Here is a 57,671-nt window from a genome sequence, read left to right on the forward strand (position 1 = left end):
TGCTAACTCGTTACCACTGTTTCTCAAATACTCAGTTAAATGTTTATTCTTCAAACGGTTATATTAAACCGTTGAAAATCTAAAATAGTTTCATCATATTTATTTTTTAATTTTCCAATAGAAACTTTTGATTGAACAGAAAGAATAGCATAAGAGGAAGTATTCGCTTTCGGTTATGGGATACTGAACAACACGTCTGTTGTACTGAGGAATCATCAATTTCAAGATATCATTTTGATGTCTTGAAAGCAAAAGTATATAATTATATTAAGTCGGAGTATAGTTTCTATAGGAAAATTTCACATTTTCATCTATAACGCAAACAATCAACAAGTTACAAACGACTAGTCAGGAACAAAGAATTAAACTCTCACATTATTATATTAAGAGCCTGCTAATTTCAGAAAGAATATCCCACTTCTATTCCGGCAATGTGTCTGCCTTGCGAAGATGCATATTGATAACAATAGAATGCATCCAACGACCAACGTTTGGCCAAAGCTATTTCTACTCCGGGACGATAACGCATACGATCGGCTCTCCAAAAAGAAACGTCATCCAAACTCTGATAGATTTCAACAGAGAAATAGGGAGAAACAATTCCTTTTGTAGGAGCATAAGATAATTTCAAGCGGGAACGCAAACGAGTTTCAGAGTTGCCACGATCAAAAGTCTGCTGAAATCTTTCCCTTACAGCTACTTTCAACCATTGATAACGAAAACTGACAGTAGCAGTTATATGATAGCGATGCCTGAACTTCCAGTCCGAGTCACCCAAATTCCGAAGATGGGTTTCATAGCCAACCCCCAGATTCAAAAATGAATAGGGTCGGTAACTTCCGCCAACAGTCAGCCCCCAACGATCCAATTTACTCACATCATCTTTCATGCGCAATTCCAAATCACCTGAAACTGAAAACCGGGAATCTATCTTATGGTTTACCTTGAATTTAGTCCATGTATTAAAATCGTCACTTTGTGCCCATGCAGAAAATGATATTCCAAACAACAGCACAAATAATAGCCAAGTCTTAGTATTTAATATTATTCTACTCATTGATTTTCGGGTTAAAGTTACAAAGATAACAAATTATCTCCGGCAAAGAAAAAGCATGATACTGAAATAATACTGAAAAACTGTTTGCGTTTCATTAAAAGGAACATGTTGTTTCTCGGTGTGAAACAGGTCGTTCCTTTAAAAGAAACGACCCGTTGGTTTAAAAGGGAAAAGTCCCTTTTTATAAAGCATTGTTATTCAAATCATTACTTCGGCTTCACATTCCACACCAATAAAGCGAAAAATACAGACAATAAAGCCGCTCCTATCCAAAACCAATTGATATAAGTGAAATCATAAACATCGACTCCATTCTGAACCGTCTTTTGCCCCTCTATCAGAACACCACTCATTACATCCTGTAATCCGGCCCCAATATAACTGGCAATGCCGACTACCCCCAATGCTGCTCCCGACGCATTGCGAGGAGCAATATCGACTGCCATCAGGCCACCTAAAAAACAAATGAGAACTCCGATACCCAAACCGAAAAGAACCATGGCCAACACATCTATCCAAAAGTGTACACCGGGAACCAACAAGAACAGGCTAAGTGCAAGAACATTCATCAATCCGAAAATCAGGGCGGGAACATTTCGACGACCGCCAAATAACTTGTCAGAAATAACACCCGAAAATATGGTACCTACGATACCACAGACTGGACAAATGGAAATAATGAAGCTGGCATCCAACGTGGAATATCCTTTTTGCGCTTCTAGATAAAAAACACCCCAGCTATTGATAGCATAGCGACTGATATACATAAAAGCACTCGAAAGAGCCAGTATCCAGATGGCAGGCATCATCAATACCTGGCGTTGGGCTTTATTAAAGTCTGTCGTTTCCACCACACTCATCTCCTCTTTCTGTTTGGGAGCATTTACAGGAGGAAAGCCCTGACTCTCGGGAGTGTCATGGAAGAACTTCCACACAATTAAAGCACCAAGCAAACCAACAATACCGGCACCGAAGAAACCGTATCTCCACCCCAATACACTAACGATAGACGCAACAATTAGGAAGGTCAACGCCTCACCGATATTGTGGCTGGCAGACCAAAATCCGTAATAGGAACCTCGTTCTTTGTCCGTGAACCAACGGGAAAGTCCCACTACACAAGAAGCAGCACCCATAGACTGAAACCAGCCACTAATCCCCCAAAGGAGAGCAAACAGAATAAAAGAATGGGTAAAACCCAGGCACAGGTTCACTAAAGCAGTTACCAGTAAACCGGTAGTCATAAAGCGGTTGATATTGCTACGGTCGGCCAGAAAACCATTCGTAAATTTTCCAAGGGCGTAAGTAAAGAACAATACCGAACCGATAATTCCCAGTTCTGTTTCGGAGAAAATTCCTTCATCTACGATGGGCTTCTTCACGACATTCAGGCTAAGACGACAAACATAGTACATGCCGTAACCGAAAGTGGCTGAAAGAAAAGTAAACCATTTCAGGTATTTCAGACGACGGGCATCGGAATGAAGATGTTGTGAGCCGGATGAAGACAAAGCTTCCCCGTTACAAGGTCTCGGTGAAGAGACCTTGTAAAAGTTTATAAGTTGTTTCAACATGAAAAAGTCTATTTAGTCGTGAAGTTTCTTTTTGCGCAGATACTCCAATAAGAGGGCAGGACGGTCAGTTTGAATTAATTTGGCTCCCTGATTAATGATCCATCCCCAGCTTTCATCCGGTTGATGAAGTTCTACTGCACGGTCGTCATCATGACCACCACATAATTCGGGCCAAAGAGAGTTTATAAACAACTTAGAACCCGTATCACGCACTTTTTTTATCAGGTTAAGCACCTCAGGACTATCATTATCAAACACTAACTCATAAGCAGCAGGCTTCATGTGAGTCTTGTAACTGTCAATAATAGCTTCGGCTCCTTTTTTATGCAACTGTACAATAGGCATAAAAATCACTTTATCCAATACAGCACCGTTTTCGGCTTTCACTTGTTCATAAGGAAGGCCGGCTTTGATAACACACTGGTCAACCGTTCCCGTCTTTTCGAGTACAATATAAGCTTCCTGAAAATAATCATACCCCTTATCAATATTTACCATGATCTTACCTTTGCAGAGCAACATCACTTCTTCCAATGTAGGAATCTGATGTCTTGTCTTACAAGCTACTCCATTTTTAAGACGCATTGCTTTCAATTCGGCCAATGTATAATCTTCCACCAGTCCTTTTCCAGACATGGTACGATTGATCGTTTTATCATGCATCACTACTAAATGTCCGTCTTTGGTTCGTTTCAAATCGATCTCCACCATATCGACACCCATATCAATGCAATTCTGTATACCTTGCAATGAGTTTTCCGGGGCATTACGCCAGTCAGCCCGGTGGGATACAACCAATATTTTATCTGGATGATTTCCCAGCAGATTTTCTCTGATTTCAGCTATTCTATTTTGAGCAACAGCCAGTTGCACCAAACACAGAAGAAGTATGAAGTTACATATCCGTTTCATAAGTTCAAGCATTAAGAATTTTAGTTCAGTTTATTGTTTTTCCAGACTAGTTTTTCTCCCCACATTGGTACATAAGTCTGTTCACAGTTAATCTTCGAAGCCCGTTCGAGTGCCATATCCAATGACCATCTTGATTCATCAACACCTGCATGAGCCAGTTCCAAGATATGTGATAACAAGACATAATCGGGCTCCACCTGTCCCGCACCTGAACCCAGAATATTATTTTCGGTCAGAGCATTGGGAGCATAACGCGGTATCAAAACATTCACATGAGAAGCCAGATTCGTATATTGTTCCGGTTTATAGTTAGAGTCTCCTACATGCATAAAAACGAAATTACCGGTATCTTCCCCACAATCGATCGAAAACACAGTCACAAAATTAGATAACCCGGCATTGTTATGGTCAGTGATACAGGTTTTAATCTTGAATTTTCCAATTTCATAATCTTTATCCCCCTTTGCAGTATAAGGATATGTCGCGTCTTTCAAATAGTTGGATAACACCGGTTTACCTAAATCAAACATAGCCTGGATAAGATCATTACTATAATGATCGGAGTGCTTGTGTGTAACACAGAGAAAATCAATATAAGGTGCCAGCTCTTTCGCCCAACGATGAGAAATGTCAATAGCAAAACATCCTGACGGAGTTTTTACCACATACCCCATATTATAGAGTAACCAGATCGCTGCCGTACCATTTTCTACTTTTGAGTTTTTAATTCCATCCATCACACGATCAAATGCACTCCGATAAAAATAGATAATCGGATCACACTTTTCCATACTCGTACTCGCCTGATCGAAGCCATTCAGATAACTGACGAAATAATCATCTTTACACTTATCCGCATATCCCTGGATCTTGGTCAAAGTAGTGGTACGTCCGGTATTGACAATCAAAGGAGAAGAACTCCACAACTGTTCCGCAGTGGCATCTACTTCCTCTGCCAATTGTGTAAGAATTTCTTCATAACCTGTTTCGGTACTGTTGTTGTCATCATCATCACAAGCAACAAAACCTATTACCAAAAGGCAAAACAGTAAATATTGTATTTTTCTTATTATATCCATCTTATTTCTGATTTTTATAGTCATTAATTATTTTATTGAAAGTCTCAACCACCCGTTCCGGTGTCGGACGCGTATTGTCGTTTTCATGGTCTTTGGTAGCTTCATACATGAAAACCCCTTCATAGCCGATTCCTTCGAGTGCATGCATTAACTTTCCCCATTGAATGTCACCTTGTGTAGGAAGCCAATGACACTCGTTGACAAAATCAAAGTCCGAAGCGTGTATAGTACCTATACGTTCACCAACAGTTTCTACAAAATGCCCTGTCGTCCCTTTAGTATAATGATTGGTATCAAAACAAACCTTCACACCCGGAGTATCTTTGATTATTTCCAAAAGCTCTTCAGGAGTATTACCCAGACAAGTTCTCGGCAGATTTTCGATGCACAACTGTGCTCCTATTTGATCCGCATATTTTTTCAGATAAGCGATAGACCTGGAAGCATTAGTTATTCTTTGTGCCCGAATACTGTCAGCAATAGGCTCGGAACTAGGATGCAGTACCAAACATTTCGGCTGAAACTGAGCGCACTGTCCAATCATCTCCGCCATAAAATCTACATTTTCTTTCCTTTTCTTTTCATCCAGCACCGATATATCCAACGTGCGTGAGAAAGGAAGATGTATAGACCAGACCTTGATACCGGCACTATCAATTTTTGCTTTCATATCCCGGATACGAGGAACAACTTCATCTGCCGGAACTCCTCTATAACACTGGTTAAATGCTACTTCCACATACTCTACCCCCACAGACCGGGCTTGAGAAAAGTCTGTGGAAGCAGGTACTTTCCACAAAGCTGTAGTCGTACCTACTTTATATTTCTGTGCATATAAACCCATTGTCATCGCCATAAATAAGATAAAAACAGGAACTCTCATTATCGCTTACTTTTGACGGTTTGTACCTTGAATATCACCACCACGAATACTCCAGGAGTCTGTTGCTAATGTCTTATTGACAGCAAAAGCCTTTATCGAACCGATATTATTAGATCCGATCGTTCCGCAATAAAGCCGTCTGTCCGGACCAATGCTAACAGCTGCCATGACCTGTTGTCCCACAGTCTCTTCAAAAACAATGTTTCCATTAGTGATGTCAAGTCCCAGCACTTTGTTATTCGATTGGGTACCTATATAAAGAATACCATCCGTACTCAAAGCACCTCCACTGTAGTTCAAATTGTTACCCACATTTTTCTCCCAGATTTTAGATCCGCTGGCATTTACTGCATGAACAGTCTGCGATCCTTTTTCAGTAAAATAGACATTGCCATTTTTATCAGCAATCGGGAAATAAGCATCTCCTTTTGTAGTCGGATACGTCCATTTCTTTGTTCCGTTTGTCATATCAACAGCAACGAGTCCTCCGTTTTTCAAAGTCGCATAAAGTACCTGATCCTTCAAAGCAAACGTAGCCTGTTCTGTCACATTCACTTCTTCCAATTTCCAATTCTGCTCTTTATTCGATTTAAAAGAATAAATGGCTGCACTTGTACCTGCATAAACATTTCCGGCTTTATCAATAGCCACAGCACTACCGGTTGCTCCGTCAAGCGATTGTTGCCATTTAATAGCACCACTGGATGCATCCAGCGCATACAACGTACTCTTATTGGTGAGACAGTAAAGAACACCATCGGCCGACAATGCAGGGAAAGCTCCTATCGCAGCATCCAATTTTACTGCCCACTTTTGAGTTCCGTTCGGATTAATAGCATATACATTATTAATAGTGGCATTTCTTACACACTGATAGATTGTACCATCAGGAGCCACCAACGCACCTCCGCCATAAGTTATCTGACTGATAGCAAACACCCACTTGAATTCACCGCTCACTACGTCAATAGCAAATAAATGACCCGCAGGAGTAGATGTCGGGATATACATTGTTTTTCCATCCGGAGAGAACACCGGATTGGAGGTCTTTACATATCCGGTAAGTCCACCGAAGTTCAAATCGACAGAATTCCATTTATAATTGCCGACCGTGACAGTCAGACTGCCCGACTCGGTGGTATTATTAACATAAGTCACCGTTACAGCCACTGTATAAGTACCGGTAGTAGTAAAAGCATGCACCGGATTGTTTTCTCCCGATGTCGTACCATCACCAAAATCCCAACTTACCGATTTCACTTCACCAGCCATGAAATACATATCGTTATAAGCAAAGGTAGAAGGCTCCCACACAACCAGTTCCGTACTAGCGAGAATAGGATAGATCAATCCGGGAGTAGCAGAAGTTTCCACCGCAATAGAATTGCCTGTAGGATAAACACAGACTACATTGAATGTATATTCCTGATCGTTAGTCAAACCATCAACGATGTATTCTTCCAATGAAGTATCATCCAGATTGATAATCTGATTACCGGGATTCACGGTAACCTGATAGCGAGTGAAACGTTCACTCGCAGGTTTCGTCCATCTCAAACGCACTCTTTCATTGCCGGCTGCTGCCGTCAGATCAGAAATCGGATATCTTGCATTCTTCGGTGTACAGGCAGCAGTAGTTTTACTGGCCAATCCTCCCGCATAACGAGGTTGCACAGAAAAAGTGTAAGCAACATCGTTCACCAGATTATTGATAGTGGCAGTCATTGTTTTTGCATCCACAGTCATCTCGCCTCCTTCCGCTTCTGATGATCCGGAAGTCCAAAGAATCAAATATTCATTCGGACGGGCATTCTCGTATGCTTCCCAGGAAAGAGTCACATTCATATCTCCGGCTGTTGCCGTTAGTGACTTCAGTTCATATAAATCGAAACTTGCCTTTGGCAGATCTTCTTCACAAGCAGTAAAGACTACCGTGAAAATAAACAACAAGCTATATAGTATTTTTTTCATCGTTTGATTTCTTTTAGTTTAATCCTATTAATATCCCGTATTCTGCCACAACAGTTCTGTATTGTTTATTCTTTCCAACTCCGTTTTTGGAATAGGATACAGGTATTGATAGTCCTGAATAATATGTCCTTCTGCTTTCATAGCCTCCTTAGCACCTCCCATACGTACCAAATCGAACCAACGCTGTCCCTCATAAGGAAACTCCTGCTGACGTTCCAACATAATCGCTTTACGGAAGCTATCCTGATCGGGAAGCTCTGTTATCTGAAGCGGAGACAATCCGGCACGAGTATGCACAGCATTCAAAGCAACCATAGCTTCTGAATTCTGCAAATTACTATAACTGATTTCATTCAAAGCTTCGGCGTACATTAACAGCACATCGGCATAACGGAGAATAATCTGGTCATTACCGACTGTATTATAGGTCGCACTTTTGACATCTTTAAATTTATTCATCACGCATACTTTATCTTCCACCTTTACATAGGTAATCAGATTCTTGCGCTTATCCCCATCTTTGTAGCACTCTTTCAGAGACTTTGTCTGATTGGTATCATCAGTCAGATTAATAATAGAGAACCAATATCCATGTCCTTCTCCTTCAACATCTTTATTAAAGCGAACAGCAAAAATAATCTCATCATTCATTTTATTGTTCACGTCAAACACTTGTTCGGGAGTAGTCATTAAAGAATACCGACCCACTAGTTGAGATAGCACATTGCGAGCCTCCGTCCATTTATGGAAAGTCAGGTAAATCTTGCCGAGCAATGCCATTGCAGCACCGGAAGTCACTCGTCCCATATCGGCACTTGTATAAGAAGACGGCAACATATTTTCATTAATAACCTGATTCAAATCACCGACAAGAAAATCATAAACCTGTTGATCGGAACTGCGCCCGATTTTAAGAGCTTCAGCCACCGTCACCACTTTATTAGTCATCGGTATCCCTCCCCATAAACGATACATATTAAAATAAGTAAGGGCACGGATAAAAAGAGCTTCGCCTTTATATTGTTTTTTCAGAGTTGCGTCGAAGTTGGCCTCATCAATTCTATCTAATACAAGATTGCAACGATAGACTCCATTATTAAAGTTTGCCCAGGCATCTTCCAAAATTCCATTAGAGGCTTTATCTGCAAACTGATCGATATCATAACGGTCTTGTGTTCCGGCAGTGGGCGCACTCAATGTCAAATTATCACTCCGATATTCGCAACACTCTGTAAAATAGGAAACTTGTGTCTGCAATTTGGAGTAACATCCTATCACAGCTACATTAAAATCTTCCGCTGTCTTATATACCTTGTCGGTAGGCACACTGCTACTCGGTTCCAAATCGAAGAAACTATCTGTACAAGCAACTGATAACAAGGCAGTTGATAGGAATAGTATTAGTTTATATTTTTTCATATAACGTGTATTTTAAAGGATGATTAAAGTGTTATGTTTAGCCCAAACAAGAATGTTTTAGCTAATGGATAAGTTCCATAATCCTCACCCGGTGAAAGAGAATTACTCGGACGTGCATTTACTTCCGGATTATATCCGCTATAATTAGTCGAAGTCCATAAATTTTGTCCGGAAACGTAAACTCTTAATTTTTCCACGAAAAAGCGTTGAGTCAGGTTCTTCGGTAAGGTATATCCTAGTGTCACATTCTGCAGTCGCAGATAAGAACCATCTTCCAGATGCCAGGTTGAAGTACGACCATTATACCCCTTTGACTTACGGTTGGCACGATTCACCTGACCGTTTCCCGGATCTTCCGGACTTTTCCAACGATTCAAGGCTATAGTGGTGCCATTGGTATTACCTTCCAGATTATCAATGTAACGACGATTCAGATTCAGAATCTCATTACCATATACTCCTTGAAAATTAAAATCAAGGTCAAACCCCTTAAACCAGACTTTACCACCAAACCCATAGGTAAAATCGGGCATATAGTTACCCACGATTGTACGATCTTTATCCAAATCCATCACTCCATCCCCGTCTACATCCACAAAGCGGAAATCTCCCGGCTGGGTATTGCTGAAATGAGGATACTTTTTTAATTCTTCTTCATTGGAGAAAATTCCATCCTGCACCAACAGATAATAACATCCGATGGGTTCACCGACTTTCGTTATGTAATAAGCATGATCTACGCTACCGGTAGATATGATAGGAGCATTACCCGGACCGAGTGCCTTCACTTCGTTCGTATTAGTGGCATAATTAGCATTAAACGAATAACCGAAATCTTTAGTTATATTCTTCTGTGAGGTCAAAGCAACTTCCCATCCCCTATTATTCACTTTACCGATATTCATCAATGCAGTGCTATATCCGGTCAGGTGGGGAACTGGTACATTCAACAACATATTAGAGGTATTGGTATTATAATAATCCACAGTTAATCCCAGCAATCCTTTGAACATCTGCAAATCAACACCCACATTCACCATCGCATTCTTTTCCCAACTCAAATCTTCATTCTTTATGGTACTTGGCTTATAACCATTCACCAATTGTCCGTTACCTGTGCCAAGCACATAATTATCCAAAGCCATCAGAGACAAATGATCATAATTGCCAATCTGGAAGTTACCGGTCACTCCATAACTCGCTCTTAACTTCAAATCATCAACAAACGACAGACACTTAGCCTTCATAAAGAAGTCTTCTCCGCTTATTCTCCACGCCAAAGAAGCTGAAGGAAAATATCCCCACCGATTATTCTTGCCAAAACGGGAAGAACCGTCTGCACGAATAGCTGCCGAAGCCATATATTTACCTTTATAGCTATACTGCATACGCGCCAGATAAGAAGCAATCGTCCATTGGGTTTTATCAGATGCACCTTTCGTCACCGTACCTCCGGAAATTGTTTGTATATAGTCGTTCGGGAAATCGGTCGCCGTCACATTATCTCCTTTATATGTCTCTTTTTGAGCCGACTGTACTAAGACCACATTGATGGAATGAGCATCTTTAATCGTTGTGTTATAATTGATTTTATTCTCCACCAACCAGTTGAAATAAAAACCTGATGAACTGTAGGCTGTCGGATTTGACTTTACATCATAATACTTTTGTCCCAATAAAGGAAGTTCCGAAGAACGATATTGGTCATTATGCGAACCATAATAATCGCCACCAAAAGAAATGTTATAAGTAAGCCCCTTATACAACTCCAATTCAGCAAAAACTTTTCCGACAATCGCCATACGGTCTACAACATCCGATTGTAAGTTTGCCATGGCTACCGGGTTCAATACGGCATTATGCTGATAGTCATTTCCAATTCTCCAATAGCCGTTTCCCTGATAATTATAGCTGCCATCCGCATTATACACCGGCCATACCGGAGGCATCATCAATGCCGATTGCACAATACCATTAGATCCGGAAGCATCTACCCGATTGGAAGTAGAATAGGAAGGCGAGAAATTCAGACCAAATTTCAGTCTTTTATATTTCCCGTCCAAATTCATACGCATACTATATTTCTTAAAGTCGGAATTAATTATAATACCCTCTTTATCATAATAGTTGGCAGAAATGAAATAGCCGACTGTTTTTCCTCTGCCGGAAATAGAAACATTGTGGCTGGTAGTAGCAGCAGTACGAAAAATAGCATCTTGCCAATCCGTATCCGTCAACCCCTTATCACCATTCAGATAGGGAAAGAGTTCGGTAGGAATACGTTCCCATGAGTTCGGGCGCATTCCGTTCGGGTCATCCGGTGACCCTCCGGGATTAGCATCCAGATAAGCGTTGTCATGACCATCCTTTGCAAATTCGGCAAACTGATATGCATTCATCATTGAAAGTTTCTTCGAAACACTCTGGATGCCATAATATCCATCATACTGCACTTTCATCTTTTCCGATTGTCCCTGCTTGGTCGTGATAATAATGACACCGTTGGAACCGCGACTACCATAAATAGCTGCCGACGAAGCATCTTTCAAAACTTCCACAGATTCGACATCATTATTATTCAGATTGGCAAATCCACGTTCTACCGGCACGCCATCAATAATATAAAGAGGATCACTACCGGCATTAACCGTACTGATACCACGAACACGGATACTTACACTTCCCTCCGGATCACCACTTGGCTGTGTAACCTGTACCCCCGGCATCTTACCCGCCAACGCCTGACGAAAGTCTGAAGCAGAAACGTCCGCAATTTGTTCAGCTTTCACGGAAGAAATAGAAGTAGAGACGTCTCTTTTCCTCTGAACTCCATATCCCACCACTACTACCTCATCAATCATCTTACTATCTTCTACCAACGTGATTTTCGCCGTATTTTTATCCTTTGCAGAGATATTTACCGTTTTATATCCAATATAAGAGATGGTCAATGTTGCAGACTCCGGTACATTCATGATTGAGTAACGTCCGTCGATATCGGTAATCGTACCACTACCCTCTCCCTTAATCTGCACACTGGCACCAATCACCGGTTCTCCTTTATCATCTGCAACAATACCTTGTATAGTACGTGTACGTTGAACAGTTTCTTCTTTCTTAAGCGGCTGTTTGCTAACAGCAATTGTATGATCGGTCCTATTGAAATAAAGCTTGGCCTGGGAAGTAATTTCTCCCAGAATCTGTTTTAATGAAGCATTTTTAATGTCGAAAGAAACTCTCGGAGCCTTGTTCACCGTCTCCTGATCATAGAGAAACTTAAAATTAGTCTGTTTGCTGATTTTATTGAAAACACTCTCTACCGGCTCGTTTTGCACACGAAGCGTAATATCATGCTCTTTCAATGTCTGAGCAGCAGCCGGAGCTATTAAAATGAAGGTGAATAGTAAAAAAGCTAAAAACGAACAGCTATTTTTACTTATCCCTTTACAAATAAGAAGATTATTCATAAATTTGTGCGTTTTAGTAATTGACTAAAGTTATTAAAAACAAGCAATGCGCGATACGTTATTCATTTGGGTCGAAGCTTATGAATATCCGTCCGGATTGCGGATAGAGGCATTCCTTTGGAGTGCTTCTATCATTTTGGGGAGGTTCATGAAGGAGCTGTTTTCATCTATTATTTTTTAAAAGGTTAAACATTATCTATTATTCATCTCATTCTTTATAAAGAAGCACATGGATGCCCTCTTTCTTATATTTGATATCACCGCTGATAAATTCAATGGATTTAAGTACCGCTTCCAAACTCTTGTTATCATGTTCGCCGGTAATCAAGTTGTTGAAATCCTGACCGGAAGCAAAAGTAATCCGGCAATTATATACCCGTTCCAGTTCCTTTGCCACATCGCGGATAGGTGTACTGTAAAAACGTAACCCGCCTTTCATCCAGACAGCCACTCCCCTATCCTCCGTTTTCTTACTATATTCTCCGGAAACAGTATTGATAAGCACCTGTTCTTTAGCAGTCAGCCTCATCATCGCTTCCGGTAAATCAACCTGTACCTTACCACTCTCCACACTCACAGACACTATTTCATCTGTTGAATAGGATTTTACATCAAATCGGGTACCTAACACCTGAACATCCAGCCGCTTCGTCCTCACAATAAATGGCATCTTTTCATTGCGGGCAACACGGAAATATCCCTCACCTTCAAGTTCCACTTCACGGAGATCTCCAACAAAACGATCCGGATAACGCACTTGCGAACAAGAGTTCAGAACCAAAAGAGTTCCGTCCGGCAAAGTCACTTGTCTTTTCTCACCAAAGGAAGTGGTGATTTCAGCCAGTGTGACCTGTTGTGCATTCATATACCGGAAAAAGTTGACACTCCCTATGATAATGGCTATTACAGCCGCTGTACTGACTGCCACCACAGAAGCCCGGCGGAACCATGTACGTTTTTTGTGTTCAATACGCTTCAGTAATTGGCGTGCCTCTCTCTTATATTTTTCCCGCTCCAAATCATTATCAGGTTGCAGGTTCCCGGATTCTTCCCAAACCTCTGCTGCCAGTTCGTCCAATATATCTTGGTTTTCTGAATCCTTAATACTTTGCAACAACTGTGAAGCATCATCCCGGGTATAAAGATCATCCAGATAGCGATGCAATTTATCTTTTTCTGTTTTAGTATCTTTCATCATATATTCAAAATAAGGATATTAATTTCCTTCCCTTTGTATAAGTAATACACAAAAGTAAGAAAGAGCTAGGGTGTGATTAACATTTATTATAAATTCAAGCACAATAGAATCAAAAGTACATCGGCTGATGTACTTGAATATTTAGTCAAATAGGAACGAATCACTTTTAGAGAAAGAGAAATATGTTCTTGCACTGTATGAACTGAAACGCCCAATGCTTCGGCTATTTCTTTATGAGACATCTGTAGTTCACGGCTCATTTTAAATACCTCACGCTGGCGGGGCGTTAATTGCTCCAATGCACGGGCAATAATCTCTTTCAAATCATTGAGCAGAATATGATTATTCGTTTCGTTCGTTGAATCGATCGCTTGAGAAAGAATCTGCTCTTTCAGCTGATCTTCATTAGCCATATCCCGCAACTGATTCAAAATACGATTACGCACAATAGTATAAAGATAGGAAGAAAAAGAGGCTTCGGGATTGATGAAACGACGGGTTTGCCAAACTACCGTAAACGCATCCTGAAATATATCCTCCGCAAATTCATGCGACTTGACGAATTTCAGGGCGAAGTAGAGCAAACGATTCTTATAAGCGGCATAAAGTTCGCAAAAGGCCTCTTCATCTCCGTCTATCAGACGGAGAACCACTTCCCGTTCATCCATTAGAGTGTCTGTTGCGTACATACTTTCTTTATTTTTGGCCACAAAGGTATTGTTATGATGTTACAAACGTATGTATTTTTTCTGAAATAAAAAAATAAAGCTCCCTTCTTATTAAATCTCCCGTTAAGAACTTTATCTACCTTTCCATTGTTATTAGTAATAGTAAAGTGCAAATAAGACGCACACCAAAGTTCTATTAAAAAAGAAAGGAAGATTATGAAAAAAGTAATCGACAGAGCTTCATCAAGAGGCTATTTCAATCACGGCTGGCTCAAGACCCATCACACATTCAGTTTTGCCAACTATTATAATCCGGAAAGAATTCATTTCGGAGCATTACGAGTGCTGAACGATGACAGTGTAGACCCGTCTATGGGATTCGATACACATCCGCATAAAAATATGGAAGTGATTTCCATCCCCCTAAAAGGATACCTGAAACATGGTGACAGTGTACAAAACACAAAAACCATCACTCCGGGTGATATTCAGGTTATGAGTACAGGCAGCGGCATTTATCACAGTGAATACAATGGCAGTGATAAAGAACAACTGGAATTCCTGCAGATATGGGTATTTCCACGAGTTGAAAACACCAAACCGGAGTATAACAACTTCGATATTCGTCCGCTCCTGAAACCAAATGAACTGGTGCTAATCCTGTCTCCGAACGGGAAGACTCCAGCTTCTATCAAACAAGATGCATGGTTCTCTATGGGAAGTTTCGATACGGAAAAAACAATCGAATATAAGATGCATCAGGAAGGTAACGGGGTATATATCTTCGTACTTGAAGGAGAAATCACAGTGGCGGAAGAACGGCTGTCCAAACGTGATGGTATCGGTGTTTGGGATACAAAAGAATTCCCGATACATATATTAAAAGGAACCCAACTTCTATTAATAGAAGTACCCATGTAATTTTCGCTAAAATTTCAATTTATTCTATTCAAAAAGCGGCCTCATCGAAAAGATGAGACCGCTTTTTTATTCATTATCCAAGATTGGTCATTATCGGAGAAATCATTATTTTCCTTTCTTATAATTCTCCAATCCGGTCTGTAAGAATTCAATATACTTAGGAATATCTTCGTTATAAGCATACGACTTATTCAACGGTTTACCCTGATTGTCCAGCAATACATAGAAAGGCTGGGCATTAGCTCCGAATTTCACACGTTGCAGATAGCTCCATTTATCGCCGACAGTACGCAAAGTACGTTCTGTACCGTTTTCGATAATCTTCACAGGTTCAGTCAACGGAGTTTTATTATCTACATAAAGTGTAATCAATACGTAGTCGTTATTAATCAAATCACTCACTTTCGGGTCAGTCCATACCGCTGCTTCCATCTTACGGCAGTTTACGCAACCATATCCGGTAAAGTCGAGCATAACCGGTTTTCCGTTCAGACGGGCATATTCCATTCCTAAATCATAGTCATCGAATTTCGCGTGTACATCATTCTTATGCAGATTGAAATCTTGCGTCTGCATAGGCGGAGCAAATGCAGATACGGCTTTCAATGGTGCTCCCCACAAACCGGGAACCATATATACGGCAAATGCTAAAGAGATTAACGCCATAAAGAAGCGGGTTACTCCCACCTTATTATCATCGTCATCGTGCGGGAATTTGATCTTGCCCAACAGGTAGAATCCAAGCAAAGCAAAGATGACAATCCATAAAGCCAGGAATGTTTCGCGGTCAAGCAATCTCCAACCATAAGCCAAATCAGCAACTGACAAGAATTTAAGTGCAAATGCTAATTCGAGGAAACCCAGCGTAACCTTGATAACATTCATCCATCCGCCGGACTTTGGCATCGATTTCAGCCAAGACGGGAACAGGGCGAAGAGTGTAAACGGCAATGCCAAAGCGATGGCAAATCCTAACATACCGATTGCCGGAGCAACTACGCTTCCTGTTGTAGATACCTGTACCAGCAAGAAGCCGATAATCGGACCTGTACAAGAGAAAGATACCAATGAAAGCGTGAAAGCCATCAGGAAAATACTTAGCAATCCGGTCGTAGATTCAGCTTTGCTATCTACTGCATTTCCCCACTTCGACGGCAGCCTGATTTCAAACGCTCCAAAGAATGAAGCAGCAAAAATCACCAGCATCAGGAAGAAGAGAATGTTGAAAATAGCATTGGTAGATAAAGCGTTTAATGCACTGGCTCCGAAAATCAAAGTAATAGCCAAGCCCAATGCCACATAAATCACTACGATAGATGCACCGTATGTCCACGCATCACGAATTCCTTTCTTTTTGTCTTTACTACGTTTTAAGAAGAAACTGACTGTCATCGGAATAATCGGCCATACACAAGGGGTAAACAATGCCAATAATCCACCCAGAAAACCTGTTATGAATATATATATCCAGGACATGTCTTCCTGACCATGTTCTTCTCCTAAGGCTTGTAAATCACTGATTACCGGTTTCCAAAGATCACCCGATGCAACAGCAGGCTGAATATCCGTAGCAGCTTCGGTTGTAGTTGCAGGCACCAGTTCCATCATCGCAGAAGAATCTTTCGTAGCAGCAGGAACGGGTTCTTCTTTTTGCTTATCCGCTACCTTTTGCTCCGGTTGCTCTGTTTTTGTTGCAGCGGCATTTCCGGCTTTTGCTACTCCGGAATACTTAAACGGCACCTGAGTAGGAGGCAGACAACTCTCGTCATCACAAGCTCCATATTCCAGATAACCTTCGATTGCGTAAGCTCCACCCGTGAATTTTACTTTCTGCACAAACTTTGCTGTATTCTCGAAATAGCGTACCTTCATTTCGAACAATTTATCGAAAGTAGATACTTCTTTGCCTACAGGCTTCAGTTTGCCTACAAGCTCGACACCCGATTTATTATCAACATTGAATGTTGCGGAAATAGGGCCGCCATCTCCCAGATCGGTAGAATAAACATGCCAACCTTTATCCATGGTAGCTGTAAACACCACCTCTGCCTCCGTATCGGAGAGAGCTGTCAGCTCTGTTTTAAACTTTACCGGATCTTTGATCTGCGCTTGCAATGCATATACAACAAAGCTTAAAAGCAGGAAAGAAATTATTTTTCTCATCTTTATTTTTGGGGTTTATAATTCATAGTCTACGCACGCACGGCTCTCCTTCGTTTCAGCCAGAATCTTTCCGGCAGCTACGTGATCGGGATGTGTTGCGTAGAATCTAACATCTTCTAGTGTATCAAACTCACTGTAAAGCGCAATATTCCATGTTTCACCAGGATTCATATTCAATCCGACCTCCACTTTGCGAATTACAGAAATTTTAGCAGGAAGAGCTTCTATCGCTTCCTTGAATTTAGTCATGACTTCCAGTTTCCCTTCAGCAGGAACTTCGTCTTTTAACTTAAATAATACAATGTGTTTTACCATTACGTTGTTATTTTAATGAATTGTTTCTATATTTGTCTTGTTAATGCGTTTACCACATTAATAGTAATGCAAAAATACTCTATTTGGTTCAAATATACATTTAAAGAGATGTTAATTATAGGAATAGCAGGCGGAACGGGCTCCGGAAAGACCACCGTCGTACGGAAAATTATAGAAAGCCTCCCCGCAGGAGAAGTAGTACTCTTACCACAGGATTCATACTACAAAGACAGTAGTCATGTCCCGGTTGAAGAACGCCAGAATATCAATTTTGACCATCCGGATGCTTTTGAATGGAGTCTGCTATCCAAGCATGTCATGACGCTGAAAGAAGGGAAGAGTATCGAACAGCCCACCTATTCTTATCTCACATGCACGCGCCAGCCCGAAACCATTCATATCGAACCTCGTGAGGTGGTTATCATTGAAGGAATCCTTGCCTTATGTGATAAAAAGCTGCGCAATATGATGGACCTCAAAATATTTGTTGATGCCGATCCCGACGAACGCCTGATTCGTGTCATTCAGAGAGATGTCATTGAGCGCGGACGTACTGCCGAAGCTGTAATGGAACGCTATACACGGGTTTTAAAACCTATGCACCTGCAATTTATCGAACCTTGCAAACGATATGCCGACCTTATTGTACCGGAAGGAGGCAGTAATAGGGTAGCTATTGATATACTGACTATGTACATCAAGAAGCACCTTAAGAATTAAAAATTAAAAATTAAGAAATGAATGTCAAGACACTGAGTATTCCTTTATTTCTTATTCTATTTTGTTGTATGCTCGGATGCCGGAATAAGCATCATAACAAGATGGATGAGACAGCGCGTGATCTTCCACAAATAAAAGATAGTGGCGAACTCGTTGTATTGACATTATATAGCTCTACTTCCTATTTCATTTACCGGGGACAAGAAATGGGGTTCCAATATGAACTTAGTGAACAGTTTGCCAAAAGCCTGGGACTAAAACTTAGGATTGAAGTAGCCAACAGCGTCGACGAAATGATCCAAAAATTATTGGCAGGTGAAGGAGACATGATTGCCTATAATCTGCCAATCACCAAAGAGTGGAAAGACAGTCTTCTTTATTGTGGCGAAGATGTAATTACTCACCAGGTAATTGTTCAGCAAGGAAGAGGAAAACAGAAGCCGTTGAAAGATGTAACCGAACTGGTCGGAAAAGATATATACGTAAAACCAGGGAAATATTATGACCGCCTCGTCAATCTGAATAGTGAATTAGGAGGAGGTATCCGGATTCATGAAGTCACCAATGACAGTATCACTATTGAGGACTTGATTACGCAAGTAGCGCAAGGAAAAATTCTGTATACGGTGGCCGACAATGATTTAGCCAGACTTAATAAGACCTATTATCCCAATTTAAATATCGGCCTGTCCATCAGTTTCGATCAACGTTCTTCGTGGGCGGTACGAAAAGACAGCCCCGAGCTCGCAGCCGCTGCTACCCAATGGCATCAGGAAAACATGACTTCTCCTGCTTACACAGCGAGTATGAAACGTTATTTTGAGAATAGTAAAATGATGCCGCACTCTCCTATCCTCTCCTTAAAAGAAGGAAAGATATCTCATTATGACCATTTATTCAAGAAGTATTCCAAAGACATCGGCTGGGACTGGCGCATGCTTGCATCATTAGCGTATACAGAATCCAATTTTGACACTACCGCTGTATCTTGGGCAGGTGCCAAAGGACTCATGCAGTTAATGCCTGCCACAGCACGTGCAATGGGAGTACCTCCCGGCAAAGAGCAGAATCCGGAGGAAAGTGTGAAAGCGGCTATCAAATATATTACTGCCACCGACCGGAGTTTCAGCATGATTCCCGATAAGCAGGAACGGCTCAATTTTATCCTGGCATCTTACAATGCCGGTTTGGGACATATATATGACGCAATGGCACTAGCCGAAAAATACGGGAAAAACAAATTAGTATGGAAAGATAATGTAGAAAACTTCATCTTGCTTAAAAGCAATCAAGAATACTTCAACGATCCTGTCTGCAAAAACGGATATTTCCGTGGCATCGAGACTTACAATTTCGTTCGAGATATTATGTCGCGCTACGAATCCTACAAAAAGAAAATAAAAGCATGAGATAAAGTATTAAGTATTAGGTGTAATACCTAATACTTATTTCCTATAGGTCATCAGACTGATTACGACAATAGCCAATACAGATAATGGTAAGGCAAATAATATCGGGTCAATCACAGGGAAAGGATAAGTGGTAATCAACACATCCCGTCCGAATAACGCTTTACAGATACCTAATGCTTCAGATTCTTTCTGATGAAGAAACACAAGAGCAAACAGACTGCCGATTGTTCCCACCCAAAGACTTGCCATGACACCTTGTTTAGTAGCTTTCTTCCAATATAAAGCACAGAAATAGGCCGGAAGAAAAGCGGCTGCACAAATTCCCATAAAGATAGAAGTTCCGCGGGCTATAATATCATGAGGCAACATATAACAAATAATATAGCTGACCAGGATAGAGAATAATACGCCCAGACGGATCACATTGGTAAGTTTATTCCGTGAACGGGGTTTATAAGTTCCGTAAATATCAGAGCCTACCGAAGCACCCATCGTATGGAACTGCGAACTTAACGTAGACATACTGGCTGAAAGGATGCACAACATAAAGAGTGCGGCAAACCAGTCGGGCATCGCTTTATTAATAAAATATGGAATTATCTTATCAATATCCTGCACAACTTCGGTAGCAACCGCTCCTTCTGTTTTCAGGAAGAAAAGATTACTCAAGGCTCCAGCATGATAGATAGCCCCTACTGTTATAATCAGAAAGAAACAACCGATAAATACACCGCGGTTCAACTGCTTGCTACTCTCCACGGTCATAAAGCGAACCACTAACTGCGGCTGTGCAAGACAGCCGATTCCTACTCCTAAAATGAGAGAAGTTACCAGCGAATACCATTGTGGAGAACCTGTGATGGGCATTGCAGTCCATCCTTGATGTCCTAGCGCTTTAAACTTTTCCGGAACTAGCGGAGCAATGGCAGTCAATTCTTTATTAGCTTCGATAAAGTTCATATCAAGCACCTGATACAAAGAAAACAACAGAAATAACATACAGCCAAACATGATAACTCCTTGCAAAGCATCTGTATACATTACTCCTTTCATTCCCCCTGCTATGACATAAGCAGCAATAACCAAGGTAAATATCAATAAGGAAACATTGAAATCAATCTGAAAGATTTGTTCGATGAATACGGCTCCACCTTTCATTACAACCGCTGCATAAAGCGGCATTCCGATGAAAATAACAGCAGCAATAAATACCTGTATATTACGGGAACGGAAATGACGGCCTAATAATTGAGGGAAAGTACTCACATTCAACTTCGCCCCCATACGCCGGGTACGCAAACCGAAAAAGATAAAAGCTATAACCACCCCAACAAACATATTGAGGAAACAGAGCCACTGAATACCCATTCCAAAAGCAGCCGCCACTCCTCCAAAACCTACAATAGCAGATGCAGAAATAAACGTAGCACCATAAGAAAGTGCCATTACGATAGGATTCATCTGACGTCCGCCTACTAAATAATCACTGGTATTCGTTGTTTTCTTATATCCCAAAAAGCCGAGGTAGGCCAGTGACAGCAGATAAGCTACCACAATTAGTCCAAGAGTAAATGTATTCATCGGGTTTCGTCTTTTTCGTCGTCCTTATTCCAATATTTCAGCCCAAACCAGGCAGCAAAAATCACACATACCACCGAAAGCAGGTAAGGCAGAATAATAAAAGGGTCGTCTATTCCAAACATTTGCGTATCAGATTTTAATCAATTTGGACGCAAATGTAAGGAAATTATTGAAAAGACAAAACTTTTGTTTACTAATACTGATTATAATGTATCTTTTTCTCGTCAAATTTCTGTTTCGGGTTCTCTTTTGTAGCCGGATAGCCAAAAGGAATGACACAAAGCGGAAGAATATTATCGGGCAGGTTAGTATATTTACGCACTACTTGCATACGGTCTTCATAAGGATAGGCCGCTGTCCATACAGCACCCAATCCCAGACTTTCAGCAGCCAACAAAATATTCTGTGCTGCTGCAGAACAATCTAAATACCAATATGACGAGCGTACTGAATCTCCACAGACGATGATGGCGTTACGGGCCTGCGTCAGCATTTTGGCATAAGGAAGTGCTGCTGCCATTGAATCTAGTTTGGCACGATCAGATACTACCACAAATTCCCATGGACGGATATCCCTACCCGTAGGAGCAGCCATTCCGGCACGAAGCATAAAGTCGATTTTCTCTTTCTCTACTCCTTTATTCAGATAAGCACGCACACTTTTGCGCTCGAAAATATTATCCAACACAGCATTTCCGGTTCCGGATGTTCCTTTTTCTTCTTTTGCAGAAGAACAGGAGGTCATAGCAGTGACTGCTACAATCAGACATAAGAAAGAGAAAATCTTTTTCATTGTGACAATGTTTAAAACAGGTTCAACTTATTTTTCTGTGCTTCTTCCAACGAAACAGTTTCACGCTTCATCAGCCCACTCTTTTCACGGAGTGCTTCATATTCTGTTTCCAATTCATTCACCAGCTCGGCTTTTGCCTGCGGGTTGAGCAATTTGGAAGCGACACTTGCATTTTGGGAAGCATCTTTCAGGTGTACTACCGGAGCATGATAAACAGGAGCAATCTTTAATGCCGTATGCATCTTCGATGTAGTGGCTCCACCAATCAAAAGAGGAATATCCAAACCTGCTTTTTCAAGTTCAACAGCCACGTGAGCCATTTCTTCCAAAGATGGAGTAATCAGTCCACTCAACCCGATCATATCTACCTTTTCTTCAATAGCACGCTGAACGATGGTTTCTGCAGGAACCATTACTCCTAAATCTACAATATCATAACCATTGCAGGCCATCACTACAGCTACAATGTTTTTTCCGATGTCGTGCACATCCCCCTTTACAGTTGCCAGTAGCACTTTACCTGCCGAAGCACTTCCTTCCACTTTTTCCGATTCAATGATCGGTTGCAAGATAGCTACGGCTTTCTTCATGGTGCGGGCAGTCTTCACAACCTGGGGAAGAAACATCTTACCGGCACCAAACAGTTCACCAACATGGTTCATTCCATCCATCAGCGGTCCTTCAATTACATCGACAGCTTTATCATAAAGAGGCAATGCCTCTGCCAAGTCCTGTTCCAGAAAATCTCCAATTCCTTTCATCAAGGCATACTTCAAACGTTCCTGAACAGTTCCTTCTCTCCAGGCATCTTGCTTGACAGCCGGTTGTCCGGCAGTTTCGCTCATGTTTGCTTTCAGAGATTCCGCTAATTCGATAAGCCGTTCCGCCGCATCCAGACGACGGTTTAAGACAACATCTTCTATCTTTTCCAAGACATCAGCCGGAATATCAGTGTACAATACGGAAGTTCCCGGATTCACAATCCCCATGTCCATTCCTTGTTGGATGGCGTGATAAAGGAACACTGCATGCATGGCCTCACGGATATAATTGTTGCCACGGAAAGAGAAAGAGAGGTTGCTGACTCCTCCGCTGATGTGTGCACCAGGGAGATTTTTCTTTATCCAAGCGGTAGCTTCAATAAAATCTACAGCATAGTTATTATGTTCTTCAATCCCCGTAGCTACAGCAAGCACATTGGGGTCAAAAATAATATCGTGAGGATTAAAACCAATTTTGTCAACCAAAAGAAGGTAAGCCCGTTGGCAAACTTCGATTTTACGGGCGGCTGTATCTGCCTGTCCTTTCTCGTCGAACGCCATGACCACAGCAGCGGCTCCATATTGCCGGATGATTCGGGCATGTTCAAGGAAAACTTCCTCTCCCTCTTTCAAAGAAATAGAATTGACGATTGATTTGCCCTGAAGACACTTCAGTCCGGCTTCAATAACTTCCCATTTGGAAGAATCGATCATAATCGGAACACGGGCTATTTCCGGTTCGGACATGATAAGATTCAGGAAAATAGTCATCTCTGTCTTTGCCTCCAACAATCCATCGTCCATATTGACGTCAATCACTAAAGCACCGTCCTCCACTTGTTGGCGGGCGATAGAAAGGGCTTCATCATATTTCTTTTCATTGATGAGACGAAGGAACTTGCGCGAACCGGCTACGTTGCAACGTTCGCCGACATTCACAAAGTTTATTTCCGGCTTCACCTCCAACAGTTCAAGTCCGGAGAGCCACATACAATCCGGCGCAGAGGCAGGAACGTGTGGTTTAGCTCCTTCTACAAGGGCGGGATATTCAGCAATATAAGCATCTGTCGTACCACAACAGCCACCAATAATATTGATTAATCCTTCTTCAATATATTCTCTCACTTCATGAGCCATATCCGCAGGTGTCTGGTCATACTTACCCAGACTATTCGGTAACCCGGCATTCGGATAGGCACTAATATAATAAGGTGCACGGGATGCCAGCTGTTCCAGGAACGGCTTCAACTGACGGGCACCGAATGAGCAATTCAAACCGACTGAAAATATATTGGCATGTTGCACAGAAGCCAGAAATGCATCCAATGTTTGTCCGGACAATGTTCGTCCGCCAATATCAGACACTGTTACAGATAACATGATCGGCACTTCTATGCCTGTCATTTTCATGGCTTGTTCGGCAGCAAAAATTGCAGCTTTGGCATTTAGGGTATCAAAGATTGTCTCAATCAGAATGGCGTCTACCCCACCTTCGAGCATTGCTTCCATTTGTTGCTGATAGGATGCAGCCAGTTCGTCGTAACTCAAAGCACGATAAGCCGGGTTGTTCACGTCCGGGCTCATAGAGCAAGTCTTATTGGTTGGTCCCACAGAACCGGCTACAAAACGCGGTTTATCGGGATTCTTTGCAGTGTACTCGTCGGCAAGGTCACGGGCTAGTTTTACGGCTGCCAGATTCATCTCACGCACGTATTCTTCTACGTGATAATCAGCCATAGAAACTGTAGTCGAACTGAATGTATTGGTTTCGATGATATCCGCACCTGCTTCCAAGTATTTACGATGAATATCCTGAATCACGTCGGGACGTGTAAGACACAATAAGTCGTTATTCCCTTTCAACTGTCCGGGGATATGCGCAAACCGTTCACCACGAAAATCTTCTTCCTTGAGGTTATATTGTTGAATCATTGTACCCATTGCCCCATCCAGAATAAGGATGCGCTCGGATACGACTTGAGAAATTGTCTTTTTCATTACCCTATCACATTAATACCTAATTACCTACTCTGCCATCTTCTGCCAGACTCTTCGCAGTCCGGTGTTTATCTTATAGCGGTTTTACTTACCGCTTGAACATTCTTGCCATATCTCTACGGTCGTCTTTCTCCTTTATAGATTCTCGTTTATCGTATTCTTTCTTACCTTTCGCCAAAGCGACTACCAGTTTCGCCAAACCTTTTTCATTGATAAACAAGCGTACAGGAACAATCGTAAAGCCGGGATTTTTCATCTCCCGCTGAAGTTTCTCCAATTCTTTTTTACTAAGCAACAACTTCCTCTCTCTACGTGCCGTATGGTTATTGTACGATCCATAGAAATATTCGGCAATGTGCATATTCTTCACCCACAATTCGCCTTTCGTAAAATAGCAAAACGTATCTACCAGACTGGCTTTTCCCAAACGAATGGACTTTATTTCCGTACCGGTCAATACAATACCTGCTGTGTAGGTATCTATCAGCTCGTAATCAAACGTAGCCCGTTTATTCTTTATATTTACAGGAGGTTGTTTCATCTTTACTCATTAATTAAGTATAGCCGTCAGTCTATTAAACACGATCTGTATCACCGCCGGACATAGTATTAACAATACAGACGACAAAAGGGTGTATTTTAATCGTTGTTTTTCTTCTACTCCCATCAGTATAGGAACTCCCTCCCATACCACATAGACGATGTAGAACTGCAGCAACCAAGCAATAATTCTAAAATCAGGTAATAGTCCGGTTACTATCTGAAGCAGGAAAGACACAACCAATGCATATCCTGCAAACTGTTGTGTCAACGGCATATTGCTATGCATGCCAAACATTCTTGTTCCCATTTCATTGATGGCATAAGCTGCCAGAAAATAGCCACCGAACAAGGCTACAGCTACGGCGCAACAATTGGTCATAGCTATCTGGAAACTTTGCGGACCTCCCCATCCATTCGTCAATAACGAACCGATGAATACGGACAGACCGCATAAACCAATCATAGGATAGACAAAAGCCATATATACTTTTCGCCTATCCTCTTCCATAGAAATTTCCTCCCAGGCCTTGGCCGGAGAGGAAATCAATTTCATTGCTATGTTAAATAGTTCCTTGTAATTCAATGTTATTCTGTAAATGCATATTGATATTCAACCGAAGTTTCCCCATTCTCGTCTTTCAATTCATCTTTTGAGCTATTGGTTTCAGCTTTTAGCACCAAATATTGCGGCAATTTACCTGTTTTCTCTTTAAACTGATAAAGAGCTGAACTGATTGAATAAGCTCTATAAGCATATGTGAAGTTGGAACGAGTTACACTTTCCTCTCCATCCTCAACACGGTGACTAATATATAAATTCAACTTAGTAGCATTGCTTTCTATTTCATCAGGATTATAGGAAAGACAAAATGAATGTTTCTTTACTTCTGAATCTTCAACACTAGAGTTTGTAACTTTCACCCAATATGGCATTGTCAAAACAATCGTATTTTTATCATAATAAACTAAACTTGACTGTTGCTTATCCAATGAATAAAGAGGATTAGTAGGTTCCGTTTTTGTTTGAGTCAAAGTTTCATTACCTTTAGGGTCAATACAAAGCGGAGTAGATAGCAAAGTAACTGGTATACTAGTACTGTTTGCTGTCACCTGTGATTGGTCATATTGGCATGAAATTATAAACATAGTCCCATCCAATAAACCTAATTCTGTAGTTGGAACCAACTTAGTAGTTCCATCACCCATCAAAAATGATGAATAATTATACTTAACAGGAACAGTCATTGTAACATTGTGGTTATCATCTCCATTCATACAAGAAGTAACTGACATACCCATAACCACAGCCATCAAAGCCACCAAGAAAAATTTCACTTGTTTCATAAACATATTTTTTAGATTTTGCAAAGATATAAATTCTAATTCATAATTAATAAATGCAAGTACTTAAAAAATACTGCATCCGTTACTTTATTATTTTTGCAAAAAGTTCCAAATGTTCATCTACATAGCTTGCAATCAATGCTGTGACCTGTTCTTCCATTTCTAAATAGGCTTCTTCCAAGTCATCAAAAGCTTCATATTGCTCGTACATAGCCATAAATTCATCATCCGTCCGTTCCTTTTCCAAGTCTTTCCGGTTGGCATCAAAGATTTTCTTAGCCTTATAAACTAATTTCGAAAACTCTTCCGCTCCCCATAAACGCATCACTTTCGCAAACGGATTATCAAATATATAACCACCATAACCATTCTGAATCAATTGGCAAAATCCCCCCGCCATCACCTCATCACGAAAAATCTGATAAGCCAGCAAAGAATGTTGTTCCCCTGTCAGCAGAGGCATTGTTTCAGCGGTTAGTTCGCCACCGATAATCTCTTTATATTTATCTGTAAACGCCTGGATAAATTCATCCATTCCTTCACCCGCAGCCTTTTGCAAAGTAGATTCTACAACTTCGATCATAACTTTCTTATATAAATTATGCAGCAAAGCTACGAATTTTATTCTACATCCAGTAATAATCCTTCCACAATCTTACCTGTCTTAACTTCATTATCTATCCTCCACTGCCTTCACACGACGCATATCAACTCATTTACAGACACTTCCTGTGAACAAATTATATAAAACACGGTATTCACATCCTTCACAGAATATGTATTTCACAGTTTCACCACATAGTGAGAACCAATACTTGCTATATTAATAGAAACAGGCAAATAGCATATATATCCCGAATGGAAAGCAACTGTTTAATAACAGACGACTCCAGTTGGCTATCCAGTCAACTCCAGTCGGCTAATCAGACAACGATAGTTGTCTGAATGGCCGGCTATAGTCAGCCGACAAGAATATTGTAAGGTGATTTATGAATAGCCGGCTCTATTCAGGCTATTTATTATACATGTAATCGCATCCCCAAATAAACTCCTATTAAATAAGGTATAAGCCAAATGCACCAAACTACAATGCTGAAACGATTAAAATGTCTCTTTTCTATAGGCGTTCCCTTCACATAGGTCCATATCGCCCATAACGCATGTACAAACATCAGAAGAATAGCAATTGCCCCTGTCACCGTATGCATTTCGTCATGCAGATGAGTCAGTTCGGCAATATGCTCCATCAGGCTTGTACCCACCGTGTCGGCCAGCAACCCGAGAAGAAAGAAAATGATATGCCAAAACTTTAATTTCCTTTGAAGACGTTCTCCCCAAACACCTATCGTATAAAACACAAGCGCAGATGAAATAACGCAAATTGCCGCTATTAAATAATGTATATCTATCTGATTCAGTTCCATAAATTTTCTTTTTCTAATAACAACAAAGCACAGGATAGATAGTTCTCGCGGTCTCAATCTTTCACAAATGCAATCCCGACTTTACAAACGACGAAAAAACGTAAACAGATTTGTCTCTTTTCACAAAAAAGTAATAAAAGGCGATTTGCAGAAACAAATAAATCGACTACCTTTGTGGGCGATTTAGAGAATCGTGACTACGTATTTTTAATTATATCACTTAAAAAAAGAGCTAATTATGACTTATTCACACGAAGTGGAACACATGTGTGTTGTAAAGAAGGGTCCTAACCACGGACCGGCTCCCATACCCGAAGAAGGCAAATGGGTAAAATCTAAAGAAATCGTTGATATTTCTGGTTTGACACACGGTATCGGTTGGTGCGCTCCTCAACAAGGTGCTTGTAAACTGACACTGAACGTTAAAGAAGGTATCATCCAGGAAGCCTTGATCGAAACAATCGGTTGCTCTGGTATGACTCACTCAGCTGCTATGGCTTCTGAAATCCTTCCGGGTAAAACAGTTCTTGAAGCATTAAACACTGACCTTGTTTGCGACGCTATCAACACTGCAATGCGCGAACTTTTCTTGCAAATCGTATACGGACGTACTCAATCAGCTTTCTCTGAAGGTGGTTTGATTATCGGTGCAGGTTTGGAAGACTTGGGTAAAGGTCTGCGTAGCCAGGTAGGTACTCTTTATGGTACTTTGGCTAAAGGTCCTCGTTACCTTGAAATGGCAGAAGGTTATATCAAACAAATCTTCTTGGACAAGAACGACGAAATCTGCGGATACGAATTCGTACACATGGGTAAGTTCATGGACGAAATCAAGAAAGGTACTGATGCTAACGAAGCTTTGAAGAAAGTTACAGGTACTTATGGACGCGTAACAGCAGAACAGGGAGCAGTTAAATCTATTGATCCACGTCACGAATAATATAAGGAGGAAAGAAAACTATGATTAGAGAAGTAAAATTCGAAAGCCAAGACCGTCGTATCAAAGGTATCATTGAAGCCTTGAACGCTAACGGCATCAAAGACATCGAAGAAGCTAACGCTATCTGCGAAGCTGCCGGACTTGATCCTTATAAAACGTGTGAAGAAACTCAGCCTATCTGTTTTGAAAACGCAAAATGGGCTTATGTAGTAGGTACTGCCATTGCTCTTAAGAAAAACTGCACAAACGCTGCTGAAGCTGCTGAAGCTATCGGTATCGGTCTGCAAGCATTCTGCATCCCGGGTTCTGTAGCTGACGACCGTAAGGTTGGTATCGGCCATGGTAACCTCGCTGCTATGTTGCTGCGCGAAGAAACTAAATGTTTCGCTTTCCTGGCAGGTCACGAATCTTTCGCTGCTGCTGAAGGTGCTATCAAAATCGCTGCTAAAGCAGACAAAGTACGTAAAGAACCGTTGCGTTGTATCTTGAACGGTCTTGGAAAAGACGCTGCTCAGATCATCTCTCGTATCAACGGCTTTACATACGTTCAGACTCAATTCGATTACTTTACAGGTGAACTGAAAGTTGTTCGCGAAATCGCTTACTCTGACGGTCCTCGTGCAAAAGTAAAATGTTATGGTGCTGACGACGTTCGCGAAGGTGTAGCTATCATGTGGAAAGAAGGTGTAGACGTATCTATCACAGGTAACTCTACTAACCCGACTCGTTTCCAACATCCAGTTGCAGGTACTTACAAGAAAGAACGTGTTCTTGCTGGTAAACCATATTTCTCTGTAGCTTCCGGTGGTGGTACAGGTCGTACTCTTCACCCGGATAACATGGCTGCCGGTCCTGCTTCTTATGGTATGACAGACACAATGGGTCGTATGCACTCTGACGCTCAGTTCGCTGGTTCTTCATCAGTTCCTGCTCACGTGGAAATGATGGGATTCCTGGGAATTGGTAACAATCCTATGGTAGGTTGTACTGTGGCTTGTGCTGTAGACGTAGCTCAGGCTTTGGGTAAGTAATTTATTACTTTTATACATAAGGAGAGTGCTCAATACAGCACTCTCCTATTTTTATTTAAAAACAAAAACTTTTGGAATAGCGTTTCCATTCTATATTTATTAAAAGATACTTGAGCTTTTAGCTCTTATTCTCTCAATCTGAAAACCGCCAATTTGAAGTCCAAGAGAATGAGTAACTGAAAGTTTGTGCTTTATGGGCGCGAACTATTCTTACTTATTTATGGACTTGGTGCTTGGCGGTACCTCAGATTGAAAATAAGTATTGAATGGTTCCGCCTTTTTATATTATGATACACATTGGGGAACTCATTGAAAAAGAACTTCATCGTCAAGAACGTTCAGTTACATGGTTTGCAAACAAACTTTATTGCGATCGTAGTAATGTGTATTCCATTTTTAAGCGTCAAAGTATAGATACAGACTTATTACTTCGTATTTCCCTAATTTTAAACTACAACTTTTTTATCCATTATCTTTATGAACTAAACAAGTGTAGAAAATTAATCACGAATTCGTGATTAATACTACACAACCATTATACAAAACACAAACTAATTCCCTTTATATTTGCCTCATTAATAATTTATCAAAATTCAATCAAAAATGACATTAGAATATAAAGATGCCTCTCCAGAACAAACAATCCAGAAAATAAAAAACATATTAAAAGATATTGGCATAAACACTAAAGAATTATTATATAACAATGCCTATTTATCTCATTCTTGCAGAATTATAATAAACAATGATGTTCTGTCCGAATTAAATGTAGGAACAAATGGGAAAGGCATGACTCCAGCTTATTCATTAGCCAGTGGCTACGCAGAGTTAATGGAACGTCTACAAAATAAATCACTATTGAATGAAGCCATCAAACATGCAATCCCTAGCAGTACGTTCCAGCTATTTCCCGATGAAAAAGAACAAACCTCTTCAAAAGCTAATTTTATATCACTGATAAACACCTTTTTCCCGAACTATCAGCCAAAGCGTTACGCGAATAAATTACCGGAACAAATATCCTGGCTAGGAGTACCATTTGCCAATATAACCAAAAAACAGGTAGAAGTTGTCCCCATCATTCTTTTAAGGGCCAACAGCTCTACAGGCATGTGTGCAGGAAATACCCCATACGAAGCAATCTTACAAGGAATAAACGAAATATTTGAAAGATATGTCCTACAAAAACTATATCTGGAAAAAATTACACCACCTGTATACTCCCCTGACTACTTTAAGGGAACTGCTATACACAGCAGATTAGAAAAACTTGTAGACATGGGATATATTTATGAAGTTAGAGACTGCTCTTTAGGAAAAGGCTTCCCTGTAATAGGATTACAATTAACAAATACAAGTAATGGGACTATAACATTCAGACTAGGTGCAGATCTAAGTCCGGAAATAGCATTAGAAAGATGTTTTACTGAAATTTTTCAAGGGCGAGAACAAAAAGATGCTTTTTTTACCCCGATAGAGTTAGATAAACCGATAAATATCCCCAAAGAGTATCATAGAAATCTAAAGAATGGAACTGGTCGCTATCCGACAGAGTTTTTCTTCGCATCTCCATCTTATGAATTTAATGAACCCGTCATAACGCGAACAGGAGATAGCCAGGATGACTTTCATGCTATGGTTGATTTTTTAGAAAGAAATGGGTATTCATTATTAATAAGAGATCACTCTTTTCTTGGTTTCCCCACCTATCAAATCATAATACCAGGGTTGAGCGATCAACATTACAAACTCAATGATATTTTAGATGACTATATACAATATTTGAATAGCAACAAGCCAATATGGTCATTATACAGACTCAAACAATTAAACAAAAAAGAATTGGAACAATTGCCAACTATCATTGAGGAGAAATATCCTGATGAATATTTAATCAAGTTATTCCCCTACAACACTTCCTCTCACAATGTAATAAATAAAGATTTGCTCATTTTCTTGATTTACATAAAACTCAATGACTACGAGAGAGCATATAAATATTTTACTTCTTTCTTAGATTTCTATAAATCAAAAGAAGCCCGATATAACGACTATCTACATTGTGTCCGCGATTATATATACCTCAAAAAAAATCATGAGAAAGATGTTAATATCAGGTCAGCCTTAAGCAAATTTTATACAACAAAAAAAGTAGATGAGGTATTCTCTGATTTTAAAAGCACTCAGAAAATCATGAAAAACTATTTATTTCCTGAATGTTTTGATTGTGAGAACTGTCCTATAAAGTCTTCTTGCCATTACAAACGGGTTATTCAGTTTGCCACCCAAATACTAAATATACAAACTATTAATCGTATTTATCAAGATCAATTACTTACTCTATAACAAAAAACAAAATGATTACAGCGAATCCCCAATATACGACAAAACGAATTTGTTCTTTAATGGTAACACATAGTTGTAACCTTCATTGTGTATACTGTTTTGAGAAATACAAATCGAAAGGGCTAAAATTCATGTCTTTAAACACAGCCCAAAAGATTCTAAACAAAGAATTTGAAGACTTTTCAAATAAAGACCGTCTACCTTCAGACAGATTAGCGATCGAATTTTTCGGAGGAGAGCCTTTATTAAACTTTGATTTAATTCAAAATATTTACGAATGGACAGACTCCTTAAACTTGACATTCCCTTTAATATTCCAGCTCACCACCAACGGAACATTATTCACCGACAATATGCTACACTGGTTTGCAGAAAGAATAGAAGGATTTAGAATTGTCGTTTCGATTGATGGTGATGATTATATGCAGTATATCAACCGGGGATGTGATTTCAAAAAAATCCCCATTGATTATATTGCAAAGAACTGGAAAAACTCATACTTTAAAATGACCGTTTCTCAAGAGACATTACCTTATTATTCCAAAGGAATTATCGATTTAAGCCTAAAAGGATATAAAGTACCCAGTTCATTGGCAGAAGGAATAGTATGGAACCAGGAAGATGCTACCATTTACAAGAATGAATTGATGAAAATTGCCCGATTCTACTTAAAACACCCGGAATTTGAACCAGATCAGCCATTTGATTACTCTTTCAGCAAATTGCTATCTCCTTTAAATATCCCCCCAAAAAACTGTGGTGTCGGAACGGATATTTTGATTTATGATACTGACGGAATCTCCTATCCATGTCATCTATTCCTACCTATTGTACATGGGCAAAATGAGGTAGAGAGAATTTTAAAAGATATTGATTTTCATGATGATGCCAGTTTAATAAATGACAAATGTAGAAAATGCCTGATTTCCAATATATGTCGTACTTGTTATGGCTATAATCAGATAGACAGAGGAAACCCTCAAAATAGAAACCTATCAAAATGCAAGATGCAATTAGCAGAAGCTCAAGTCATATCCAGCTTTCAGATTCAATATTATATAGCAAAAAAAGAACATTTAACAGCAAACGAAGTCTTAAAACTAAAAGCTGCTATTAAATGCTATGAACTAGTACATAACAATGTATTCAATTTTAATTGAATACTAGACATTAAATTTCGTAATATATCAATTACGGTTTTGTTTAATTTAATTTTTATCGACATGAAAGAAGTACTCGATTATCAGACATTGGAAGAGGCCAAAGGAATTATTGCTTCACAACTAGACGAACAAGTTGAAAACAAGAACATCGTAACTATACATTGTTCTTGGTGCACCAACTGTTCGGGCATAGTAGGAGACTGATTTATTCACTTTCTCTAGGGTGTAACTTGACGGTTACACCCTAAAAAGTAGCAATTTCAATGAAAATTATTCAAGAAGATACAAATTTCCAATATTGCATACAGACTCCCAGACGTTTCTATTATGCAAAAAACATACTATATCCTTTCATAAATCTTTTTTATCATATTCTATTAAAAAGCATACATAAAATAACCTCCCCAAAACGAACGATCTATAAATATCAAACTACTCTTGTGCTTATTTTTAAGGATGAAGCTCCGTTTTTACAAGAGTGGCTAACCTATCATTTGACATTAGGTATAGATCATTTTTACCTTTATCAAAACAATTCTACTGACAATTATATGGAAGTACTATCCCCATATATTAAATCAGGAATAGTGACACTAAATGAATGGCCGGATAATCCTGGGCAAAACACTGCTTATATGCATTGGTATAAACATTATCGCACAGAAACAAAATGGGTCAGTTTCCTTGACATTGATGAATTTATTTGTCCATTAAGAGAATCCAACATTCATAACTTACTTGCACATTATGAAATTTATCCTGTTGTCATGATATATTGGAAACTTTTCGGCACTTCCGGTATACTACACCACGATTACACACGATTAGTTATAGAACAATATCACGTATGTAGAAAAAAATATTTCACAGAAGGAAAAGTTTTCTACAACACTCTATTCGACATAAACGAACAACCATTCTCTATGCATGGATTCAATGTAAAATGGCATAATATAACAATTCCTCCCGTTAATTCATTTTATAAGTTCGTTATTTGGAATATGCATAAGGTCAATCACAAAAAGGATATTAAAGTTCAAATAAACCATTATTGGTCTAAGGCATATGATTGCTGGCAGCACAAATACGAAAAGGGGAGTGCAGAAAAAGGCACTAAATGGAAGAATTTAGATTTCCTCAACAAGTTGGAACTGAACTGCACCTCGTCTAATTACACCATATTTCGTTTTATAGTAAGCGTCAAGTTAAAAATGCGTGAATATTCAACTACATTTATGTGATTTATTATCCACGCTCAACCATCTTTAAAAAACAAAATAGACATAACTTTGTAAAAAGTAAAACAAACTACTATATTAAGAACATTGCTAACAAACTACATTGTTATATGATACATATCGGCCAAATAATAGAAGATGAATTACACCGTCAGGAACGCTCTATAACGTGGTTTGCTAATAAATTATTCTGCGATAGAACCAATGTATACAAAATATTCAAACGAACCAGCATAGACTCCGACTTATTGTTACGCATTTCCCATATTCTAAATCATAATTTCTTCAACTATTACTTGGAAGAACTAAAAAACAATGAAAAGAAAAACACACCTTAATGAATATCATTTACTCTTTCATACATTCAAAGAAATGTATCATATTATTATAACATTTTCAATCTATGCAACCTATAAATTTCAATATCATAAAGATTATAATTCCTCCCACGATTAATCCGCAACAGCCACCAGAAGAGTTAGAACTACTATTACTATTTCCTCCGCGTTTATACCCTTGTGGAGTTCGTGTATACATATTGGTTTTCTCGCGTCCTTTTGCATAAATCCCTTCCGATTCGTAGTTCACTTGCCAAATATGTCCTCTTCCGTCCTTTTCTCCGGCACTCCATTCACCCCAGAATACTTGTCCGCCGGAATAATAAAAGCCCCTACCATCTCTCTCACCCTGAGACCATTCTCCCAGATAAATGCCTCCATTATTAAAAACATATACACCAATCCCATGTCTTCTGTGGTTAGAGTCAACTTCACCCAAATAAACTCCATTTGAAAAAACATCTAATGTAGCACGTTCAATCCAAGATGAACTACAAAAATAGTATCTGAAACCATCTAATTCATCTATAAGACATCGTGGCCCATTATCATTATCTAAAAAGTCATAGATTGCAAAAAAAGCATCTCTTGAAATATGTTCTTTATCCATTTATTTATAATGTAAGTTTATAACGTACAAAGTAAATCGTTTTCAACTAATAAATTCACATTTATCTGTGGTAATCTAGACTATATTTTTGTAGCATATTCTTCACAAAAAGACTATTGGAACCATTAAAGAATACATTCCATTATTAATTTCAAAAGGAAAGACATGATATTAAAGTCTACTTCACATTAATAGCGAATAAAATAAATACAATTTATCAACTAAATTTTCTTGGAAATAAACCAAATAACTATATTTGCATAAACTCATAATCAATTAAATTATGGAATACATCAACGAATTTCACAAGCAATGGATAGAGCGTACTCGCAAGTCAATAGCATTATGGAGCAAGCAGCCAGCCTCATTAGAAGAAAAGAAGAAGCAACAAGAACGTTTGGACCAACAGAAAGCTATAAGAGAAGGCAAATTGAAGAGTTAATTTCATTTGCCAATTCAGACGATTTATGGATTTCCCCCTCTAATTTGAATATAGAATTCTTAAGTAAAGGTGGAGAAAATGAAGTCTACACAGGAAATGAAGATATAGTTGTAAAGCTGAACAACTTTGAGTACGCAGGCGATGATTTGGAGAACTTCTTCATCCGCATTGCTGCACACAACAAGTTCTTTGGCAATGTTCCCTATCAGATGATAGGTTTCTCTTATAACAGCCAACAAGAGTTCTGCGCCGTCCTCACACAACCTTATATATTAGCAGAACGTGAAGCTACAGAAGATGAAATTATTGTTTATATGGAAGCACTTGGTTTTGAAATGGACTACATAGATGAATTTCATAATAATGATTACGAAGTGTTTGACGCTGTCCCCAATAATGTACTTTATGGAATAGATGGAGATTTGTATTTTATTGATACACAAATTAGATTGAGAACTCAATCCTAACGAAAGATCTATTTGAGAACTAATATACAACTTCACTTGTTTATATAAAAGATACTAAACATTATACAACAATGCTACTCACATTCTTAAATACACTCGCCACTATCATCAGTGTCATCAGTCTACTGATTGTGACCTATGGTGTGCTCGTTGGTTTCGTTGCCTTCCTGCGCAATGAGATAAAACGGTTCAACGGAACTTATACCATTAATAATATCCGGCAGCTTAGAGCAGATTTCGGCAGTTACCTTTTGCTGGGACTGGAATTTCTAATCGCATCCGACATTCTGAAAACTGTAGTTGATCCTACTTTGGATGAGCTGGCAATCTTGGGCGGAGTTGTTGTAGTAAGAACTGTACTTTCTGTGTTTTTGAATAAAGAGATTAAAGAACTGGCAGAAGATGGTTCATCTAAGGAAATAAAGGAAATATAAGAAAGGTCAGCATTACTAACTTTCTCCAAAGCTGCGTGTTTTTATTACCGAATATTTCTATTTTTGACTACCTTTGCAAAAGAAAATACCTACGTATATACTGCAAAGAATAGAAACACATCAGAAATATGGGAATAATACACTTGTCTATTGAACTTACACTCGATCTGATAGCTTTAATCATAGGTATCATTCTTATCATACGCGCCAAAGACAATTATCCGAAATTATATTGGGGAATCATAGCTACCGGTATCGGTATCATGTTTTCATGGGAAAATATCGGATGGCTGACAATTGTCACAGACACCCCGGAATACAACTTCACAGAGTTACTCAACATCGAGAAAATGCTCAAGTGGTATGCATTAGCCAATATCGTAGCCTTATTCCCTATTGCTTCTTTATCGCCAGGGTATCTGAACCATTTCAGAGTATTCACTTTCCTATTATTACCTATCATTACAATAACTGTAGGAATCAGTTATTTAGGTTTTAACGGGAATATTACTCCGATTAATTCTATAGGTGAAATCATTCCGAACATCGATCAGATGGACATAAAACTTAGAATATTTATATTCCTTCTATCTGTTTTTACCCCGCTCGCTCTTCTCATTTACCCTATGATGAATAACAAAACCTACCGCAGAATGAATAAAAATATGTATCTATTCATCGGTTTTCTATTCGTATTCTTAGGCATATATATCTTGTTCACTCTAAATATCAATGAATTTGTTTTCAACCTGTTCGGTATTATGGCAATCGTTTTTACGGTCCTATTCTCCATACAATACTTACGCTACGAAAACCCGTTTTCGGACCATATAGACATGGTTCATAACGCAGAGAATACGAAAGAACCGATAATGTCACAAATTGAAAAAAGATCCCAGCCTCTCCCACTTTTCTCAACAATTGAAACCTATCTTCAGGAACAACATCCCTATACCGATCAACGGTATAACATCGAACTTTTAGCCAAATCTTTGAATGAACAGGAACATACCATCTCAGCAGCAATCAAGAGTCAGGGTTTTACGGGCTTCCGGGAATACATCAATTATCTTCGGCTGGAATATTTCAGACAGTTAGCCGCCGAAAATCCAAAGAGTAACGTGAAAGAACTGATGTTCGCATGTGGTTTTACTTCCCGCGCCACTTTCTACCGGAACTTTTCAGAGAAGTATGGTGTATCACCCAGTAAATTCATTGATAATCAAAGAGTAGAACAATAAGACCTCCTTTTAAGAAGCACTATTCTTAATAGTAAAAAGTGTCTCATTCTTGAAATGAGACACTTTTTATTTTTGCAGATAAAACCAATCCGTTACTTTTGAAGCAAAATAAAACTACGACGTTAGCATCATCAATAAACTAATTATATACATAAGATAAACAGAATATGAATATTGATAATTGCAATCACATCAACGCTGAAAAAGATCAAGAAAAAAACATCTTCTTATATACTACAATAACCGGAAACTTACAACTAATCCATTTAGAACAGATTGGTTATTTCCGATATAACTCCAAAAGCAAACTATGGGAAGCTGTATTAAATAACAATCATATCTTAGCACTAAAAAGAAATACAAACTCACAAAAGATATTGAGTCTGCACCCCTATCTTATCCAGATTAACCAGTCATACATTATCAATATAGGCTATCTGACCTCGATTGAAGACAACAATTGCATATTGCTGCCTCCATTTAACGAAATGGAACTTTTACAAGTAAGCAAGTCTTTTATGAAGAAGCTAAAAGAAAAATATCCATGCATCTGATCGTATATAGACCTCTATGCAACTCCAAGCAGTTCCACTTCGAATATCAATGTCGAGTAAGCAGGAATAGAATCAAAAGATTTAATACCATATCCCATTGCATAAGGTATATAGATGATCCATTTATCCCCAACGTGCATTTTCTGAAGTGCTACCTGCCACCCTTCTATTACATCACTAAGACGTAAGGCATCGGGACAAGTACGTTCATAAGAATTATCAAATACCCGGCCATCAATCAGACTTCCTTTGTAATGCACGGTAACAATACTCCGCGCACCCGGAGAAATCGTACCTTCACCAGTTTCCAAAACTTTGTAATAAATTCCACACGGCAATGCGAAAACACCTTCCTGAAATGACAGCTTTTTCAGAAATCGTCGATTGGCATCTTTGTATTCTTTCTTTTTCCCCATAAATAAATTGATTAAGAACTTGCAAAAATAATCAGAATAACAAAGGATTTAGCATAAAAACTGTATATTTGTTTGTTGAACTATAAAAAAACTCATCGCTATGGGACTAACAAAGACTACACGTAGCATTAGTGCTACCGGACTACTCCTACTTATCATGATGACTGTGGGCCTATATTCATGCACACGTACTCAAAAAGACATCATTCCTTCTGCCGATTATGCACCGTATGTAAATGCGTATACGGGAGGAGTTATTTCACAGAATTCAACCATACGCATAGAGTTGACCCATGACCAACCCATGGTGGATCTGAACAGTGAGTTAAAAAACAATCCGTTCAGCTTTTCCCCTTCATTAAAAGGAAAAGCATATTGGGTAAGCAACAACACCATTGAGTTTGTGCCGGAAGAAGGAGCATTGAAACCGGGAACGCTCTACGAAGGAACTTTCCGGCTTGGAGACTTCATTGAAGTGGACAAAAAACTAAAAGAGTTCAACTTCTCATTCCGTGTGCAGGAACGTAACTTCACTTTGCAGTTGGAGTCGTTACCAATTACAGCTGCCCAACCGGATGAAATAAATATTAAAGGAGAAATACGCTTCAGCGATGTAGTGAAAAAAGAGGAAGTGGAAAAGATGCTGACTGCCAGCGATGGCAAGAAGAGTTATCCGGTAGAAGTCACCGCGACAGACAACCTTACCCGGTATCAGTTCAACATCAGACAAATACCCAGAGAAGCTGATGATTACCCATTAACCATTACAGCCAATGGTAGCCCGGCTGGTATCGACCGTAAACAAAGCGAAGAAGTGCTGATACCGGCTAAAGATTGCTTCCGTTTTATGTCTGCCGAACGCATTGAACAACCGGAAAACGGAATTGAGATTGTTTTCTCCGCTCCTTTATCCACTACCCAGGATTTAAAAGGACTGATTGAGATTCCGGAAGTCTCTTCATCTATCTTCCAAATTAACGAGAACAGAGTCTTCATCTATTTCGAAGCAAACACGCAGAATAAACTGACATTGAATATCCATGAAGGAGTCAAAGACAGTCAAGGTAAAGCGCTGGGAACTTCACATACGATCTCGTTCAGTGAAGTTAGTCTGAAACCACAAGTAGAAATGTCTACCTCCGCCGCCATCCTGCCCGATTCGAAAAATCTGATTATTCCTTTCAGGGCTGTCAATCTGTATGCCGTGGATTTGAGTGTGATCCGTATCTTCGAGAATAATGTATTGATGTTCATGCAAACCAATTCGCTCGCCTCAGCCAATGAGCTACGCCGCTCAGGAAGGCTGGTTTATAAGAAAACATTATGGCTTGCCAAAGATGCTTCCAAAGACATTCATCATTGGGGGGATTACTCAATAGATCTTGCCGGGTTGATCCATCAGGAGCCGGGTGCCATATACCGTGTCATACTTTCATTCCGTCAGGAATACTCCGCTTATCCTTGTGGAGGAAACGAGAATCAGGATATGAAATTCGCCGACAGTAATACATCCGACGGGTTGACCAAAGTAAGCGGAAGTGTCTTGTCTGAAGAAGATGAAGCCATCTGGAATACGCCCGAAGCTTACTATTATTACAACGGAGGAACAATGGACTGGAGCGTGTACCGATGGACGGAACGCGACAATCCATGCCATCCATCTTATTATATGAATTCAGACCGAATTGCTGCATGTAATGTATTTGCTTCCAATCTGGGAATGATTGTAAAACGGAATTCACTGAACAAACTATGGATTGCCGTAAGCAATATTTTGGACACCAAACCGATAGGAAAAGCACAAGTAACAGCATATAACTTCCAGTTACAGCCCATAGGAAAGGGAGAGACCAATGGAGACGGGTTCGTTGAAATCACTCCGAAGGGTGTACCTTTCATTATCGTGGCAGAATCGAAAAAGCAAAAGGCATACGTGCGTGTCGTAGACGGTGAAGAGCAGTCCGTCAGCAGATTCGATGTAGGAGGAAAAGATATTCAAAAGGGATTGAAAGGATTCATATATGGCGAAAGAGGAGTATGGCGACCGGGAGACACATTGCACATTTCCTTTATATTGGAGGACCGCGAAAAGAGAATCCCCGACAAGCATCCCGTAGCACTGGAAATATACAATCCGAGAGGACAGTTCTACACCAAAATGATTTCAACGCAAGGAATGAACGGATTTTATACATTCGACGTTCCGACACAGGCTACAGATCCAACCGGGCTCTGGAATGCATATATTAAAGTAGGAGGAACCACCTTCCACAAAGGTCTGCGTATCGAAACCATAAAACCCAACCGCTTGAAAATAAACCTGGCATTGCCGAAGATTCTTCAAGCTACGGACAAGGATGTCTACGCTCCACTCACTTCAACCTGGTTGACAGGAGCCACTGCCTCCAAATTGAAAGCTAAAATAGAAATGTCTTTATCTAAAGTGAATACACAGTTCAAGAATTACGGACAATATATCTTCAATAATCCGGCTACGGATTTCACAACTATCAAAACTGATGTATTCGACGGTACACTGGATGCAGAAGGAAAAGCCAGTGTCACACTGAAAGTTCCGACCGCAACCGAAGCACCGGGTATGTTGAATGCAACTTTCACCACCCGTGTATTCGAACCGGGAGGAGATGCCAGCATCTATACCCAAACAATCCCGTTCTCGCCATTTACATCTTACGTCGGTATCAACTTGAACCAACCGAAAGGCAAATATATTGAAACGGACAAAGATCACGTATTCGATATTGTGACTGTAAACACGCAGGGACAGCTAGTGAACCGTACTAATCTGGAATACAAAATATACCGCGTCGGCTGGAGCTGGTGGTGGGAGAACAGCGGTGAATCTTTTGGCACTTACATCAACAACAGTTCCATCACACCTGTTGCCAGCGGCAACTTACAGACAAGAGGCGGAAAAGCAGCCTTCAAGTTCCGCGTCGATTATCCGTCATGGGGACGCTACCTGGTTTACGTAAAAGACAAAGAGAGCGGACATGCCACCGGAGGAACCGTTTATATAGACTGGCCGGAATGGCGCGGACGTTCGAGCAAAACAGATCCTAGCGGCATCAAGATGCTTGCTTTCTCTCTGAACAAAGATTCTTATGAAATTGGAGAAACAGCCACAGCCATCATTCCTGCGGCAGCGGGAGGACGTGCGCTGGTATCCATTGAAAACGGTTCGACAGTTTTGCGTCAGGAATGGATAGAAGTTTCCAACGGAGGAGATACGAAATATACATTCAAGATTACGCCGGAGATGACTCCGAACGTATATTTGCATATCAGTCTGTTACAGCCTCACGCACAAACAGTCAATGACCTTCCTATCCGTATGTACGGCGTTGTTCCGGTGTTTGTCACTAACAGTCAGACAGTATTGCAACCGCAGATACAGATGCCGGAAGTGTTACGCCCGGAAACCAACTTCAACGTGACCGTCAGCGAAAAGAGCGGGAAACCAATGACTTATACATTGGCTATCGTAGACGACGGTTTATTGGATCTTACCAACTTCAAGACACCGGACCCATGGAATGATTTCTATTCACGCGAAGCGCTTGGCATCCGGACATGGGATATGTATGATAATGTATTGGGAGCTTCTTCCGGAAGCTACAGTTCGCTTTTCAGCACAGGAGGAGACGCTACGTTGAAACCTGCCGATGCTAAAGCAAACCGTTTTAAACCGGTAGTCAAGTTTATAGGTCCTTTCTATCTGGGAAAAGGAAAGAGCCAGACACATACATTGAAACTTCCGATGTATGTGGGTTCGGTACGTGCCATGGTGGTTGCCGGACAGGATGGTGCTTATGGCAATGCGGAAAAGACTGCCTTCGTACGGACTCCATTGATGATGTTGTCTACTTTGCCCCGCGTGCTTAGTATTCAGGAAGAAATTACCGTTCCGGTCAATATCTTTGCGATGGAGAATCAAGTGAAGAATGTGACCGTATCCCTTCAGGCATCCGGTGGAGGAGTACAGATTGTAGGAGCTAACCAACAATCGCTCAAATTCACCCAACCGGGAGACCAGCTTGTCTTCTTTACCTTAAAAACAGGCAGCAAAACCGGAAAGGCTACGATCCACCTGACAGCAAATGGCGGCGGACAACAAACCAAAGAAACCATTGAAATAGACGTACGCAATCCGAATCCGGTAGTAACCCTGCGCAACAGTCAATGGATAGAAGCCGGACAAAGCAAAGAATTGTCATACAACCTAAGCAGTTCTTCCACAAATAATCAGATCAAGCTGGAAGTATCCCGCATACCTTCGGTAGATATCAGCCGTCGGTTCGACTTCTTATACAATTATCAGCACCATTGCACGGAGCAGTTGACTTCCAAGGCTCTGCCTCTTCTGTTTGTCGCTCAATTCAAGACGATAGATAAGACGGAAGCCGAAAAGATAAAGACGAATGTACAGGAAGCTATCCGGCAGATTTATGGTCGTCAGCTCCCCAACGGCGGATTTGTATATTGGCCGGGGAATGCTGCTGCCGACGAATGGATTAGTTCTTATGCTGGAATGTTCCTGACGCTGGCACAAGAAAAAGGATATGCCGTTCATGCGAATGTACTGAACAAGTGGAAGCGCTTCCAACGTGCAGCCGCACAAAACTGGCGTATGCCACAGGAGGCAAGCGGTTGGCAGCAATGGCAGTCGGAATTGCAACAAGCCTTCCGTTTATATACCCTTGCATTGGCAGGAGTACCGGAATATGGAGCTATGAACCGAATGAAAGAACAGACCGGATTATCAATTCAGGCCAAATGGAGACTGGCAGCCGCATACGCACTGACCGGAAAGATGAAACCGGCTGAAGAACTTGTGTATAATGTAGAAACAACGGTGAACCCCTACTCTTCCATGAATCAGATTTACGGTTCTTCCGATCGTGACGAAGCAATGATTTTGGAAACACTCATCCTGATGAACCGGGAACGGGATGCTTTACAACAAGCAAAAGTCGTTTCTAAGAATCTGTCACAAGAAGATTGGTTCAGTACACAATCTACCGCTTTTGCTCTGATGGCAATGGGACGTCTGGCAGAAAAGCTGTCAGGCACACTGGATTTTGTGTGGTCATGGAACGATAAACAGCAACCTGCTGTAAAATCAGCCAAAGCTGTGTTTGAAAAAGAGATCGCTACCACTCCAAAATCCGGCACCGTTTCTGTGAAGAATCAAGGAAAGGGAGCGCTTAGCGTAGACCTTATCACACGTACGCAGTTATTAAACGATACGTTACCGGCTATCAGCGATAACCTCCGCATGGATATAAGATATGCTAACCTGAACGGTACACCGCTCTCTGTCAATGACATCATACAGGGAACTGACTTTATGGCTATCACCTCAATATCCAATATCAGCGGTACTTCCGATTACACTAATCTGGCACTGACGCATATCATACCGTCCGGTTGGGAAATATACAATGAAAGAATGGTTGCTCCCGAAACGGAAAACGCAGCAGCCGACGGCTCCGGTCAATCAGTCAGCAAGTACAGCTATCAGGATATACGTGATGACAGGGTATTGACCTATTTCAATCTGCGCCGCGGTGAGACAAAGGTATTCACTGTCAGGTTACAAGCGACCTATGCCGGTAACTTTATTCTCCCTGCCGTTCAATGTGAAGCAATGTATGATGTAAACGTACAGGCACGAAGCAAAGCAGGAAGAACAACTGTCAGCCGATAATATTTGGCACGGATTACACGGATTTCACGGTTCTACTCGTTCACTTAAACCGCGTAATCCGTGTAATCCGTGCCTAATTATTTCGTACCTTATTATTTCGTACTTAATCATTTGTCACAAAGATATGTCTCTTAGCTTTTAATATTTAAATGAATCCTATAAAATTCTTCAAACGATTATCTGTCACTAAGAAAGTAATGACTATAAGCATTACTCTTTTGATAATAGGATACATCTTTTGCCTTCCCCGGCAACTGTTTCATGTACCCTACTCTACCGTTGTGACTGATCGAAATGAAGAATTATTGGGAGCACGTATCGCATCGGACGGTCAATGGCGGTTTCCTCCCCGAAAGACAACACCCGAAAAAATCAAGCAATGCCTCATCACCTTTGAAGACAAACACTTTTATCACCACTGGGGAGTTAATCCGTTAGCTACCGGAAGGGCACTCTATCAAAATTTAAAGAACAAACGTGTCGTAAGCGGAGGAAGTACCCTTACCATGCAAACCATTCGTCTCGCCCGGAACAAACCTAGAACTCTCGGAGAGAAAGTCGTTGAAATGATATGGGCTACCCGTCTGGAATTTCGGACTTCCAAAGAGGAAATCTTATCCATGTATGTCTCTCATGCGCCATTCGGAGGAAATGTTGTAGGATTGGATGCTGCTGCCTGGCGTTACTTCGGTCATTCTGCCGAAGATTTATCATGGGCGGAATCGGCCATGCTGGCTGTCCTCCCCAATGCCCCTGCCATGATCCATCTATCCAAAGGACGAAAGACACTGCTTTCCAAACGCAACCGTCTATTAAAGCAACTTCTTGAAGAAGAGATTATCGACGCATCCACCTATGAATTAGCTGTCAGCGAACCGTTACCCGACGAGCCGCATCCGCTTCCTCAAATAGCTCCCCACCTAGTCAGTCGTTTCTATCAGGAAAGAAACGGGCTATATACCCGTTCAACTATTGACAGAGGGATACAAACCCACATAGAGAGTTTGGCAGAACGGTGGAGCAACGAGTTTAATCGAAGTGATATCCGCAACCTGGCAATTCTGGTTATCGACATTCCCACCAATCAAGTAGTAGCATACTGCGGAAATGTACATTTCGACCGTAAACAAGGAGGAAACCAGGTAGATGTGATCCAAGCTCCCAGAAGCACAGGCAGTATTTTAAAGCCCTTTCTCTACAATGCCATGCTACAGGAAGGAAGTTTATTACCGAAAATGCTGTTACCGGATGTACCGGTTAATATCAACGGCTTTACTCCTCAAAACTTCAGTATGCAGTTTGAAGGAGCAGTCCCCGCTTCCGAAGCCCTTGCCCGTTCGTTGAATATCCCGGCTGTAACCATGTTACAAAGATATGGAGTACCCAAGTTTCACCATTTGTTGCAACAGATGGGATTCAAGACTATCAATCGGGCGGCTTCTCATTATGGTTTGTCACTGATTTTAGGAGGTGCAGAAGCAACATTATGGGATGTAACGAATGCCTATGCGCAAATGGGACGAAGCCTTTCCAGCAATAGCCCCTCCCCGACCGTATCTCAAGGAAAGGAAGCACAGATACTACTGGAAACAGAAAATACAGAGCCAATAAACAATGATACGAAGCAAACAAACCGTAATCATAAAAGCAATCATAACAAGCAGGAAAAACGAGAACAAAGTAACTCCAGTCCTCTATCCGTAGAAAAGGATTCAGAAGAAACCACTTCGGCTAATGCAGGAGCAGCCTGGCTCACCCTCTCCGCCTTAACAGAAGTCAACCGTCCCGAAGAGATTGACTGGAAATCAATTCCATCCATGCAAACTATCGCATGGAAAACCGGAACCAGCTACGGATTCCGTGATGCGTGGGCAGTGGGGGTGACTCCGCGCTATGCAGTAGGCGTATGGGTAGGCAATGCAACCGGAGAAGGAAAGCCCGGATTGGTTGGTGCACAAACAGCCGGTCCTGTATTATTCGATATATTCAGTTACCTCCCTTCTTCACCGTGGTTCGAACGTCCCACAGGCGTTTTCGTTGATGCAGAAATATGCCGCCAGTCCGGTCATCTGAAAGGACGTTTCTGTGAAGAAACTGATACCGTATTAATTCTTCCCGCCGGATTACGGACGGAGGCTTGTCCTTACCATCATCTCGTCACTCTATCTGCTGACGAAAGCCACCGCATCTATGAAAACTGTGCAAATACCGAACCTACCATTCAGAAATCATGGTTTGCCCTGCCACCTGTATGGGAGTGGTACTATAAGCAGCACCATCCGGAATACAAACCACTGCCACCTTTCAAAGCCGGCTGTGGAGAAGATTCTTTCCAATCCATGCAGTTCATCTACCCTCCTATGAACGCCCATATCAAGTTGCCCAAACAATTGGACGGCAGTAAAGGGTTTCTCACGGTCGAACTGGCACACAGCAACCCCAATGCGACTATCTTCTGGCATCTTGACGACACTTATCAGACACAGACGCAGGATTTCCACAAAATTTCCCTGCAACCCGCTCCCGGCAAACATTCCCTGACGGCAGTAGACGGAGAAGGCAACACAGTTTCCACTACTTTCTTCATCGAATAAACATCTTATTTTATTATCTTTGCCGCATGAAACAGTCATTAAAAGAAAACGGAGGACTACCGGCATCCATCCTCTGGACGCTTGCTATTGTGGCAGGTGTCTCGGTAGCCAACATCTATTATATCCAACCTCTATTAAATATGATACGCCATGAACTTGGCATATCAGAGTTCAGAACTAACCTGATTGCCATGGTCACGCAAATAGGCTATGCAGCAGGACTGTTGTTCATCACCCCCTTAGGCGACTTATATCAACGAAAGAAAATCATCCTTGTCAATTTCACTGTCCTGATCTTCTCCCTCTTGACGATTGCCCTGACACACAGCTTCCATCTGATACTCATCGCTTCATTCCTCACGGGAGTCTGTTCCATGATTCCACAGATATTCATTCCCATAGCCGCCCAGTTTTCCCGTCCGGAACATAAAGGCAGAAACGTAGGAATTGTCTTATCAGGACTATTGACCGGTATTCTGGCTTCACGTGTCGTCAGCGGATTTATCGGTGAACTGATTGGCTGGCGGGAAATGTATCACATTGCTGCAGGCATGATGTTTATCTGCGCGATTGTTGTATTAAAAGTCCTTCCCGATATTCAAACCAACTTCCAGGGAAAGTATAGCGACCTGATGAAATCTCTGTTAGCCTTAGTGAAAGAATATCCGCAACTACGCATTTATTCGATTCGGGCGGCACTGAATTTCGGTTCCCTCCTTGCCATGTGGTCCTGTCTGGCTTTTAAAATGGGACAAGCTCCGTTCTTCGCCAACAGCGACGTAATCGGTATGCTGGGACTTTGCGGAGTGGCCGGGGCTTTGACAGCTTCTTTTGTAGGAAGATATGTAAAACGGGTAGGTGTACGCCGCTTCAACTTTATCGGCTGCGGTTTGATTCTCTTTGCATGGTTGTTGTTCTTCGTCGGTGAAAACACCTTTGTCGGTATCATCGCCGGTATCATCATCATTGACATAGGAATGCAATGTATTCAGCTAAGTAACCAGACAAGTATCTTCGAACTGAATCCGCGTGCTTCGAACCGTATTAATACAGTTTTCATGACTACTTACTTTATCGGTGGTTCTATGGGAACATTTCTGGCAGGCAGCTTTTGGCAACTGTATGGCTGGCACGGAGTTATCAGTATCGGAGTCGTTTTAACCGGGATTTCTTTATTAATTACGATTTTCTACAAGAAATGAGTCAACAAAACGAACGGTCAAACCGTTTATTACAATAAAACGCCAATGAAATACGGAGTTAACAGACAAATCTTACTTATCACAGCCGGTGCCGTCTGGATTATAGCCGGTGCCAATATTCTGCGAATAGGAATTGTGACCTGGTTAAACACTTCCCAAGATTGGATGTTCAAAATAGGAGAAGCCACCGTGGTTTTCTTATTATTCTTCGTATTGGTTTTCAGAAGGCTCTACTATAAACATACCCAGCGAATCGAGCAAAAGAAAGAACGCCGGAATTGTCCGTTCTCCTTTTTCGATGTGAAAAGCTGGATTACAATGATATTCATGATTTCCCTGGGAATCACCATCCGTAGCTTCCACCTCCTGCCCGAAACGTTCATTTCTGTTTTCTATACCGGATTATCCATCGCCCTCATCCTGACAGGAGTGCTTTTCATCCGTTACTGGTGGATCAGGCGCAAGACTTTTGCCAGTTGAGCCGTCTCCTATATATTCCAATCAAATATAAACATCTAATAATTTTTATTACCTGATGTTTTGAAGCAAAAGATTTCATTCTTTTTTGTTGTATCTTTGCGCGGCTATCAACAAGCAGTAGCCGGAAAATAAATAAAAGGTTATAAGAATCAAGATGAAAAAAGCTCCCTCTCCCCTCGTATCGTTGATACCGATTGTTGTACTGGTGTTATTATTGTTTGCCACTATCCGTACCTTTGGCAGTGATGCCCTAAGCGGCGGAAGTCAAGTGTCATTGCTTACCACTACAGCCATTTGTATCCTGATCGGTATGGTGTTTTATAAGATTCCCTGGAAAGATTACGAGCTCGCCATCACCAACAATATTGCTGGAGTGGCAACAGCCATCATCATTCTGTTGATAATCGGTGCGTTGAGTGGCATTTGGATGATTAGCGGAGTAGTGCCGACTTTAATCTATTACGGGATGCAAATTATCCATCCCAGTTTCTTCCTGGCATCGACCTGCATCATCTGCGCGTTGATTTCTGTAATGACCGGAAGTTCGTGGACCACTATTGCCACTATCGGTATTGCATTGATGGGTATCGGAAAGGCGCAAGGCTTTGAAGATGGATGGATTGCCGGAGCTATCATTTCGGGGGCATACTTCGGGGATAAAATATCTCCTTTATCCGAAACCACTATCCTGGCGTCTTCCATCACAGACACTCCCCTGTTCCGTCACATTCGTTATATGATGATTACCACGGTACCGTCTCTTATCATCACACTGATTATTTTCACAGTGGCAGGACTTTCCCATGATGCCAGCAATACACAACATATTGCGGAGGTGGCAACCGCTTTGAACGAAAAGTTTCATATTACTCCGTGGTTGTTAATAGTCCCTGTTGTAACCGGAATACTGATAGCACGGAAAGTACCCTCTATCGTTACGCTGTTCCTATCCACTCTGCTGGCTGGTGTCTTTGCTTTGATATTTCAGCCGGAGTTGTTGCAAGAGATTTCCGGAGTTGCCGTTTCCGGATTCGATTCTTTGTTCAAAGGACTGATGATGACCGTCTATGGAGCGACAAATTTACATACAGACAATGCCGTTCTGACAGATTTAATCGCCACACGTGGTATGGCGGGAATGATGAATACGATTTGGCTGATTCTGTGTGCCATGTGTTTTGGCGGGGCAATGACAGCAAGCGGTATGCTGGGAAGTATCACTTCCATCTTCGTCCGCTTCATGAAGAAAACAGTCAGCGTGGTTGGAGCGACAGTCTGCTCCGGCCTGTTTCTTAATCTGACAACTGCCGACCAATACATCAGTATCATTCTGACGGGAAATATGTTTCGTGATATTTATGCCAAGAAAGGGTATGAAAGTTGCTTACTAAGCCGTACGACGGAAGATGCAGTAACCGTTACATCCGTATTGATTCCGTGGAATAGTTGCGGAATGACACAAGCTACTATCCTAAGTGTACCCACACTTGTGTATCTACCTTATTGTTTTTTCAACATTATCAGCCCCTTAATGAGTATCACTGTGGCAGCCATCGGATATAAAATTGCAAGACGTTCGTGAACAATCTGGCATACACTTTGTTTTTGCAATAAACGAACAACGTATTAAACCTAAACAAAAAAAAGTTATGAAAAAGTTTATTGCATTAGTAGCATTAGTATTAGTAAGTGCAAGCACAATGATGTATGCACAAGAAAGTAACGCAGCAGCACGCCGCGCAGAAAGAAAAGCTCAAAGAGATGCAGAAAGAGCAAAACTCCGTGCCGAAGAAGAGGTACAGGACATGGCAGCCTATCAACAAGCTGTACAGGCTTTGAAGAACAAGCAATTTGTATTGGAAGCTAATCAAGTTGTCTTCCGCAACGGTATGAGTGCTTTTGTTACTTCAAACACCAACTTCGTCTTGATGAACGGCAACAGAGCTACCGTACAGACTGCTTTCAACACTCCTTACCCAGGTCCTAACGGAATCGGTGGTGTTACAGTAGATGGTAATTCTTCGGATATGAAGATGAATATCGACAAAAAAGGAAATGTGAACTGCTCATTCAGCGTTCAGGGTATCGGCATCTCCGCTCAAGTATTTATCAATATGAGCAGCGGAAACAATACTGCTTCAGTTAGCATCAGCCCGAACTTCAGCAACAATAACCTGACATTGAACGGAAATATCGTTCCGCTTGACCAGTCAAATATCTTCAAAGGACGTTCCTGGTAATCCGGATACAAGAATCTTATCATAACTCCGCTACAAATCACGCAAAATGCGTATATTTGTAACGGAGTTTTTTTATTCATCATTGCTTATGAGAGAAGTTATCATCGCAGACAATCAGGATATCAGTAAGGCAGGAATGATGTTCCTGCTAAGTAAACAAAAGGAAGTATCCCTCCTTTTAGAAGCTGATAACAAGGCTGAACTGATTCAGCAGCTACGATTGCATCCGCAAGCGGTGATTGTATTGGATTATACACTGTTCAATTTTGCCGGGGCGGATGAATTAATTGTCTTGCAGGAAAGATTCAAGGAAGCCGACTGGATTCTATTCTCTGACGAACTTAGCCTGAACTTTCTCCGCCAGGTACTGTTCAGCAGTATGGCTTTCGGGATAGTGATGAAAGATAATTCAAAAGAAGAAATCATGACTGCCATTCAATGTGCCACCCGCAAACAACGGTATATTTGCAATCATGTCAGCAATCTGTTGCTTTCGGGAACTTCTTCTCCGCTGGCAGCGTCAAGCATGGACGACCATTTGCTGACGCAGACAGAAAAGAATATCCTAAAAGAAATTGCATTAGGGAAAACAACGAAAGAGATTGCAGCAGAGAAAAATCTTAGTTTCCATACGATCAACAGCCATCGTAAGAATATCTTTCGCAAATTGGGGGTGAATAATGTGCACGAGGCTACTAAATATGCGATGAGGGCAGGGATTGTGGATTTAGCCGAATACTATATCTGACACCGCTATTCACTAACCTCTACCCCTCTAAGGGAACTATTTAACAGATGATTTCTCCGCTTCCCACACAAACTTTCGCCTCTTCATCATAAATCACCCCAAACTGCCCCGGAGCAATGCCTTGCAGCTTTTCAGAGGACAAAATGTGGAATTGCTTCTCTCCTTCCTGTATCAGTTTTCCTTTGGTAAAGTCGGGAGTGTGACGAATCTTGAAAGTGATGTCTATCTCCTTCTCCTGCCCTTTCCAGGGATTATCAGTAATGAAATGGAAATCATGCATCCGGAATTCATTGCCGTACTGTGTTTCCACACCGTAACCGCGGGACACATAAATTGTATTTTCTTCAATATCCTTCTTGACTACGAACCAGGGACCACCACTCAATCCAAGCCCTTTGCGCTGGCCGATTGTGTGAAACCAATAGCCGCGATGTGTACCCAATTTCTTTCCGGTTTCCAATTCAATAATCGCCCCTTCCTTTTCTCCTAAAAAGCGACGGACAAAATCATTGTAGTTTATCTTCCCGAGAAAACAGATACCCTGACTATCTTTCCTTCTGGCACTCGGCAATCCGGCTTTATTGGCAATCTCACGTACTTCTTGTTTCATCAAACCTCCAATGGGAAACATGAGTTTGGAAACTTGCAGGTAATCAATCTGTGCGAGAAAGTCTGTCTGGTCTTTCACAGGGTCTTTCGCTGTGCCCAACCAAGTTTTACCGTTGCGTTGCAAGGTGGTGGCATAATGACCGGTTGCCGTAAAGTCGAAGTCTTTCCCAACACGCTGTTCAAAGCAACCGAATTTGATAAGCTTATTACACATCACATCCGGATTAGGCGTCAGTCCCTGCCGGATTTTATCAATGGCATAGGCCGCTACATTCTCCCAATACTCCTGATGCAAATCCACTACCTCCAAAGACAGACCGTACTTACGTGCCGTAGCAGTAGATAATTCAATATCTTCCTCTGCCGAACAGTCCATATATTCCGCTCCGTCCATGCCTATCTTAATATAAAAAAGAGTGGGCTTATATCCTTGCTCACAAAGGAGATGTACAACAACCGAACTGTCGACACCTCCTGATAATAATGCAGCTATATCCATGAATAATGATTCGTCTATTAATAACGTTCTATATGTAAGCTAATACCTATTAAAAAATTCTATGCTACAAAGATAAGGCAAGAATCTCTAACAGCCAATCACATATTGAAGGCATTTTTATACCATAAATGTGGTAGATAAGCAAAGTATTTCCTACATTTGCACAGTAAAAAGCTTTTTATGATGACGAAATTAAGAAAGATAATCCTCATACCTGCCCTGAGCATCGTATTTATCAGTGGCTTTTTCTCCTGTGGTGTCGACCGCTGGCCGGAGTATGCCCATCAGACCGCACTGGATACATGGATGTACGACATCATGCAGCAGAACTATCTGTGGTATCAAGATCTACCTTCCTACGATGATGTGAATCTGTTTTTGGAACCTGCCTCGTTCTTGTCTAAAGTGAAATCGAAAAGCGACAGTTACTCGTTTGTAGATTCTGTGATGGAAACTCCCCTACCTACCTATGGATTTGATTATTCACTAGTTCGAAGTGCGGATATTGATACAGCTTATAATGCGTTAATTACTTACGTCATTCCCGGTTCACCGGCAGAAGCGGCCGGATTGGTGCGCGGTGACTGGATTATGAAAGTCGATACTTCTTACATCAGCAAGAAATACGAGACTCAATTGCTACAGGGAACCAAAGCCCGGGATTTGGTGATGGGTGAATGGAAAAAAGTTCCTGTGACAGAAGAGGAAGATCAAACAAACGTTGATACGGAAGAAGGAGGAGAAGGAGAAACAGAATATGTGTACAAAGTAGTACCTAACGGCAAAACCCTAAAACTACCTGCGGCACGATCCGTTGAAGATAATCCGGTACATAAGTATACAGTACTGCCAGCAGAAGAGAATGGCCAAAAAATCAAAGTAGGGTATCTCATGTACAGTAGTTTCACAGCCGGCACCAACAGTGATCCGGACAAGTACAATAACGAACTGCGACAAATTTCACAAGAATTCAAGACAGCAGGCGTAAAATATGTTATACTTGACTTACGTTATAACGCCGGTGGTTCATTGGACTGCGTTCAGTTATTAGGTACAATTTTGACTTCAGAAGTACGATTAAATAAGCCGATGGCCTATCTGGAGTATAATAATAAAAACAGGGACAAGGATGCCACCATCAACTTTGATAGTGAAATATTAAAGAGCGGTGTTAATTTAGACCTGCCCGGTCTGTTTGCTATCACAAGCAGTACAACAGCTGGAGCACCGGAAATGTTAATCAGAAGTCTCTTCCTGAAAGACAGCTATCCTGTCGTAACCATCGGTGGTGTCACAAAAGGACAAAACGTAGCAACAGAACAATTCATTAATGAAGAATTTCTGTGGTCAGTCAACCCGGTAGTATGTACTGTTTATGATTCCAATCACGATGCCGGAGGAGCTATCTCACCTGCAACAGATCTTAAAATCAGTGAAACGACCATTGATGGAGTTACTAATTACAGTGAGTTTCTGCCATTCGGTGACCCAAATGAAAGATTATTAAAAGTAGCCATCGGTGTTATAGAAGGCACTTATCCCCCGGAAAAAGAAGAAGATACAACTACAAAAGCACAATTCAAGATTGAGAAAAGTGTTATTAGTCCCGCAAGTAGGCGGTTTGTCGGTGGTGGCGGTCTAAAGATTAAATAGAAGCAAAGCAAGAACCAAATAGAATGAAAAGAAGTGCTCCCCAAAAGTTTCTTATATAACTTTTGGGGAGCACTTCTTTTCGTTTTTCACCACACTTCTTGTCAATAGCAGATTTACGCATCATTAACAAAAGAATCCCATTATTCCACCTTTTCAAAACAGACCGTCTGATTCTACTAAACAAAGCGTTGGTTTACATCTAAGAAAGTACGTATTTTTTATAAGTGATTGAGAATGAGATAAGTTTTTATCTCATAAAAAGAAGAGGTTACGAATTAGAAATAAACAGAATGTAGCATCCTGCTGTGATTTGCATAACCATCCAAAGAACTCTTTCGGTTGCAAAGGTACGATATTTAATCGGGGATAAAGAATGTTTTAAGATTTTTTATCCCCGATTTTTTGCTTGGGTAAATCTGTTTTTATTAAACCATATTCTTCTCTATTCTTTGCTATTTCCATTTCAATCCATTCAAACATATGTGGCAAGGGTTCCTGTTTTTTGAATGGTCTATTTCGTTTGCATATTCTCATTCTTTCGTGTATTTTGTATAAAAGTCAGCCGTCGTCGCAGAAAGACAGTCCTCGTACCTCAGACTAACTTCCTCCGACTATGGCACGGCAAGAAAAATCCTTGGCGGTATGCCTTGAAATACTTCAAGACTATACTGCCAAGGACTTTTCTTTGTTTGCCGTGCTGACAACGGCTGACTTTTATAGCCACAACTCGCAGTTCCATTTTTTATCGCACAATCCAAACGACATGAAACAGTGGTACGCCACCCTTTCATGTCTCAGTAGTACGGCATGAGGAAAAGTGCTTCTTTTTGTCGGTTGCAGGCTAACCGATCAAAAGAAACACCATTCCTTGATTTGCCGTACCATTTTGTTTGCATACTCCACCGCAAAAAAGAAGTCATTGATGTAAACCTCAACGACCACTTTCATGCTTGGCTGCACAGCCTTGGAGAAAACCCGATGCAAGAAGCATGGATAAGCCATACTCTTCTTTCACCGGAATTTCTCTGAAGGCTGTGCCATTCTTGTATGCGATTTCCATTTTCCTAAAAACATTTGCAAGACAGTAATTATATTCATTTCTCAGAAATGAGTATGCGATAATCGTGCAGTCCCAAAACTTCCGTGAAGTTTCTATTTTCATTTGCCGCTCTGATTTTCTTTCCTCCACAAGGTCTTTCCTTTTGGCATCAACCGTTATCGTGCAGGTGCAAAGGTATGGCAGCGGGCTTTGGAAATAAAAGGTCGAGCCTTCGGTTTTCGAAAAAATCTCCACACCGTTGGGTAGTATTTTTCCGAAAAACCTTGTATTTCCAGCCTCGCCGCCCTTGAAAGGCACCTGAAACGAAACGACCGATGCGACAGGAAGACGCAAAAAAAATGTCGGAAAAGGGAGCGACAAAAAGGTGAAGAAACGAGAACTTCCCTTCAGTTCCTGGAACCGCAAATAAATTTAATTCAAGGCTATATGACAACAAACATCAACATAACACAGACTTGGTGGAGATTACTCTCCGCAGTCGGCTCAACCCTCATCACTTTGGTGGCTTGGTTGGGATATATGGCTCTCTGCATGGTCGGTGAAGTCATATTGGGAATTGTGAAGTTCATCTTCGGCATCATCATTTCCATTCTTTCTATGGTGGTACTGATTGGAACATTCATTTGGTTATTAACACTTTAAAGTACAAGCGATATGAACAGAAGCATTGAAGCGATACCTACATGGGCACTCTGCTACATCATCAATGGCGATGCAAGCGGACTGACAGACGAGGAAATCCGTATGGTGGACGAAGCCATACGCAAGAACAATATTGAGATAGTAAGTCCAAGATACAACGAGGACATGTGCACAGAACCTTACTTCAGCCATTATCCGTTCTTCGGACTGCCTACAGAAGTTGAGGACTGCGACATCATCTATCACGAGTAACAACCCCTTTAACAACATCAGATATGAACACTACAGAATATTTCAAGAGAACCATACAAGCCTATTTGGAGGAGCGTGCTATGGAGGACGAACTCTTTGCAGCCAAGTATGACAACCCCGACAAGAACATAGACGATTGCGTCACCTATATCCTTAATTGGGTACAGAAGAGCGGTTGCAACGGCTTTTGCGATGACGAGATATATGGGCAAGCCATCCACTACTACGAGGAGAAGGACATCGAGGTAGGAAAACCATTGAACTGCCAAGTGTCTGTCAACCACCACATCGAACTCACAGAGGAGGAGAAGGCACATGCAAGAAAGGAAGCCATCCGCCAATATCAGCAAGAGCAGATGAACAAGATGCGTAACAGAGATACCGCCAAGCGCACCTCACAGAGAACGGAAACAGAAGTACACCAACCATCATTATTCGACACGTTATGAAACCAAGAACGAAATATCAGAAGCAAGTCGTAACCTCAAACAAGGGGTTACGACCTATCAAGGGAGCGCAAATGCAATGGGCATTCCGT

Annotated in this window: 52 protein-coding genes (1 of these 52 only partly in view); 26 read left to right on the top strand and 26 right to left on the bottom strand. The window is 40.9% G+C overall.

Annotated features, from left to right (window positions below; translation table 11 throughout):
• Nucleotides 1-400: 400 nt before the first annotated feature.
• The 10 genes from KQP79_RS11340 to KQP79_RS11385 form a co-directional block, all read right to left on the bottom strand.
• Nucleotides 401-1,057 (bottom strand): DUF2490 domain-containing protein, encoded by a 657-nt coding sequence (locus KQP79_RS11340; protein ID WP_022199201.1) that lies wholly within the window; start codon nt 1,055-1,057, stop codon nt 401-403.
• Between the two features lie 206 nt (nt 1,058-1,263).
• Nucleotides 1,264-2,631, bottom strand: coding sequence for an MFS transporter (locus KQP79_RS11345; protein ID WP_061448533.1), 1,368 nt, complete (start codon nt 2,629-2,631; stop codon nt 1,264-1,266).
• 12 nt (nt 2,632-2,643) lie between these two features.
• Nucleotides 2,644-3,543, bottom strand: a complete 900-nt coding sequence (locus KQP79_RS11350) for a glycerophosphodiester phosphodiesterase family protein (protein WP_004305975.1) — start codon at nt 3,541-3,543, stop codon at nt 2,644-2,646.
• A gap of 20 nt (nt 3,544-3,563) precedes the next feature.
• The gene (locus KQP79_RS11355; RefSeq protein ID WP_061448560.1) at nt 3,564-4,622 is read right to left on the bottom strand and encodes an MBL fold metallo-hydrolase; all 1,059 of its coding nucleotides are present in this window, start codon (nt 4,620-4,622) and stop codon (nt 3,564-3,566) included.
• Between the two features lies 1 nt (nt 4,623).
• On the bottom strand, nt 4,624-5,505 hold the full coding sequence (locus KQP79_RS11360; RefSeq protein ID WP_004310806.1) for a sugar phosphate isomerase/epimerase family protein: 882 nt from the start codon (nt 5,503-5,505) through the stop codon (nt 4,624-4,626).
• Between the two features lie 6 nt (nt 5,506-5,511).
• Nucleotides 5,512-7,476, bottom strand: a complete 1,965-nt coding sequence (locus tag KQP79_RS11365) for a PQQ-binding-like beta-propeller repeat protein (RefSeq protein ID WP_022199199.1) — start codon at nt 7,474-7,476, stop codon at nt 5,512-5,514.
• 27 nt (nt 7,477-7,503) lie between these two features.
• Nucleotides 7,504-8,895, bottom strand: a complete 1,392-nt coding sequence (locus KQP79_RS11370) for a RagB/SusD family nutrient uptake outer membrane protein (RefSeq protein ID WP_061448532.1) — start codon at nt 8,893-8,895, stop codon at nt 7,504-7,506.
• Between the two features lie 23 nt (nt 8,896-8,918).
• On the bottom strand, nt 8,919-12,362 hold the full coding sequence (locus tag KQP79_RS11375) for a TonB-dependent receptor (RefSeq protein WP_022199198.1): 3,444 nt from the start codon (nt 12,360-12,362) through the stop codon (nt 8,919-8,921).
• 208 nt (nt 12,363-12,570) lie between these two features.
• Nucleotides 12,571-13,560, bottom strand: a complete 990-nt coding sequence (locus tag KQP79_RS11380) for a FecR family protein (protein ID WP_264386634.1) — start codon at nt 13,558-13,560, stop codon at nt 12,571-12,573.
• An 86-nt stretch (nt 13,561-13,646) separates the two neighbouring features.
• Nucleotides 13,647-14,249, bottom strand: a complete 603-nt coding sequence (locus tag KQP79_RS11385) for an RNA polymerase sigma-70 factor (RefSeq protein ID WP_004305965.1) — start codon at nt 14,247-14,249, stop codon at nt 13,647-13,649.
• Between the two features lie 195 nt (nt 14,250-14,444).
• On the opposite strand from KQP79_RS11385, the gene KQP79_RS11390 reads away from it, so the two are divergent.
• Nucleotides 14,445-15,149 carry a pirin family protein gene (locus tag KQP79_RS11390; protein WP_061448531.1) on the top strand — a complete coding sequence of 235 codons (705 nt, stop codon included), beginning with the start codon at nt 14,445-14,447 and terminating at the stop codon, nt 15,147-15,149.
• A 105-nt stretch (nt 15,150-15,254) separates the two neighbouring features.
• Here KQP79_RS11390 and KQP79_RS11395 read toward each other — a convergent pair whose 3' ends face one another.
• Entirely contained in the window at nt 15,255-17,312 is a 2,058-nt protein-coding gene (locus KQP79_RS11395) for a protein-disulfide reductase DsbD family protein (RefSeq protein ID WP_009000895.1), read from the bottom strand.
• Nucleotides 17,313-17,327: 15 nt separating this feature from the next.
• The gene (locus KQP79_RS11400) at nt 17,328-17,627 is read right to left on the bottom strand and encodes a Dabb family protein (RefSeq protein ID WP_008774925.1); all 300 of its coding nucleotides are present in this window, start codon (nt 17,625-17,627) and stop codon (nt 17,328-17,330) included.
• A 108-nt stretch (nt 17,628-17,735) separates the two neighbouring features.
• Here KQP79_RS11400 and udk point away from each other — a divergent pair, with 108 nt between their 5' ends.
• Together udk and KQP79_RS11410 are read left to right on the top strand one after the other, a co-directional pair.
• Complete coding sequence (gene udk, locus KQP79_RS11405) at nt 17,736-18,347, top strand: uridine kinase (protein ID WP_008648370.1); 612 nt, start codon at nt 17,736-17,738, stop codon at nt 18,345-18,347.
• 17 nt (nt 18,348-18,364) lie between these two features.
• Complete coding sequence (locus KQP79_RS11410) at nt 18,365-19,756, top strand: transglycosylase SLT domain-containing protein (RefSeq protein WP_004305959.1); 1,392 nt, start codon at nt 18,365-18,367, stop codon at nt 19,754-19,756.
• A 36-nt stretch (nt 19,757-19,792) separates the two neighbouring features.
• Here the strand turns inward: KQP79_RS11410 and KQP79_RS11415 are convergent, their stop codons facing one another.
• From KQP79_RS11415 to KQP79_RS11455, 9 genes are all read right to left on the bottom strand, one after another.
• Entirely contained in the window at nt 19,793-21,340 is a 1,548-nt protein-coding gene (locus KQP79_RS11415; RefSeq protein WP_004296930.1) for a sodium:solute symporter family protein, read from the bottom strand.
• Nucleotides 21,337-21,462: a symporter small accessory protein gene (locus KQP79_RS11420; protein ID WP_004296931.1), complete on the bottom strand. Its 126-nt coding sequence runs from the start codon at nt 21,460-21,462 to the stop codon at nt 21,337-21,339. Before KQP79_RS11420 ends, KQP79_RS11415 begins: the two co-directional genes overlap by 4 nt.
• Nucleotides 21,463-21,533: 71 nt before the next feature.
• Nucleotides 21,534-22,133 carry a nitroreductase family protein gene (locus tag KQP79_RS11425; RefSeq protein ID WP_004310800.1) on the bottom strand — a complete coding sequence of 200 codons (600 nt, stop codon included), beginning with the start codon at nt 22,131-22,133 and terminating at the stop codon, nt 21,534-21,536.
• Nucleotides 22,134-22,144: 11 nt separating this feature from the next.
• Nucleotides 22,145-24,892: a methionine synthase gene (gene metH / locus KQP79_RS11430; RefSeq protein WP_074706082.1), complete on the bottom strand. Its 2,748-nt coding sequence runs from the start codon at nt 24,890-24,892 to the stop codon at nt 22,145-22,147.
• Nucleotides 24,893-24,980: 88 nt separating this feature from the next.
• A complete protein-coding gene (gene smpB / locus KQP79_RS11435; RefSeq protein ID WP_004310798.1) occupies nt 24,981-25,433 on the bottom strand; it encodes an SsrA-binding protein in 453 nt (150 codons plus the stop codon).
• Between the two features lie 9 nt (nt 25,434-25,442).
• On the bottom strand, nt 25,443-25,988 hold the full coding sequence (locus tag KQP79_RS11440) for a Yip1 family protein (RefSeq protein WP_151936715.1): 546 nt from the start codon (nt 25,986-25,988) through the stop codon (nt 25,443-25,445).
• 32 nt (nt 25,989-26,020) lie between these two features.
• On the bottom strand, nt 26,021-26,779 hold the full coding sequence (locus KQP79_RS11445) for a hypothetical protein (RefSeq protein ID WP_061448558.1): 759 nt from the start codon (nt 26,777-26,779) through the stop codon (nt 26,021-26,023).
• Nucleotides 26,780-26,861: 82 nt separating this feature from the next.
• Nucleotides 26,862-27,362: a DMP19 family protein gene (locus tag KQP79_RS11450; RefSeq protein ID WP_008643253.1), complete on the bottom strand. Its 501-nt coding sequence runs from the start codon at nt 27,360-27,362 to the stop codon at nt 26,862-26,864.
• A 436-nt stretch (nt 27,363-27,798) separates the two neighbouring features.
• Nucleotides 27,799-28,203: an HsmA family protein gene (locus tag KQP79_RS11455; RefSeq protein ID WP_008643251.1), complete on the bottom strand. Its 405-nt coding sequence runs from the start codon at nt 28,201-28,203 to the stop codon at nt 27,799-27,801.
• A 238-nt stretch (nt 28,204-28,441) separates the two neighbouring features.
• Here KQP79_RS11455 and KQP79_RS11460 point away from each other — a divergent pair, with 238 nt between their 5' ends.
• From KQP79_RS11460 to KQP79_RS11490, 7 genes are all read left to right on the top strand, one after another.
• Nucleotides 28,442-29,143 (top strand): iron-sulfur cluster assembly scaffold protein, encoded by a 702-nt coding sequence (locus tag KQP79_RS11460; protein ID WP_004296942.1) that lies wholly within the window; start codon nt 28,442-28,444, stop codon nt 29,141-29,143.
• Between the two features lie 20 nt (nt 29,144-29,163).
• Nucleotides 29,164-30,174, top strand: coding sequence for a GGGtGRT protein (locus tag KQP79_RS11465; RefSeq protein ID WP_004296943.1), 1,011 nt, complete (start codon nt 29,164-29,166; stop codon nt 30,172-30,174).
• Nucleotides 30,175-30,461: 287 nt separating this feature from the next.
• Complete coding sequence (locus tag KQP79_RS11470; RefSeq protein ID WP_229092972.1) at nt 30,462-30,692, top strand: XRE family transcriptional regulator; 231 nt, start codon at nt 30,462-30,464, stop codon at nt 30,690-30,692.
• A gap of 85 nt (nt 30,693-30,777) precedes the next feature.
• Complete coding sequence (locus KQP79_RS11475; RefSeq protein ID WP_061448527.1) at nt 30,778-32,520, top strand: YcaO-like family protein; 1,743 nt, start codon at nt 30,778-30,780, stop codon at nt 32,518-32,520.
• 11 nt (nt 32,521-32,531) lie between these two features.
• The gene (locus KQP79_RS11480; RefSeq protein WP_081104645.1) at nt 32,532-33,680 is read left to right on the top strand and encodes a radical SAM protein; all 1,149 of its coding nucleotides are present in this window, start codon (nt 32,532-32,534) and stop codon (nt 33,678-33,680) included.
• A 63-nt stretch (nt 33,681-33,743) separates the two neighbouring features.
• The gene (locus tag KQP79_RS11485) at nt 33,744-33,887 is read left to right on the top strand and encodes a hypothetical protein (protein ID WP_155728200.1); all 144 of its coding nucleotides are present in this window, start codon (nt 33,744-33,746) and stop codon (nt 33,885-33,887) included.
• A 59-nt stretch (nt 33,888-33,946) separates the two neighbouring features.
• The gene (locus KQP79_RS11490; protein ID WP_061448525.1) at nt 33,947-34,924 is read left to right on the top strand and encodes a glycosyltransferase family 92 protein; all 978 of its coding nucleotides are present in this window, start codon (nt 33,947-33,949) and stop codon (nt 34,922-34,924) included.
• A 393-nt stretch (nt 34,925-35,317) separates the two neighbouring features.
• Here the strand turns inward: KQP79_RS11490 and KQP79_RS11500 are convergent, their stop codons facing one another.
• Nucleotides 35,318-35,869 (bottom strand): hypothetical protein, encoded by a 552-nt coding sequence (locus KQP79_RS11500; protein WP_061448523.1) that lies wholly within the window; start codon nt 35,867-35,869, stop codon nt 35,318-35,320.
• 312 nt (nt 35,870-36,181) lie between these two features.
• On the opposite strand from KQP79_RS11500, the gene KQP79_RS11505 reads away from it, so the two are divergent.
• The 4 genes from KQP79_RS11505 (at nt 36,182) to KQP79_RS11520 (ending at nt 39,007) form a co-directional block, all read left to right on the top strand.
• A complete protein-coding gene (locus tag KQP79_RS11505) occupies nt 36,182-36,778 on the top strand; it encodes a hypothetical protein (protein WP_061448522.1) in 597 nt (198 codons plus the stop codon).
• 71 nt (nt 36,779-36,849) lie between these two features.
• A complete protein-coding gene (locus tag KQP79_RS11510) occupies nt 36,850-37,212 on the top strand; it encodes a DUF1622 domain-containing protein (protein WP_061448521.1) in 363 nt (120 codons plus the stop codon).
• Nucleotides 37,213-37,340: 128 nt separating this feature from the next.
• Nucleotides 37,341-38,453 carry an AraC family transcriptional regulator gene (locus KQP79_RS11515; RefSeq protein ID WP_061448520.1) on the top strand — a complete coding sequence of 371 codons (1,113 nt, stop codon included), beginning with the start codon at nt 37,341-37,343 and terminating at the stop codon, nt 38,451-38,453.
• 167 nt (nt 38,454-38,620) lie between these two features.
• On the top strand, nt 38,621-39,007 hold the full coding sequence (locus KQP79_RS11520) for a LytTR family transcriptional regulator DNA-binding domain-containing protein (protein ID WP_061448519.1): 387 nt from the start codon (nt 38,621-38,623) through the stop codon (nt 39,005-39,007).
• 14 nt (nt 39,008-39,021) lie between these two features.
• Here KQP79_RS11520 and KQP79_RS11525 read toward each other — a convergent pair whose 3' ends face one another.
• Complete coding sequence (locus tag KQP79_RS11525) at nt 39,022-39,423, bottom strand: FKBP-type peptidyl-prolyl cis-trans isomerase (protein WP_004315996.1); 402 nt, start codon at nt 39,421-39,423, stop codon at nt 39,022-39,024.
• Between the two features lie 100 nt (nt 39,424-39,523).
• Here KQP79_RS11525 and KQP79_RS11530 point away from each other — a divergent pair, with 100 nt between their 5' ends.
• The 7 genes from KQP79_RS11530 (at nt 39,524) to KQP79_RS11560 (ending at nt 52,418) form a co-directional block, all read left to right on the top strand.
• Complete coding sequence (locus tag KQP79_RS11530; protein ID WP_195310589.1) at nt 39,524-45,154, top strand: alpha-2-macroglobulin family protein; 5,631 nt, start codon at nt 39,524-39,526, stop codon at nt 45,152-45,154.
• Nucleotides 45,155-45,303: 149 nt separating this feature from the next.
• On the top strand, nt 45,304-47,748 hold the full coding sequence (pbpC, locus tag KQP79_RS11535; RefSeq protein WP_061448517.1) for a penicillin-binding protein 1C: 2,445 nt from the start codon (nt 45,304-45,306) through the stop codon (nt 47,746-47,748).
• A gap of 26 nt (nt 47,749-47,774) precedes the next feature.
• Entirely contained in the window at nt 47,775-48,950 is a 1,176-nt protein-coding gene (locus tag KQP79_RS11540; protein ID WP_061448516.1) for an MFS transporter, read from the top strand.
• Between the two features lie 45 nt (nt 48,951-48,995).
• On the top strand, nt 48,996-49,430 hold the full coding sequence (locus tag KQP79_RS11545) for a hypothetical protein (protein ID WP_008018526.1): 435 nt from the start codon (nt 48,996-48,998) through the stop codon (nt 49,428-49,430).
• A 154-nt stretch (nt 49,431-49,584) separates the two neighbouring features.
• A complete protein-coding gene (gene nhaC / locus KQP79_RS11550; RefSeq protein ID WP_008021690.1) occupies nt 49,585-51,012 on the top strand; it encodes a Na+/H+ antiporter NhaC in 1,428 nt (475 codons plus the stop codon).
• Between the two features lie 67 nt (nt 51,013-51,079).
• A complete protein-coding gene (locus tag KQP79_RS11555) occupies nt 51,080-51,670 on the top strand; it encodes a DUF4251 domain-containing protein (RefSeq protein ID WP_004305931.1) in 591 nt (196 codons plus the stop codon).
• An 88-nt stretch (nt 51,671-51,758) separates the two neighbouring features.
• The gene (locus tag KQP79_RS11560) at nt 51,759-52,418 is read left to right on the top strand and encodes a response regulator transcription factor (protein ID WP_061448515.1); all 660 of its coding nucleotides are present in this window, start codon (nt 51,759-51,761) and stop codon (nt 52,416-52,418) included.
• A gap of 40 nt (nt 52,419-52,458) precedes the next feature.
• On the opposite strand, the gene mnmA is transcribed toward KQP79_RS11560, so the two are convergent.
• Entirely contained in the window at nt 52,459-53,526 is a 1,068-nt protein-coding gene (mnmA, locus tag KQP79_RS11565) for a tRNA 2-thiouridine(34) synthase MnmA (protein WP_004305927.1), read from the bottom strand.
• 180 nt (nt 53,527-53,706) lie between these two features.
• On the opposite strand from mnmA, the gene KQP79_RS11570 reads away from it, so the two are divergent.
• Nucleotides 53,707-55,179 carry a S41 family peptidase gene (locus KQP79_RS11570; RefSeq protein ID WP_004308603.1) on the top strand — a complete coding sequence of 491 codons (1,473 nt, stop codon included), beginning with the start codon at nt 53,707-53,709 and terminating at the stop codon, nt 55,177-55,179.
• A gap of 378 nt (nt 55,180-55,557) precedes the next feature.
• Here the strand turns inward: KQP79_RS11570 and KQP79_RS11575 are convergent, their stop codons facing one another.
• Nucleotides 55,558-55,713 carry a hypothetical protein gene (locus tag KQP79_RS11575; RefSeq protein WP_234120669.1) on the bottom strand — a complete coding sequence of 52 codons (156 nt, stop codon included), beginning with the start codon at nt 55,711-55,713 and terminating at the stop codon, nt 55,558-55,560.
• 397 nt (nt 55,714-56,110) lie between these two features.
• On the bottom strand, nt 56,111-56,644 hold the full coding sequence (locus KQP79_RS11580) for a hypothetical protein (RefSeq protein WP_234120671.1): 534 nt from the start codon (nt 56,642-56,644) through the stop codon (nt 56,111-56,113).
• A gap of 21 nt (nt 56,645-56,665) precedes the next feature.
• On the opposite strand from KQP79_RS11580, the gene KQP79_RS11585 reads away from it, so the two are divergent.
• The 4 genes in view from KQP79_RS11585 to KQP79_RS11600 are tightly spaced (at most 23 nt apart) and all read left to right on the top strand, a layout consistent with a single transcriptional unit that may run on beyond the window.
• The gene (locus KQP79_RS11585) at nt 56,666-56,881 is read left to right on the top strand and encodes a hypothetical protein (protein WP_005823733.1); all 216 of its coding nucleotides are present in this window, start codon (nt 56,666-56,668) and stop codon (nt 56,879-56,881) included.
• Between the two features lie 12 nt (nt 56,882-56,893).
• On the top strand, nt 56,894-57,133 hold the full coding sequence (locus KQP79_RS11590) for a DUF6926 domain-containing protein (RefSeq protein ID WP_089544682.1): 240 nt from the start codon (nt 56,894-56,896) through the stop codon (nt 57,131-57,133).
• Nucleotides 57,134-57,156: 23 nt separating this feature from the next.
• Nucleotides 57,157-57,582 (top strand): PcfK-like family protein, encoded by a 426-nt coding sequence (locus tag KQP79_RS11595; protein ID WP_234120673.1) that lies wholly within the window; start codon nt 57,157-57,159, stop codon nt 57,580-57,582.
• Nucleotides 57,579-57,671: the beginning of a PcfJ domain-containing protein gene (locus tag KQP79_RS11600; RefSeq protein WP_234120675.1), read on the top strand. 1,185 nt of this gene lie beyond the right edge of the window; only the first 93 of its 1,278 coding nucleotides appear in the window; the start codon lies at nt 57,579-57,581; the stop codon falls past the right edge of the window. Before KQP79_RS11595 ends, KQP79_RS11600 begins: the two co-directional genes overlap by 4 nt.

The organism is Bacteroides sp. DH3716P (assembly GCF_025914115.1).
Taxonomy (GTDB): domain Bacteria; phylum Bacteroidota; class Bacteroidia; order Bacteroidales; family Bacteroidaceae; genus Bacteroides; species Bacteroides ovatus.

What these genes read in the sequence shown, in the direction of transcription:
- KQP79_RS11475 (WP_061448527.1), top strand. Translation starts at nt 30,778, where the DNA reads ATGACATTAGAATATAAAGATGCCTCTCCAGAACAAACAATCCAGAAA.
- KQP79_RS11590 (WP_089544682.1), top strand. Translation starts at nt 56,894, where the DNA reads ATGAACAGAAGCATTGAAGCGATACCTACATGGGCACTCTGCTACATC.
- KQP79_RS11420 (WP_004296931.1), bottom strand. Translation starts at nt 21,462, where the DNA reads ATGTTTGGAATAGACGACCCTTTTATTATTCTGCCTTACCTGCTTTCG.
- KQP79_RS11585 (WP_005823733.1), top strand. Translation starts at nt 56,666, where the DNA reads ATGACAACAAACATCAACATAACACAGACTTGGTGGAGATTACTCTCC.
- nhaC (WP_008021690.1), top strand. Translation starts at nt 49,585, where the DNA reads ATGAAAAAAGCTCCCTCTCCCCTCGTATCGTTGATACCGATTGTTGTA.
- KQP79_RS11510 (WP_061448521.1), top strand. Translation starts at nt 36,850, where the DNA reads ATGCTACTCACATTCTTAAATACACTCGCCACTATCATCAGTGTCATC.
- KQP79_RS11460 (WP_004296942.1), top strand. Translation starts at nt 28,442, where the DNA reads ATGACTTATTCACACGAAGTGGAACACATGTGTGTTGTAAAGAAGGGT.
- KQP79_RS11440 (WP_151936715.1), bottom strand. Translation starts at nt 25,988, where the DNA reads ATGAAATTGATTTCCTCTCCGGCCAAGGCCTGGGAGGAAATTTCTATG.
- KQP79_RS11525 (WP_004315996.1), bottom strand. Translation starts at nt 39,423, where the DNA reads ATGGGGAAAAAGAAAGAATACAAAGATGCCAATCGACGATTTCTGAAA.
- KQP79_RS11365 (WP_022199199.1), bottom strand. Translation starts at nt 7,476, where the DNA reads ATGAAAAAAATACTATATAGCTTGTTGTTTATTTTCACGGTAGTCTTT.
- KQP79_RS11400 (WP_008774925.1), bottom strand. Translation starts at nt 17,627, where the DNA reads ATGGTAAAACACATTGTATTATTTAAGTTAAAAGACGAAGTTCCTGCT.
- KQP79_RS11395 (WP_009000895.1), bottom strand. Translation starts at nt 17,312, where the DNA reads ATGAGAAAAATAATTTCTTTCCTGCTTTTAAGCTTTGTTGTATATGCA.
- KQP79_RS11500 (WP_061448523.1), bottom strand. Translation starts at nt 35,869, where the DNA reads ATGGATAAAGAACATATTTCAAGAGATGCTTTTTTTGCAATCTATGAC.
- KQP79_RS11350 (WP_004305975.1), bottom strand. Translation starts at nt 3,543, where the DNA reads ATGAAACGGATATGTAACTTCATACTTCTTCTGTGTTTGGTGCAACTG.
- KQP79_RS11375 (WP_022199198.1), bottom strand. Translation starts at nt 12,362, where the DNA reads ATGAATAATCTTCTTATTTGTAAAGGGATAAGTAAAAATAGCTGTTCG.
- KQP79_RS11485 (WP_155728200.1), top strand. Translation starts at nt 33,744, where the DNA reads ATGAAAGAAGTACTCGATTATCAGACATTGGAAGAGGCCAAAGGAATT.
- KQP79_RS11410 (WP_004305959.1), top strand. Translation starts at nt 18,365, where the DNA reads ATGAATGTCAAGACACTGAGTATTCCTTTATTTCTTATTCTATTTTGT.
- KQP79_RS11370 (WP_061448532.1), bottom strand. Translation starts at nt 8,895, where the DNA reads ATGAAAAAATATAAACTAATACTATTCCTATCAACTGCCTTGTTATCA.
- KQP79_RS11520 (WP_061448519.1), top strand. Translation starts at nt 38,621, where the DNA reads ATGAATATTGATAATTGCAATCACATCAACGCTGAAAAAGATCAAGAA.
- KQP79_RS11570 (WP_004308603.1), top strand. Translation starts at nt 53,707, where the DNA reads ATGATGACGAAATTAAGAAAGATAATCCTCATACCTGCCCTGAGCATC.
- pbpC (WP_061448517.1), top strand. Translation starts at nt 45,304, where the DNA reads ATGAATCCTATAAAATTCTTCAAACGATTATCTGTCACTAAGAAAGTA.
- KQP79_RS11575 (WP_234120669.1), bottom strand. Translation starts at nt 55,713, where the DNA reads ATGAGAATATGCAAACGAAATAGACCATTCAAAAAACAGGAACCCTTG.
- KQP79_RS11455 (WP_008643251.1), bottom strand. Translation starts at nt 28,203, where the DNA reads ATGGAACTGAATCAGATAGATATACATTATTTAATAGCGGCAATTTGC.
- KQP79_RS11445 (WP_061448558.1), bottom strand. Translation starts at nt 26,779, where the DNA reads ATGAAACAAGTGAAATTTTTCTTGGTGGCTTTGATGGCTGTGGTTATG.
- KQP79_RS11470 (WP_229092972.1), top strand. Translation starts at nt 30,462, where the DNA reads ATGATACACATTGGGGAACTCATTGAAAAAGAACTTCATCGTCAAGAA.
- KQP79_RS11505 (WP_061448522.1), top strand. Translation starts at nt 36,182, where the DNA reads ATGGATAGAGCGTACTCGCAAGTCAATAGCATTATGGAGCAAGCAGCC.
- KQP79_RS11540 (WP_061448516.1), top strand. Translation starts at nt 47,775, where the DNA reads ATGAAACAGTCATTAAAAGAAAACGGAGGACTACCGGCATCCATCCTC.
- udk (WP_008648370.1), top strand. Translation starts at nt 17,736, where the DNA reads ATGTTAATTATAGGAATAGCAGGCGGAACGGGCTCCGGAAAGACCACC.
- KQP79_RS11415 (WP_004296930.1), bottom strand. Translation starts at nt 21,340, where the DNA reads ATGAATACATTTACTCTTGGACTAATTGTGGTAGCTTATCTGCTGTCA.
- KQP79_RS11555 (WP_004305931.1), top strand. Translation starts at nt 51,080, where the DNA reads ATGAAAAAGTTTATTGCATTAGTAGCATTAGTATTAGTAAGTGCAAGC.
- KQP79_RS11360 (WP_004310806.1), bottom strand. Translation starts at nt 5,505, where the DNA reads ATGAGAGTTCCTGTTTTTATCTTATTTATGGCGATGACAATGGGTTTA.
- KQP79_RS11560 (WP_061448515.1), top strand. Translation starts at nt 51,759, where the DNA reads ATGAGAGAAGTTATCATCGCAGACAATCAGGATATCAGTAAGGCAGGA.
- KQP79_RS11480 (WP_081104645.1), top strand. Translation starts at nt 32,532, where the DNA reads ATGATTACAGCGAATCCCCAATATACGACAAAACGAATTTGTTCTTTA.
- mnmA (WP_004305927.1), bottom strand. Translation starts at nt 53,526, where the DNA reads ATGGATATAGCTGCATTATTATCAGGAGGTGTCGACAGTTCGGTTGTT.
- smpB (WP_004310798.1), bottom strand. Translation starts at nt 25,433, where the DNA reads ATGAAACAACCTCCTGTAAATATAAAGAATAAACGGGCTACGTTTGAT.
- KQP79_RS11515 (WP_061448520.1), top strand. Translation starts at nt 37,341, where the DNA reads ATGGGAATAATACACTTGTCTATTGAACTTACACTCGATCTGATAGCT.
- KQP79_RS11530 (WP_195310589.1), top strand. Translation starts at nt 39,524, where the DNA reads ATGGGACTAACAAAGACTACACGTAGCATTAGTGCTACCGGACTACTC.
- KQP79_RS11355 (WP_061448560.1), bottom strand. Translation starts at nt 4,622, where the DNA reads ATGGATATAATAAGAAAAATACAATATTTACTGTTTTGCCTTTTGGTA.
- KQP79_RS11380 (WP_264386634.1), bottom strand. Translation starts at nt 13,560, where the DNA reads ATGATGAAAGATACTAAAACAGAAAAAGATAAATTGCATCGCTATCTG.
- KQP79_RS11390 (WP_061448531.1), top strand. Translation starts at nt 14,445, where the DNA reads ATGAAAAAAGTAATCGACAGAGCTTCATCAAGAGGCTATTTCAATCAC.
- KQP79_RS11385 (WP_004305965.1), bottom strand. Translation starts at nt 14,249, where the DNA reads ATGTACGCAACAGACACTCTAATGGATGAACGGGAAGTGGTTCTCCGT.
- metH (WP_074706082.1), bottom strand. Translation starts at nt 24,892, where the DNA reads ATGAAAAAGACAATTTCTCAAGTCGTATCCGAGCGCATCCTTATTCTG.
- KQP79_RS11340 (WP_022199201.1), bottom strand. Translation starts at nt 1,057, where the DNA reads ATGAGTAGAATAATATTAAATACTAAGACTTGGCTATTATTTGTGCTG.
- KQP79_RS11450 (WP_008643253.1), bottom strand. Translation starts at nt 27,362, where the DNA reads ATGATCGAAGTTGTAGAATCTACTTTGCAAAAGGCTGCGGGTGAAGGA.
- KQP79_RS11425 (WP_004310800.1), bottom strand. Translation starts at nt 22,133, where the DNA reads ATGAAAAAGATTTTCTCTTTCTTATGTCTGATTGTAGCAGTCACTGCT.
- KQP79_RS11345 (WP_061448533.1), bottom strand. Translation starts at nt 2,631, where the DNA reads ATGTTGAAACAACTTATAAACTTTTACAAGGTCTCTTCACCGAGACCT.
- KQP79_RS11465 (WP_004296943.1), top strand. Translation starts at nt 29,164, where the DNA reads ATGATTAGAGAAGTAAAATTCGAAAGCCAAGACCGTCGTATCAAAGGT.
- KQP79_RS11545 (WP_008018526.1), top strand. Translation starts at nt 48,996, where the DNA reads ATGAAATACGGAGTTAACAGACAAATCTTACTTATCACAGCCGGTGCC.
- KQP79_RS11490 (WP_061448525.1), top strand. Translation starts at nt 33,947, where the DNA reads ATGAAAATTATTCAAGAAGATACAAATTTCCAATATTGCATACAGACT.
- KQP79_RS11595 (WP_234120673.1), top strand. Translation starts at nt 57,157, where the DNA reads ATGAACACTACAGAATATTTCAAGAGAACCATACAAGCCTATTTGGAG.